General features: G+C 69.0%; 45 protein-coding genes and 5 tRNA genes (2 of these 50 cut by a window edge). 20 read left to right on the top strand and 30 right to left on the bottom strand.

Features of this window, described 5'->3' with window-relative positions:
• The 4 genes from BLQ61_RS00505 to BLQ61_RS00490 all read left to right on the top strand — a co-directional run.
• Positions 1-268: the 3' portion of a DUF4118 domain-containing protein gene (locus BLQ61_RS00505; RefSeq protein WP_091565350.1), read on the top strand. It extends 2,501 nt beyond the left edge of the window; only the last 268 of its 2,769 coding nucleotides appear in the window; the start codon falls outside the window, past its left edge; its stop codon occupies positions 266-268.
• Complete coding sequence (kdpE, locus tag BLQ61_RS00500; RefSeq protein WP_091565348.1) at positions 265-969, top strand: two-component system response regulator KdpE; 705 nt, start codon at positions 265-267, stop codon at positions 967-969. The genes BLQ61_RS00505 and kdpE overlap by 4 nt, the downstream gene beginning before the upstream one ends.
• A 44-nt stretch (positions 970-1,013) precedes the next feature.
• Complete coding sequence (gene bfr, locus BLQ61_RS00495; protein ID WP_091565345.1) at positions 1,014-1,502, top strand: bacterioferritin; 489 nt, start codon at positions 1,014-1,016, stop codon at positions 1,500-1,502.
• Between the two features lie 143 nt (positions 1,503-1,645).
• Positions 1,646-2,539, top strand: a complete 894-nt coding sequence (locus BLQ61_RS00490; RefSeq protein WP_091565343.1) for a pirin family protein — start codon at positions 1,646-1,648, stop codon at positions 2,537-2,539.
• 176 nt (positions 2,540-2,715) lie between these two features.
• Here the strand turns inward: BLQ61_RS00490 and ilvD are convergent, their stop codons facing one another.
• The gene (gene ilvD, locus BLQ61_RS00485; protein ID WP_091565340.1) at positions 2,716-4,575 is read right to left on the bottom strand and encodes a dihydroxy-acid dehydratase; all 1,860 of its coding nucleotides are present in this window, start codon (positions 4,573-4,575) and stop codon (positions 2,716-2,718) included.
• 232 nt (positions 4,576-4,807) lie between these two features.
• Between ilvD and murI the strand changes: the two genes are divergently transcribed.
• On the top strand, positions 4,808-5,677 hold the full coding sequence (murI, locus tag BLQ61_RS00480; RefSeq protein WP_091565337.1) for a glutamate racemase: 870 nt from the start codon (positions 4,808-4,810) through the stop codon (positions 5,675-5,677).
• A 70-nt stretch (positions 5,678-5,747) separates the two neighbouring features.
• Here murI and BLQ61_RS00475 read toward each other — a convergent pair whose 3' ends face one another.
• From BLQ61_RS00475 to BLQ61_RS00420, 12 genes are all read right to left on the bottom strand, one after another.
• On the bottom strand, positions 5,748-6,380 hold the full coding sequence (locus BLQ61_RS00475) for a DUF6806 family protein (RefSeq protein WP_091565333.1): 633 nt from the start codon (positions 6,378-6,380) through the stop codon (positions 5,748-5,750).
• An 11-nt stretch (positions 6,381-6,391) separates the two neighbouring features.
• A tRNA-Leu gene (locus tag BLQ61_RS00470) sits at positions 6,392-6,484 on the bottom strand.
• Between the two features lie 132 nt (positions 6,485-6,616).
• Positions 6,617-6,692, bottom strand: a tRNA-Gly gene (locus tag BLQ61_RS00465).
• Between the two features lie 142 nt (positions 6,693-6,834).
• A tRNA-Cys gene (locus BLQ61_RS00460) sits at positions 6,835-6,908 on the bottom strand.
• A gap of 57 nt (positions 6,909-6,965) precedes the next feature.
• Positions 6,966-7,041 (bottom strand) — tRNA-Gly (locus BLQ61_RS00455).
• Positions 7,042-7,141: 100 nt separating this feature from the next.
• Positions 7,142-9,574, bottom strand: a complete 2,433-nt coding sequence (lon, locus tag BLQ61_RS00450; RefSeq protein WP_091565330.1) for an endopeptidase La — start codon at positions 9,572-9,574, stop codon at positions 7,142-7,144.
• Positions 9,575-9,694: 120 nt separating this feature from the next.
• A complete protein-coding gene (gene clpX / locus BLQ61_RS00445; protein ID WP_091565327.1) occupies positions 9,695-10,963 on the bottom strand; it encodes an ATP-dependent Clp protease ATP-binding subunit ClpX in 1,269 nt (422 codons plus the stop codon).
• Positions 10,964-11,086: 123 nt separating this feature from the next.
• Positions 11,087-11,695: an ATP-dependent Clp endopeptidase proteolytic subunit ClpP gene (clpP, locus tag BLQ61_RS00440; protein ID WP_091566418.1), complete on the bottom strand. Its 609-nt coding sequence runs from the start codon at positions 11,693-11,695 to the stop codon at positions 11,087-11,089.
• 115 nt (positions 11,696-11,810) lie between these two features.
• Positions 11,811-13,124, bottom strand: a complete 1,314-nt coding sequence (gene tig, locus BLQ61_RS00435) for a trigger factor (protein WP_091565324.1) — start codon at positions 13,122-13,124, stop codon at positions 11,811-11,813.
• 73 nt (positions 13,125-13,197) lie between these two features.
• Positions 13,198-13,284: transfer RNA gene (locus BLQ61_RS00430), tRNA-Leu, on the bottom strand.
• A gap of 77 nt (positions 13,285-13,361) precedes the next feature.
• Entirely contained in the window at positions 13,362-16,547 is a 3,186-nt protein-coding gene (locus tag BLQ61_RS00425) for an efflux RND transporter permease subunit (protein WP_091565322.1), read from the bottom strand.
• 16 nt (positions 16,548-16,563) lie between these two features.
• On the bottom strand, positions 16,564-17,715 hold the full coding sequence (locus tag BLQ61_RS00420; RefSeq protein ID WP_245703748.1) for an efflux RND transporter periplasmic adaptor subunit: 1,152 nt from the start codon (positions 17,713-17,715) through the stop codon (positions 16,564-16,566).
• A gap of 164 nt (positions 17,716-17,879) precedes the next feature.
• Between BLQ61_RS00420 and hpnC the strand changes: the two genes are divergently transcribed.
• The 3 genes from hpnC (at position 17,880) to hpnE (ending at position 21,002) form a co-directional block, all read left to right on the top strand.
• The gene (gene hpnC / locus BLQ61_RS00415) at positions 17,880-18,746 is read left to right on the top strand and encodes a squalene synthase HpnC (protein ID WP_091565316.1); all 867 of its coding nucleotides are present in this window, start codon (positions 17,880-17,882) and stop codon (positions 18,744-18,746) included.
• Positions 18,747-18,870: 124 nt separating this feature from the next.
• Entirely contained in the window at positions 18,871-19,710 is an 840-nt protein-coding gene (gene hpnD, locus BLQ61_RS00410) for a presqualene diphosphate synthase HpnD (RefSeq protein WP_091565314.1), read from the top strand.
• Positions 19,707-21,002, top strand: a complete 1,296-nt coding sequence (hpnE, locus tag BLQ61_RS00405) for a hydroxysqualene dehydroxylase HpnE (RefSeq protein ID WP_091565312.1) — start codon at positions 19,707-19,709, stop codon at positions 21,000-21,002. Before hpnD ends, hpnE begins: the two co-directional genes overlap by 4 nt.
• 125 nt (positions 21,003-21,127) lie before the next feature.
• Here hpnE and BLQ61_RS00400 read toward each other — a convergent pair whose 3' ends face one another.
• Entirely contained in the window at positions 21,128-22,420 is a 1,293-nt protein-coding gene (locus BLQ61_RS00400; protein WP_091565310.1) for a YihY family inner membrane protein, read from the bottom strand.
• A 21-nt stretch (positions 22,421-22,441) separates the two neighbouring features.
• On the opposite strand from BLQ61_RS00400, the gene BLQ61_RS00395 reads away from it, so the two are divergent.
• The 4 genes from BLQ61_RS00395 (at position 22,442) to BLQ61_RS00380 (ending at position 25,726) form a co-directional block, all read left to right on the top strand.
• Positions 22,442-22,864, top strand: a complete 423-nt coding sequence (locus BLQ61_RS00395; RefSeq protein ID WP_091565307.1) for a DUF2069 domain-containing protein — start codon at positions 22,442-22,444, stop codon at positions 22,862-22,864.
• 72 nt (positions 22,865-22,936) lie between these two features.
• On the top strand, positions 22,937-24,364 hold the full coding sequence (locus BLQ61_RS00390; RefSeq protein WP_091565304.1) for an FAD-binding oxidoreductase: 1,428 nt from the start codon (positions 22,937-22,939) through the stop codon (positions 24,362-24,364).
• A gap of 52 nt (positions 24,365-24,416) precedes the next feature.
• A complete protein-coding gene (locus BLQ61_RS00385) occupies positions 24,417-25,229 on the top strand; it encodes a thymidylate synthase (protein WP_091565302.1) in 813 nt (270 codons plus the stop codon).
• 2 nt (positions 25,230-25,231) lie between these two features.
• Positions 25,232-25,726 carry a dihydrofolate reductase gene (locus tag BLQ61_RS00380; RefSeq protein WP_091565299.1) on the top strand — a complete coding sequence of 165 codons (495 nt, stop codon included), beginning with the start codon at positions 25,232-25,234 and terminating at the stop codon, positions 25,724-25,726.
• Positions 25,727-25,931: 205 nt separating this feature from the next.
• Here BLQ61_RS00380 and BLQ61_RS00375 read toward each other — a convergent pair whose 3' ends face one another.
• From BLQ61_RS00375 to BLQ61_RS00350, 6 genes are all read right to left on the bottom strand, one after another.
• Positions 25,932-26,696 (bottom strand): SDR family oxidoreductase, encoded by a 765-nt coding sequence (locus BLQ61_RS00375; protein WP_091565287.1) that lies wholly within the window; start codon positions 26,694-26,696, stop codon positions 25,932-25,934.
• Between the two features lie 89 nt (positions 26,697-26,785).
• Positions 26,786-28,429, bottom strand: coding sequence for a FadD3 family acyl-CoA ligase (locus tag BLQ61_RS00370; protein WP_217629363.1), 1,644 nt, complete (start codon positions 28,427-28,429; stop codon positions 26,786-26,788).
• A gap of 8 nt (positions 28,430-28,437) precedes the next feature.
• Positions 28,438-29,520 carry a ferredoxin--NADP reductase gene (locus BLQ61_RS00365; RefSeq protein ID WP_091565282.1) on the bottom strand — a complete coding sequence of 361 codons (1,083 nt, stop codon included), beginning with the start codon at positions 29,518-29,520 and terminating at the stop codon, positions 28,438-28,440.
• An 89-nt stretch (positions 29,521-29,609) separates the two neighbouring features.
• Positions 29,610-31,328, bottom strand: coding sequence for an FAD-binding protein (locus BLQ61_RS00360; RefSeq protein ID WP_091565279.1), 1,719 nt, complete (start codon positions 31,326-31,328; stop codon positions 29,610-29,612).
• Between the two features lie 17 nt (positions 31,329-31,345).
• Entirely contained in the window at positions 31,346-33,118 is a 1,773-nt protein-coding gene (locus BLQ61_RS00355) for an FAD-binding protein (RefSeq protein WP_091565277.1), read from the bottom strand.
• A gap of 115 nt (positions 33,119-33,233) precedes the next feature.
• Positions 33,234-34,454: an acyl-CoA dehydrogenase family protein gene (locus tag BLQ61_RS00350; RefSeq protein ID WP_091566416.1), complete on the bottom strand. Its 1,221-nt coding sequence runs from the start codon at positions 34,452-34,454 to the stop codon at positions 33,234-33,236.
• A gap of 269 nt (positions 34,455-34,723) precedes the next feature.
• On the opposite strand from BLQ61_RS00350, the gene BLQ61_RS00345 reads away from it, so the two are divergent.
• The 5 genes from BLQ61_RS00345 (at position 34,724) to dmpG (ending at position 39,464) form a co-directional block, all read left to right on the top strand.
• Positions 34,724-35,737 carry a flavin reductase gene (locus BLQ61_RS00345; RefSeq protein WP_091565275.1) on the top strand — a complete coding sequence of 338 codons (1,014 nt, stop codon included), beginning with the start codon at positions 34,724-34,726 and terminating at the stop codon, positions 35,735-35,737.
• A gap of 75 nt (positions 35,738-35,812) precedes the next feature.
• Positions 35,813-36,652, top strand: a complete 840-nt coding sequence (locus BLQ61_RS00340) for an alpha/beta fold hydrolase (protein WP_091565271.1) — start codon at positions 35,813-35,815, stop codon at positions 36,650-36,652.
• 12 nt (positions 36,653-36,664) lie between these two features.
• Complete coding sequence (locus tag BLQ61_RS00335; protein WP_091565269.1) at positions 36,665-37,459, top strand: fumarylacetoacetate hydrolase family protein; 795 nt, start codon at positions 36,665-36,667, stop codon at positions 37,457-37,459.
• Between the two features lie 23 nt (positions 37,460-37,482).
• Entirely contained in the window at positions 37,483-38,406 is a 924-nt protein-coding gene (tesF, locus tag BLQ61_RS00330; RefSeq protein ID WP_091565267.1) for an acetaldehyde dehydrogenase TesF, read from the top strand.
• 23 nt (positions 38,407-38,429) lie between these two features.
• The gene (gene dmpG / locus BLQ61_RS00325) at positions 38,430-39,464 is read left to right on the top strand and encodes a 4-hydroxy-2-oxovalerate aldolase (RefSeq protein WP_091565266.1); all 1,035 of its coding nucleotides are present in this window, start codon (positions 38,430-38,432) and stop codon (positions 39,462-39,464) included.
• A gap of 226 nt (positions 39,465-39,690) precedes the next feature.
• On the opposite strand, the gene BLQ61_RS00320 is transcribed toward dmpG, so the two are convergent.
• Together BLQ61_RS00320 and BLQ61_RS00315 are read right to left on the bottom strand one after the other, a co-directional pair.
• Positions 39,691-40,641, bottom strand: a complete 951-nt coding sequence (locus BLQ61_RS00320; protein ID WP_091566414.1) for an OB-fold domain-containing protein — start codon at positions 40,639-40,641, stop codon at positions 39,691-39,693.
• A 2-nt stretch (positions 40,642-40,643) separates the two neighbouring features.
• Positions 40,644-41,858, bottom strand: a complete 1,215-nt coding sequence (locus BLQ61_RS00315; RefSeq protein ID WP_091565263.1) for a thiolase family protein — start codon at positions 41,856-41,858, stop codon at positions 40,644-40,646.
• Positions 41,859-42,085: 227 nt separating this feature from the next.
• On the opposite strand from BLQ61_RS00315, the gene BLQ61_RS00310 reads away from it, so the two are divergent.
• Genes BLQ61_RS00310 through BLQ61_RS00300 form a run of 3 tightly spaced genes read left to right on the top strand, consistent with a single transcriptional unit; the run spans position 42,086 to position 46,013 of the window.
• Positions 42,086-43,087 (top strand): WD40/YVTN/BNR-like repeat-containing protein, encoded by a 1,002-nt coding sequence (locus BLQ61_RS00310; protein ID WP_091565260.1) that lies wholly within the window; start codon positions 42,086-42,088, stop codon positions 43,085-43,087.
• Positions 43,084-45,549 carry an efflux RND transporter permease subunit gene (locus BLQ61_RS00305; RefSeq protein WP_091565257.1) on the top strand — a complete coding sequence of 822 codons (2,466 nt, stop codon included), beginning with the start codon at positions 43,084-43,086 and terminating at the stop codon, positions 45,547-45,549. The genes BLQ61_RS00310 and BLQ61_RS00305 overlap by 4 nt, the downstream gene beginning before the upstream one ends.
• Positions 45,546-46,013 (top strand): nuclear transport factor 2 family protein, encoded by a 468-nt coding sequence (locus BLQ61_RS00300; RefSeq protein WP_091565255.1) that lies wholly within the window; start codon positions 45,546-45,548, stop codon positions 46,011-46,013. Before BLQ61_RS00305 ends, BLQ61_RS00300 begins: the two co-directional genes overlap by 4 nt.
• Positions 46,014-46,523: 510 nt before the next feature.
• On the opposite strand, the gene BLQ61_RS00295 is transcribed toward BLQ61_RS00300, so the two are convergent.
• The 8 genes from BLQ61_RS00295 to BLQ61_RS00260 all read right to left on the bottom strand — a co-directional run.
• A complete protein-coding gene (locus BLQ61_RS00295; protein WP_091565252.1) occupies positions 46,524-48,089 on the bottom strand; it encodes a DUF1302 domain-containing protein in 1,566 nt (521 codons plus the stop codon).
• A gap of 36 nt (positions 48,090-48,125) precedes the next feature.
• A complete protein-coding gene (locus BLQ61_RS00290; RefSeq protein WP_091565249.1) occupies positions 48,126-49,505 on the bottom strand; it encodes a DUF1329 domain-containing protein in 1,380 nt (459 codons plus the stop codon).
• A gap of 343 nt (positions 49,506-49,848) precedes the next feature.
• Positions 49,849-51,573, bottom strand: a complete 1,725-nt coding sequence (locus tag BLQ61_RS00285; RefSeq protein WP_245703747.1) for a class I adenylate-forming enzyme family protein — start codon at positions 51,571-51,573, stop codon at positions 49,849-49,851.
• Between the two features lies 1 nt (position 51,574).
• Complete coding sequence (locus BLQ61_RS00280; protein ID WP_091565243.1) at positions 51,575-52,699, bottom strand: acyl-CoA dehydrogenase family protein; 1,125 nt, start codon at positions 52,697-52,699, stop codon at positions 51,575-51,577.
• Positions 52,700-52,739: 40 nt separating this feature from the next.
• Positions 52,740-53,939, bottom strand: coding sequence for an acyl-CoA dehydrogenase family protein (locus BLQ61_RS00275; protein WP_091565241.1), 1,200 nt, complete (start codon positions 53,937-53,939; stop codon positions 52,740-52,742).
• 2 nt (positions 53,940-53,941) lie between these two features.
• Positions 53,942-55,045: an MBL fold metallo-hydrolase gene (locus tag BLQ61_RS00270; RefSeq protein ID WP_245703746.1), complete on the bottom strand. Its 1,104-nt coding sequence runs from the start codon at positions 55,043-55,045 to the stop codon at positions 53,942-53,944.
• Positions 55,038-56,855 (bottom strand): long-chain-acyl-CoA synthetase, encoded by a 1,818-nt coding sequence (locus BLQ61_RS00265; protein ID WP_091565238.1) that lies wholly within the window; start codon positions 56,853-56,855, stop codon positions 55,038-55,040. The genes BLQ61_RS00270 and BLQ61_RS00265 overlap by 8 nt, the downstream gene beginning before the upstream one ends.
• A 48-nt stretch (positions 56,856-56,903) precedes the next feature.
• Positions 56,904-57,288: the 3' end of an acyl-CoA dehydrogenase family protein gene (locus BLQ61_RS00260; RefSeq protein ID WP_091565236.1), read on the bottom strand. The gene runs 797 nt beyond the window's last position; the window shows 385 of its 1,182 coding nt (coding positions 798-1,182); the start codon falls outside the window, past its right edge; it ends in the stop codon at positions 56,904-56,906.

Genomic DNA, 57,288 nt, shown 5'->3' with positions numbered 1-57,288 from the left:
CCCGGGCCTGCCGCCCGGGCGCGAGGAAGCGGTGTTCGAGAAGTTCGAGCGCGGCGCGCGCGAGAGCGCCACGCCCGGCGTCGGCCTGGGGCTGGCGCTGTGCCGCGCCATCGTGCAGGCGCACGGCGGCAGCATCGCCGCGCACAACCGCCGGGAAGGCGCGCGCGTGCTGGGCGCGCGCTTCGTCATCCGTCTGCCGCTGGGCACGCCGCCGCCCTTGGACGGCAGCGAGGACACGGCGCCCGGCAAGCCGACAATCCGTCCATGAACCCCGACACCGACGCCGCGCCCGCCGCCCGCATCCTGGTGGTGGAGGACGAAGACAACATCCGCCGCTTCGTGCGCCTGGCGCTCGTCGGCGAAGGGCACGAAGTGTTCGAGGCGGCCAGCCTGCGGCGCGGCCTGATCGAGGCTGGCACGCGCCGCCCCGACCTGCTGGTGCTCGACCTGGGCCTGCCCGACGGCGACGGCGTGGCGCTGATCCGCGACCTGCGCGGCTGGTCGGGCGCGCCCGTGATCGTGCTGTCCGCGCGCGCCGGCGAGACCGACAAGATCGCCGCGCTGGACGCCGGCGCCGACGACTACCTGGTCAAGCCCTTCGGCGCGGGCGAGCTGCTGGCGCGCGTGCGCGCGCAGTTGCGCCGCCAGCGCGTCGCCGCCGGCGGGCCGGCGCTGCACGCCTTCGGCGACGTGCGCGTGGACGCCGCCAGGCGCAGCGTGCAGCGCGCCGGCCAGCCGCTGCACCTGACGCCCATCGAATACCGCCTGCTCATGCACCTGCTGGCGCAGCCCGAGCGCGTGCTGACGCACCGCCAGCTGCTGCAATCGGTCTGGGGCCCCGGGCACACCGAGGACACGCACTACGTGCGCGTGCACATGGCCAACCTGCGCAAGAAGATCGAAGACGACCCGGCGCGCCCGCGCCACTTGCTGACCGAGACAGGCATCGGCTACCGCTTCGCGCCCTGAGATACTTGCGGCCTCCATCCACCACGCAAGGCACCGCTCCTCCCATGCAAGGCCACCCTCAGGTCATCGACTATTTCAACACCCTGCTGCGCGGCGAGCTGGCCGCGCGCGACCAGTACTTCATCCACTCGCGCATCTACGAGGACCAGGGCCTGCCGCGCCTGTACGAGCGCCTGAACCACGAGATGCAGGAAGAGACCCAGCACGCCGACGCGCTGGTGCGACGCATCCTGTTCCTGGGCGGGCTGCCCGACATGCGCCCGCGCGAGTTCACCTACGACACCAGCGTGCCCGAGATGCTGCGCAAGGACCTGGCACTGGAGTACGAGGTGCGCGCCGCGCTGCAGCAGGGCATGCAGCTGTGCGAGAGCCTGGGCGACTACGTCAGCCGCGACGTGCTGCTGGCGCAGCTGCGCGACACCGAGGAAGACCACGCCTACTGGCTGGAAAAGCAGCTGGGCCTGATCGACAAGGTCGGGCTGGCGAACTACCTGCAAAGCCAGATGGAGCCCGGCAACCCCGCTGCCGAGTGATCGTCGGGGACGCCACTGTCCCAGGTATGGAACGCTGCGACGCGTTGGCCACCCCTGGCAGTCGGCCATGGACGACCCCACGTACAGGGCATCCGAACCGCGCGAGCTGAACGCCGCGCCCGTCCACCCCCAGGAGCCCTGCCATGCCGAGAACCGTCACCGCCATCCATTCAGCCCCCGCCCCGCACTGGGTCGGCGACGGCTTTCCCGTGCGCTCGCTGTTCAGCTACGGCGACCACGGCCGGGCGCTGTCGCCATTCCTGCTGCTGGACCATGCCGGTCCGCACGACTTCGTCCCGGCGGAGCGCCCGCGCGGCGTGGGCGTGCACCCGCACCGCGGCTTCGAGACGGTGACCATCGTCTATGACGGCGAGGTGGCGCACCGCGACTCCACCGGCGCCGGCGGCACCATCGGCCCGGGCGACGTGCAGTGGATGACGGCCGCGTCGGGCATCCTGCACGAGGAGTTCCACTCCGAGGCCTTCACCGCGCGCGGCGGCCCGCTGGAGATGGTGCAGCTGTGGGTCAACCTGCCCGCGCGCGACAAGTCCGCGCCGCCCGGCTACCAGACGCTGCACGCCGCCGACATCCCCGAGGTGCCGCTGCCGGATGGCGCCGGCCGGGCACGTCTGATCGCCGGCAGCCTGCAGGGCCGCACCGGCCCGGCGCGCACCTTCACGCCGATGCAGGTCTGGGACCTGCGCCTGGCGGCGGGCGCGGGCGCCACGCTGCCGGTGCCGCAGGGCCATACCTTGGCGCTGGTGGTGCTGCACGGCAGCGTGCGCGTGGACGGCCGGCAGGCGCAGGCCGGCCAGCTGCTGGTGCTGGGGCGCGACGGCGACGCGGCGCGCATCGATGCCGTGGACGGCCCGGCCACCGTGCTGTGGCTGGCGGGCGAGCCGATCGACGAGCCGGTGGCGGGCTACGGGCCGTTCGTCATGAACACGCGCGAGGAGATTGCACAGGCCGTGGACGACTTGCGCAGCGGACGCTTCGGGCGCATCGCGCCGCAGCAGGGGCGGCCGGGCGCGCATTGACCGCCGGCTTGCCGTATGGCACAGAAGTCGCAGCCCAACCGTAGGCGCTGGAACCTGGCGCTTGCTGCTATGCAAAACATAGCTGCAAGCCCATATGTCGTATAGGCTGGAGGTCTGAAAGGCTTGAAACCCTTGTGACAGGGCGAGCCAGCCGGCCCGCCCTGTCCGTGGCTTCCTCAGTCCAGCAGCGACAAGTCGCGCACCGCGCCCTTGTCGGCGCTGGTCACCAGTTTGGCATAGGCCTTGAGCGCGGCCGAGACCTTGCGCGGGCGCGGCGCAGCGGGCTTCCAGCCGGCGGCGTCCTGCTCGGCGCGGCGGCGCGCCAGCTCGGCGTCGTCCACCAGCACGTCGATGGTGCGGTTCGGGATGTCGATGCGGATGCGGTCGCCGTTCCTCACCAGGCCTATGGCGCCGCCGGCCGCTGCCTCGGGCGAGACGTGGCCGATGGACAGGCCCGAGGTGCCGCCGGAGAAGCGCCCGTCGGTCAGCAGCGCGCAGGCCTTGCCCAGGCCCTTGGATTTCAGGTAGCTGGTCGGGTACAGCATCTCCTGCATGCCCGGGCCGCCCTTGGGGCCCTCGTAGCGGATCACGACCACGTCGCCGGGCTGCACCTGGTCTTCCAGGATGTGGTGGACGGCGTCGTCCTGCGACTCGACCACGTGCGCCGGGCCTTCGAAGACCAGGATGGACTCGTCCACGCCAGCGGTTTTCACCACGCAGCCGTCCAGCGCGATGTTGCCGTGCAGCACGGCCAGGCCGCCCTCCTTGCTGTAGGCGTGGTCGTAGCTGCGGATACAGCCGTGCTCACGGTCCAGGTCCAGGCTGGGCCAGCGCGCGTCCTGGCTGAAGGCGACCTGCGTGGGGATGCCGCCGGGGCCGGCCAGGTACAGCCGGTGCACGGCCTCGTCCTGGGTACGGGTGATGTCCCACTGCTCCAGCGCATCTTCCAGCGTCTTGGCGTGCACCGTGGGCACGTCGGTCTTCAGCTTGCCGGCGCGGTCCAGCTCGCCCAGGATGGCCATGATGCCGCCGGCGCGGTGCACGTCCTCGATGTGGTACTTGTCGGTGTTGGGCGCCACCTTGCACAGCTGCGGCACCTCCAGCGAGATGCGATCGATGTCCTTCATCGTGAACGGGATCTCCGCCTCCTGCGCGATGGCCAGCAGGTGCAGGATGGTGTTGGTGGAGCCGCCCATGGCGACGTCCAGCGTGATGGCGTTCTCGAACGCGGGCAGGCCCACCGAGCGCGGCAGGATGCGTTCGTCGTCCTGTTCGTAGTGCTGGCGTGCCAGCTCGACGATGCGGCGGCCGGCGCGCTTGAACAGCTGCTCGCGGTCGGCGTGTGTGGCCAGCAGTGTGCCGTTGCCCGGCAGCGACAGGCCCAGGGCCTCGGTCAGGCAGTTCATCGAGTTGGCAGTGAACATGCCCGAGCACGAGCCGCAGGTCGGGCAGGCCGAGCGCTCGACCTCGGCCACGTCGGCGTCGCTGACGTGCTCGTCGGCGGCCATGACCATGGCGTCCACCAGGTCCAGCTTCTTGGTGAAGCTGACCGTGGCCTGGCCGGGCACGGCCAGCTGGGCCTTGCCGGCCTCCATGGGGCCGCCGGAGACGAAGATCACCGGGATGTTCAGCCGCATCGCCGCCATCAGCATGCCGGGGGTGATCTTGTCGCAATTGGAGATGCACACCATGGCGTCGGCGCAGTGGGCGTTGACCATGTACTCCACACTGTCGGCGATGATCTCGCGGCTGGGCAGCGAGTACAGCATGCCGTCGTGGCCCATGGCGATGCCGTCGTCTACGGCGATGGTGTTGAACTCCTTGGCCACGCCGCCGGCGGCCTCGATCTCGCGCGCCACCAGCTGGCCCAGGTCCTTCAGGTGCACGTGGCCGGGCACGAACTGTGTGAATGAGTTAACCACCGCGATGATCGGCTTGGAGAAATCGGCATCCTTCATGCCGGTGGCGCGCCACAGCGCGCGGGCGCCGGCCATGTTGCGGCCGGCGGTGGAGGTCTTGGAACGGTATTCGGGCATCGTGGGGCACCTGGCAGGATGAACGGGGCGTAGGGCGAATCAGGCAGCACGGCCCGGCGGGATCGAGAGGCGGCCGCAGCGCCCGGGCGCCGGCCTCTTGAGCCGCGCGCGGGCAGGCCGACGATTATTACGCAGCACTCCGGTGACGGTGCCAGCGCGGGCATACTGGCGGGCCGGCCCGCGTCCCTGCCGGCGGCGCCATTGTTTTACCCTCCCCTGTACCCTCCCCCTCATGACACCGTCCAGCGTTCAGCGGCCCATCGGCGTGTTCGACAGCGGCATCGGCGGCCTGAGCGTGCTGGCGGCGCTGCGCACGCAGCTGCCGCGCGAGGACTTCATCTACCTGGCCGACAGCGCACACACACCGTACGGCGAGAAGGGCGACGCCTTCGTGATCGACCGCACCCTGGCCGTGGGACGGTGGCTGCTGCAGCAACACGGCATCAAGGCGCTGGTGGTCGCGTGCAACACCGCCACAGCCGCCGCGGTCGAGGCGCTGCGCGCGGCGCTGCCCGGGTTGCCGGTGGTCGGTGTCGAGCCGGCACTCAAGCCCGCCGCGGCGCACACGCGCACCGGTCTGGTAGGCGTGCTGGCCACGCGTGGCACGGTAACCAGCGCGCGCTTCGCCCGGCTGCGCGCCGGGCACGAGGACCAGACCCGGTTCATCGTGCAGGCCTGCGATGGCCTGGCGCAGGCCATTGAGGACGGCACGCTGGCGCAGCGCGCGGCAGAGGCCGGCACGCGCATCCAGGAGCTGTGCGCACGCTACACCCGGGCGCTTGGGCGCTTCGGCATGGCGCCGGGCGAGATCGACACGCTGGTGCTGGGCTGCACCCACTATGTGTTTGCACAGGCGCCGTTGCGCGCGCTCGTCGGCCCGCAGGTGCATATCATCGACAACGGGGCCGCCGTCGCACGGCAGACGCAGCGGCTGTTGCTGGCACGCCAGGCACTGGTGCCTGCAGCAACGGACGAAAGCGCTGGCGCTGCCGGCGGACGGGTCGTGCTGTGCGCCACGGGCGCACCGGATGCCCTGCGCGCGGCAGCCCGGCACTGGCTGGGGTTCCCGGACAGCTGCCCACTGCACAACGCCCGGATATGAAGCAAAACACCCCGCAGCCCTTATAGGGCAATGGGGTGCAGCTATACAAGTAGTAGCAAACGGCTGGCGTTCAGTGCAGATGCCGCGGCCGGCGGCCACCGCCATGGCCGCTGCCACCGGAACCACCCGGGCCGCGCGGCGGCTTGCCGATCTCCAGCGAGTTCACCAGCGCGTCGAAACGCTCGGAAAACAGCTTGTCGATCTCGGACACCACGCCGCCCAGCTCGGCGCCGTCGAAGTGGCGCTCCATCAGGTTCACCACGTCCTGCACCAGGATGTCGCGCTGCACCTGCATGATGGCCGCCGGCGTCGGGCCGACGAACAGCATCAGGAAGTCATCGCGCGCCTCCGCGTCGTCGTCGGTTTCCTCTTCCTCGTCGAACTCGGTGTCGTAGAACGTCACCTCGATGGCGGCGCCCTGCTCCGCCAGCTCATTCAGCCCCATGCACATGTCGTCCAGCGACTGGCGGAAGTCCTCGTCGCCGCGCACCGTCCAGCAGATCTGCAGCACGCGGTCCTTCGGGTCGAACTGGATGCCGGGCTCGTCCTCGTAGGCACTCTCGGCGCCGTCGGCCAGCGAACGCGCGCCAGCGTACTTCCACAGGGGTTTCAGCGCATCCTGCAGCTGGTCGAAGTCGACGCCCGGGCGCAGCTGCACCTGTCCGTGCACGTGGATTTCGAAAGGAGCGTTGTAATCTGACATGGTGAATCTCCTGGTGCCCCGGGCCGGGGTCGAACCGGCACGCCCCTTTGCAGGAAAGCGGCGGATTTTAAGTCCGCAGTGTCTACCAATTTCACCACCGGGGCACTGGCCCGCAGGGCGGGCCGACACAGGCCAGCGTAACGGCGCGGGCGCCTGCGTGCAATGCCGACATGCCTGGCAAACACCGGGCCGCGGCCAATAAAAAAGGGAAGCCGAGGCTTCCCTTTTTGAGAATATGGAGCGGGAAATCGGTCTCGAACCGACGACCTCAACCTTGGCAAGGTTGCGCTCTACCAACTGAGCTATTCCCGCATTGCTTTCCAGGCAACCAGTCCAAGGACCGGCACTTCGGAAAGACTGAAATTCTAGCACTGCTTTTTTGCCTGTCCGGTGAAGACCGACAAAATTTTCTTCTTCTTTTTTTGCCTGCCCATCAAGGGTAGACAGCCGTGACTGGAGGCGCGGGCCGGAGTCGAACCGGCCTCAACGGATTTGCAATCCGACGCATAACCGCTTTGCTACCGCGCCAAACCTGGGGCCACTGTAAAAAAGGGGAGCCTGAAAGCACCCCTTTTTCACGAAAGCTGGAGCGGGAAATCGGTCTCGAACCGACGACCTCAACCTTGGCAAGGTTGCGCTCTACCAACTGAGCTATTCCCGCGTTTACCGAAGCCTCACATTCTACAACGCTCTGGCATCGATGGGGCGAAGTTTAACGCATTTTTGGGCCACTTCCAGACAATGCGTCAAATTCTTGCGCGTCAGTGCGGTGCGGCGCCTGCCCCGGCAGCGGGCACCGGCCGTGCGGCGAGCGCCTGTTGCTGCTGCTGGGCGGCCACTTCCTCGTCGGTCAGTGGCACGGGCTTGCGCTCCAGCGCCACCGACAGCACCTGGTCGACCCACTTCACCGGCACGATCTCCAGCCCGCTCTTGACGTTGTCCGGAATGTCCTGCAGGTCCTTCACGTTCTCCTGCGGAATCAGCACCGTCTTAATGCCGCCACGCAGCGCCGCCAGCAGTTTTTCCTTCAGGCCACCAATGGCGGTGATCTCGCCGCGCAGGGTGATCTCGCCGGTCATGGCCACGTCGGCGCGCACGGCGATGCCGGTCAGCGCCGAGACGATGGCCGTGGCCATGGCCGCGCCAGCGCTCGGGCCGTCCTTCGGCGTGGCGCCGTCCGGCACGTGGATGTGCAGGTCGCGCTTGTCGAAAGCCTCGTCCTTGATGCCCAGCATGCGCGCGCGGCTGCGCACCACCGTGCGCGCGGCCTCCACGGACTCCTTCATCACATCGCCCAGCGACCCCGTGCGCGTGATGGTGCCTTTGCCGGGCATGGTCGCCACCTCAATGGTCAGCAGGTCGCCGCCCACCTCGGTCCAGGCCAGGCCGACCACCTGACCGACTTGGTTGTCGTGCTCGGCGCGGCCAAAGGTGTACTTGCGCACGCCAAGATAGTCGTGCAGGTTCTCGGGCGTGACCTCGACGGGCGGTGTGGCCTGCTTGAGCTGCATCGCCTTGACCACCTTGCGGCAGATCTTGGACAGCTCGCGCTCGAGCGAGCGCACACCGGCCTCGCGGGTGTAGTAACGCACGATGTCGCGCACGGCGGCCTCGGTCACCTCCAGCTCGCCGGCGCGCACGCCGTTGTTCTCCTTCTGCTTGGGCAGCAGGTATTTCAGCGCGATGTTGGTCTTCTCGTCCTCGGTGTAGCCCGACAGGCGGATGACCTCCATGCGGTCGAGCAGCGCCGGTGGGATGTTCATCGAGTTGGATGTGGCCACGAACATCACGTCCGACAAGTCAAAGTCGACCTCGACGTAGTGGTCGCCGAACTTGTGGTTCTGCTCAGGATCCAGCACCTCCAGCAGCGCACTGGACGGATCGCCGCGGAAGTCCGTGCCCAGCTTGTCGATCTCGTCTAGCAGGAACAGCGGGTTGCGCGTGCCGACCTTGTTCAGATTCTGCAGCACCTTGCCCGGCATAGCGCCGATGTAGGTGCGGCGATGGCCGCGGATCTCGGCCTCGTCGCGCATCCCGCCCAGGGCCATGCGCACGTACTTACGCCCGGTGGCCTTGGCGATCGACTGCCCCAGCGAGGTCTTGCCCACGCCCGGCGGGCCGACCAGGCACAGGATGGGCGCCTTGAGCTTGTCCACGCGCTGCTGCACGGCAAGGTATTCCAGGATGCGGTCCTTGACCTTCTCCAGGCCGTAATGGTCCTCGTTGAGCACGTCCTCGGCCAGCGCCAGGTCGTGGCGCACCTTGGTCTTCTTGCTCCAGGGCAGGCCGACCAGCACGTCGATGTAGTTGCGCACCACCGTGGCCTCGGCCGACATGGGGGACATCAGCTTGAGCTTCTTCAGCTCGGCCTCGGCCTTCTTACGCGCCTCGGCAGGCATCTTGGCGGACTTGATCTTCTTTTCGATCTCTTCCAGATCGGCGCCGTCCTCGCCCTCGCCCAGCTCCTTCTGGATCGCCTTGACCTGCTCGTTCAGGTAGAAGTCGCGCTGGTTCTTTTCCATCTGGCGCTTGACGCGGCCACGGATGCGCTTGTCCACATTCAGGATGTCGACCTCGCGCTCGAGCTGTTCGAACAGGTTCTCCAGGCGCTCCTTGACGTCGGCCAGGCCCAGCACGACCTGCTTGTTCTCCAGCTTCAGGGGCAGGTGCGCGGCGATGGTGTCGGCCAGGCGGCCCGGATCGTCGATGCTGGCGATTGAGGTCAGGATCTCCGACGGGATCTTCTTGTTCAGCTTCACGTACTGGTCGAACTGCTGCATCACCGCGCGGCGCAGCGCCTCGACCTCGCTGGTCATCTCGGCCGCATCGACGGGCAGCGGGCGCACGCTGGCAGTGAAGAGCTCTTCGCCCTCCTCCACCTGCACCACGGCGGCGCGCTGCTGGCCCTCGACCAGCACCTTCACGGTGCCGTCCGGCAGCTTCAGCATCTGCAGGATGGTGGAGACGCAGCCGACCTCGAACAGGTCGTCCACCTGCGGCTCGTCCTTGGCAGCGGTCTTCTGCGCCACCAGCATGATGCGCCGGTCGGCTTCCATGGCCTGCTCCAGCGCCTTGATGCTCTTGGCGCGTCCGACGAACAGCGGAATCACCATGTGGGGGAAGACCACCACGTCGCGCAGGGGCAGCAGCGGCAGGTCGATGGGGGTATCGGGCAGGGGGGTGAGTCCGGACATTGCGATCCTTGAAAAACTTCCTGGCATATGGGCCGGAAGCGGATGGTTTCAACCCGGCACGCGTGGCGCGCCGGGGTTCGCCGGGCTGCAGCAGGCAGGCGGGCCGCCAGGGCCCTTCGGTCAGGCCTTCTTGGCGGCTTCGCGGTAGACCAGCAGCGGCGCCTTGTCTTCATCAATGGTTGCCTCGTCGACCACCACCTTTTCCACGTTGCTGGCGTTGGGCAGCTCGTACATGGTGCCGATCAGCGCATGCTCCAGGATGGAGCGCAGGCCGCGCGCGCCGGTCTTGCGGGCAATCGCCTTGCGCGCGATGGCCTTGAGGGCCGCCGGGCGCAGCTCGAGGTCCACGCCCTCCATGGCCAGCAGCTTGCTGTACTGCTTGGCCAGCGCGTTCTTGGGCTCCGTCAGGATCTGCACCAGCGCGTCCTCGTCCAGCTCGGCCAGCGCCGTGACCACCGGCATGCGCCCCACCAGCTCGGGGATCAGGCCGAACTTGATCAGATCCTCGGGCTCGATGTCCTGGAACAGCTCGGTCAGCGAGCGCTGCGACTTGGAGCGCACCGCGGCGCCGAAACCGATACCCGAGGCCTCGGTGCGTGCCTCGATGACCTTGTCCAGCCCGGCAAACGCGCCGCCGCAGATGAACAGGATGTTGGTCGTGTCGATCTGCAGGAAGTCCTGGTTCGGGTGCTTGCGCCCGCCCTGCGGCGGCACGCTGGCCATCGTGCCCTCGATCAGCTTGAGCAGCGCCTGCTGCACGCCCTCACCCGAGACGTCGCGGGTGATGCTGGGGTTGTCGCTCTTCCTGCTGATCTTGTCGATCTCGTCGATGTAGACGATGCCGCGCTGGGCACGCTCGACCTCGTAATTGCAGCTCTGCAGCAGCTTGCTGATGATGTTCTCGACGTCCTCGCCGACGTAGCCCGCCTCGGTCAGCGTGGTGGCATCGGCCATGACGAAGGGCACGTCCAGCTGGCGCGCCAGGGTCTGCGCCAGCAGCGTCTTGCCGGAGCCGGTGGGGCCGATCAGCAGGATGTTGCTTTTGGACAGCTCGACCTCGTCCTTGCCGGCCTTTTCCTTGTGCCGCAGACGCTTGTAATGGTTGTACACCGCCACTGCCAGCGTGCGCTTGGCCTTTTCCTGGCCGATGACGTAGCTGTCCAGGTTGGTCTTGATCTCGCCGGGCGTGGGCAGGTCATTGCGTGCATCGCGCGTGCCGTCGGCAGCGGCAGGCAGCTCGTCACGGATGATCTCGTTGCACAGGTCGATGCATTCGTCGCAGATGAACACGGACGGTCCGGCGATCAGCTTCTTCACCTCGTGCTGGCTCTTGCCGCAGAAGGAGCAGTACAGGGTCTTTTCGCTGGATGAGCCTTTTTTCTCGGCCATGGATAGAAGTGCCTCGCGACAATGAAAACTGGGGTCTGCAGGGATGATAGCGAAATAAAAACGGCGTTCCCCGTGCGGGAAACGCCGCCTGCCGGCGCAAAAACGCCCACGTCCAGGTGGAAATCAGGGACGTTTGGCGATGACCTGGTCAACGATGCCGTAGTTCTTGGCCTCGTCGGCGGTCATGAAGTAGTCGCGCTCGGTGTCGGTCTTGACCTTCTCCAGCGGCTGGCCGGTACGCTCGGCCAGGATGCGGTTCATCTGGTCCTTGGTGCGCAGGATGTCGCGCGCGTGGATCTCGATATCGGTCGCCTGGCCGCGGGCGCCGCCCAGCACCTGGTGAATCATGATCTTGGAATTAGGCAGCGAGAAGCGCTTGCCTTTGGCGCCGGCAGCCAGCAAAAACGCGCCCATGCTGGCGGCGAAGCCGCAGCACAGGGTGGACACGTCGGGCTTGATGAACTGCATGGTGTCGTAGATCGCCATGCCGGCCGTGACGCTGCCGCCGGGGGAGTTGATGTAGAACGAGATGTCCTTGTCCGGGTTCTCGCTTTCCAGAAACAGCAGCTGCGCCACCACCAGGTTGGCCGTCTGGTCGTTGACCTCGCCCACCAGGAAGATCACCCGCTCCTTGAGCAGGCGCGAGTAGATGTCGTAGGACCGCTCGCCGCGGCCCGATTGCTCGATGACCATCGGGACCATGCCCAGGCCTTGGGTTTCCAGAGCGCTCATATCGTTCTCCAAACTGTTCGGTTCTGTTGTCTGACGCACCAACGCAAATGGGGCCTGTGCCGCCCGGCACAAGCCCCATCGAGGCTTCCCGCCAGCGGCAGGAGGCACCAGGGCATCAGCCCTGCTGGCCCATCAGCTCGTCGAAGCTGACGTCCTTGTCAGTGACCTTGGCCTTGCCCAGGATGTAGTCGGTGACGTTGTTCTCGATGACCACCGCCTCGACCTCGCCCAGGCGGTTGCGGTCGCTGTAGTACCAGCGCACCACGTCCTCGGGCTGCTCGTAGCTGGCGGCCAGCTCGTCGATGTGCGCCTTGATCTGCTCGGGCTTGGCCTGCAGGTCATTGGCACGCACCAGCTCGGCGACCACCAGTCCCAGGCGCACGCGGCGCTCGGCCTGGGGACGGAACACATCGTCCGGGATCTCGGCCTTGTCGGCATCCTTCAGGCCGCGCTGCTTCAGGTCGGCGCGGGCAGCATCGCGCAGGCGCTCGATCTCCGCCTGCACGGCGGCGTTGGGCAGGTCCAGCTCGGCCTTGGACAGCAGTGCGTCCATGGCGGCCTGCTTGTTGCGCGACTGCAGGCGGAATTTGACCTCGCGCTCCAGGTTCTTCTTGATGTCGGCGCGCAGGCCATCGACGGTGCCGTCCTCGATGCCCAGCGACTTGGCCATCTCGTCGTTCACCTCGGGCAGGTGCGCGGCCTCGATGTTCTTCACGGTGACCATGAAGTCGGCCGTCTTGCCGGCCACATCCTTGCCGTGGTAGTCGTCCGGGAAGGCCAACGGGAAGGTCTTGCTCTCGCCGACCTTCATGCCGCGCACGGCGTCCTCGAACTCCTTGAGCATCTGGCCTTCGCCGACCAGAAACTGGAAGTCGTCGGCCTTGCCGCCGGCGAACGGCTCGCCGTCGATCTTGCCTTCGAAGTCCACGGTCACGCGGTCACCGTCCTCGGCCGGGGTGCCGGCGGCGCGCTGCGCGAACGAGCGGCGCTGCTTGCGCAGGATGTCGATGGTCTTGTCGATGGCCTGCTCGTTCACCTCGGCGGAGAGCTTCTCCACCTCGGCCTCGCCCAGCTCGCCAAGCTTGACTTCTGGGAAGACTTCGAAAACCGCGTCGAAAGCCACTTCGCCCTCGGGTGCGCCGTCCTTTTCGGTGATGCGCGGCTGACCGGCCACGCGCAGCTGCGCCTCGTTGGCGGCTTCCGAGAACGCCTGGCCGACCTTGTCGTTGAGCACCTCGTACTGCACCGAGTAGCCGTAGCGCTGCTGCACCACGCTCATCGGCACCTTGCCGGGACGGAAGCCGTCCATCTTCACGGTGCGGGCCAGGCGCTTCAGGCGCGCGTCCACTTCGCTTTGGATCGAGGCAAGAGGCAGGCTCAGCGTGATCTTGCGCTCGAGCTTGTCCAGGGTTTCAACGTTAACGGCCATGGTGCTTCCTAGTGTGATGGGGGTCCGTGACGGCGGCAGCGCCGGCGCCGCCTTGCGAAAAATGCCGGTCACGTGGTGCGCGGGGGGGGACTCGAACCCCCACACCCTTGCGGGCGTCAGGACCTAAACCTGGTGCGTCTACCAATTTCGCCACCCGCGCGGTTTTGTCGCCACCCGGATGCACCGGCCTTTGCAAGGCCCCGGCGCACCCCGGTGAAATAGGTCAAACGGCAGATTTTACCCTGATGCGGCGGACCCTCCGGCAACCGGCGCGCCGCCCTGTGCATCCGGGCGGCGCACGCGGAACCAGGCCGCGTACATCGCCGGCAGCGCCAGCAGCGTCAGCACCGTGGCCACCACCAGCCCGCCCATGATGGCCACCGCCATCGGGCCCCAGAACACGCTGCGCGACAGCGGGATCATGGCCAGCACCGCGGCGGCAGCCGTGAGGGCGATGGGCCGCATGCGCCGAACCGCCGCGCCGGTGATGGCGTCCCAGGTCGGAATGCCGGCCACGCGGTCCAGCTCGATCTGGTCCACCAGGATGACCGAGTTGCGCTGGATCATGCCCATCAGCGCCACCACGCCCAGCAGCGCCACGAAGCCGAACGGCCGGCCCAGCAGCAGCAGCGCCGCCGCCACGCCGGCGATGCCCAGCGGCCCGGTCAGGAACACCAGCACCGAGCGGCTGAAGCTGTGCAGCTGCAGCATCAGCAGCGTGAAGACGATGAACAGCATCAGCGGCACGCCGGCGACGATGGACGACGAGCCCTTGCTGCTCTCCTCCACGGCCCCCGCGACGTCGATGCGCACTGGCGGCCCGCCGGCCTCGCGCCAGCGCGCCTCCAGTTCGCGCAGCGCCGGCAGCAGCTCGGCCGTGACGGTGGCGCCCTGCAGCCCCTCGGCCACATCGCCCTGCACGGTGATGGCGTAGTCCCGCCCGTAGCGCCACAGCACGCCCGGCTCCCAGACGAAGTGCGGCCGGGCGATCTGCGACAGCGGGATGGACCTGCCTGACGCCGTGGCCACGTAGGCGCTGTCCAGCGCCGAGACGCTCTCGCGCTCGTCCTGCGCCGGGCGCAGCACGATCTCGATCAGCTTGTCGCCCTCGCGGTACTGGCCCACGGTGGTGCCGGAAAACAGCGTGCGCGTGGCCTGCGCGATGGCCTGGCTGGACACGCCCAGGGCGCGCGCCTTGGTCTGGTCCACCTCCAGGCGCAGCGCCTTGACGGATTCGTTCCAGTTGTCGTTCACCCCGCGCATGTGGGCGTTGGCGCGCAGCACCTCCTTGACCTCGTCGGCGCGCTGGCGCAGCGCCTGCGGATCGCTGCCCATGACGCGGAACTGCACTGGGTACGGCACCGGCGGGCCGTTGGGCAGCAGCTTGAGGCGCGCACGCGCCTCGGGCACCTCCTGCGCCAGCAGCGCCGGCAGGCTGCGGCGCAGCGCCTCGCGCTCGGGCAGGCCGGCGGCCAGCACGATCATCTGCGAGACGTTGCTCTGCGGGAACACCTGGTCCAGCGGCAGATAGAAGCGCGGCGTGCCCGAGCCGACCCAGGTGGCCACGCTGGCCACGCCCGGCTGCTGCATCAGCCGCGCCTCGACGCGGCGCGTCACGGCCTCGTTGGCGGCCAGCGACGTGCCCTCGGGGAACCACAGGTCGACCATGATCTCGGGCCGGCTCGAATCGGGAAAGAACTGCTGCTGCACCCGCCCCATGCCCACCAGCCCCAGCGCGAAGATCAGCAGCGTGACGGCGATGGTCAGCCAGCGGTGTTGCACGCACCAGTCCACCAGGCGCCGAAAGCGCTGGTAGAACGGAGTGTCGAACAGCTCGTGCGGGTGGCCACCCTCGGGCAGCGGCTTCACCTTGAGCAGCAGCGTGCCCAGGTAGGGCACGAAGATGACCGAGGCGAACCACGACAGCACCAGCGCGATGACGGTGACGGCGAAGATGGCGAAGGTGTATTCGCCGGTGACCGACTTGGCGATGCCGATGGGCAGAAAGCCCGCCGCCGTGATCAGCGTGCCGGTCAGCATCGGCTTGGCGGTGATGTCGTAGGCGAAGGTGGCGGCGCGCACCTTGTCGTAGCCCTCCTCCATCTTGCGCACCATCATCTCCACGGCAATGATGGCGTCGTCCACCAGCAGGCCCAGGGCGATGATGAGCGAGCCCAGCGACACCTTGTGCAGCCCGATGCCAAGATAGTGCATGGACAGGAAGGTGAGCGCCAGCACCAGCGGGATGGTGATGGCCACCACCAGCCCCGGGCGCCAGTCTACGTGCCAGCCGAAGCGCCCGCCCTTGTGCAGGCCGAGCGAGACGAAGCTCACCGCCATCACGATGGCCACCGCCTCGATCAGCACCTTGACGAACTCCTGCACCGACGCCGCGACCGAAGCCGGCTGGTCCTGCACCTGCGCCAGCTCGACGCCCGCCGGCAGGCGCGGCTGGATGTCCGCCACCGCCGCGCGCAGCGCCTTGCCCATGGCGATGATGTCGCCGCCCTTGGCCATGGAGATGCCCAGGGCCACGACCTCGTGGCCCTGAAAACGCACCTTGACTCCGGGCGGGTCGACGTAGCCGCGGCGCACCGTGGCGATGTCCTCCAGGCGCAGCTGGCTGGGCGACTGCGCGCCGCGGATCGGCATGGCGCGCAGCGCGTCCAGGTTGTCGAACTGTCCGGCTACGCGCAGCTGCACCACGTCCTGCGCGCCCTGCACGGCGCCTGCGCTCTCGACCGCGTTCTGGCTGGCCAGTTGCTGCACCACCGCATTCAGGTCCAGCCCCAGCTGCGCCAGGCGCTGCTGCGAGACCTCGACCCAGACGCGCTCGTCCTGCACGCCGAACAGCTCGACCTTGGCCACGTCCTTGACGCGCAGCAGGCGCTGGCGCACGTCGTCGGCGAAGTCCTTCAGCTCGGCCGGAGAGAAGCCGTCGCCCGACAGCGCGTAGATCACGCCGTACACGTCCCCGAACTCGTCGTTGAAGAACGGCCCCTGCACGCCGGCGGGCAGCTGCCAGCGCATGTCACCGATCTTCTTGCGCACCTGGTACCACAGCTGCGCCACCTCGGCCGGCTTGCTGGAGTCCTTGATCTCGAAGATGACCTGCGACTCGCCCGGCTTGCTGTAGCTGCGGATGCGGTCGGCGTAGGGCACCTCCTGCAGCGTGCGCTCGATGCGGTCGGTGACCTGCTCGGCCACCTGGCGCGCGTCGGCGCCCGGCCAGTAGGTGCGCACCACCATGGCGCGGAAGGTGAAGGGCGGGTCCTCGTCCTGGCCCAGCTGGAAGTACGCGGCCAGGCCCAGCAGCATCAGCACCACCATCAGGTAGCGCGTCAGCGCGGCGTGTTCCAGCGCCCAGCGCGAGAGGTTGAAGCCGGCGCGCGGCTGCGGTTGCGGGGGTTTCGTCGGCGTCATGCGGCGCTCCCGGCGGTCAGCGCGCGGCGCCGGGGGCCGGCGTCGGTGCTTCTGGATTCATAGCTGCAGGCCCTTTGTTCGTCAGGGCCTGAGGCGTTTTTGGCTGATACACGGTGACTTTCTGCCCCGGCGCCAGCACATGCACGCCGGCGGCGACCACCTGCGCCCCGTCCGCCAGACCGCCGGCCAGCAGCACCTCGTCGCCCTCCAGCCGGGCCAGCTGTACCGGCTGCGCGCGCACCGTCGAGCTGGCAGGGTCGAACACCCACACCGCGCTGCGCCCGGCGTCCTGCCAGACAGCGGCGGCCGGCACGCGCAGCGGCGCGGCGGCGGCCGGTGCCGCCTGGTCTGCCAGCCGCACCTGCACCGTCGCGCCCAGCGGCGGCGGCTCAGCGCCCTGCAGCGCCACCTTGACGGCGAAGGTGCGCGTCACCGGGTCGGCGCTGGCCGCCACCTCGCGCACCTTGCCCGCCAATGGCGGCCCGCCGGCCCAAGGCGCGACCTGCACCGGCTGGCCCACGCGCAGCCCGGCCACGCGGTCCTCGGGCACGGCGAACACCGCGTCGCGCTCGCCGTCGCGGGCGATGCGCACCACCGGCGTGCCGGCGGCCACCACCTGGCCGACCTCGGCGTCCACGCCGGTGACCACGCCCGGCGCATCGGCCAACAGCCGGGTGTAGCCGGCTTGGTTGCCCTGCGCGGCCAGTTGCGCCTGCGCCTGCGCCAGCTGCGCCTGGGCGGATTTCAGTGCCGCCTGGCGCCGGTCCAGCTCGGCGCCGCTGATGAAGTTCTGCGCGTGCAGGCGCGAAAAACGCTCGAACTCGGCCGCCGCCAGGTCGCGCTGGGTGCTGGCCGCCGCCACCTGGGCGCGCGCGGCCTGCGCCGCCAGCTCGTAGTCGCGCGCGTCCAGCTCGGCCAGCAGCTGGCCGGCGCGCACGTGCTGGCCGGCCTCCACCGGGCGCTGCACGATCTTGCCGGCCACGCGGAAGGACAGGCGCGACTCGACGCGCGCGCGCACCTCGCCGGCGTATTCGCGCGGCGCCGGCGCGGCGTGCGCGCCCACGGTCACCAGCTTGACGGCGCGCACCGGCTCGGGCGCCGCCTCCTGGCGCGAGCAGCCGGCCAGCGCCAGCGCGACGGCCAGCCCGGCGGCGGCCCGCGGCCACAAAAAAACCCCGGAACGGGCGCGGTTCCGGGGCTGCGCGGCTGCGCCCGACGGGCGCAAGACAAAGGCGGGAAAGTGCATGGCGGACGGCTGAGAATTTACTGACTGACTGGTTAGTAAATTCTCGAAGACGCCCCGCCCCGCTGTCAAGCACGACAATCGCCGCCGTGAAACCCTCCCCGCCCCGTGCCGCCGAGCAGCCCGCGCCGGTCACGCACTACGAGAACTTCCCTGTCGCTTCGATCCTGTGCCCGCCGGCGCTGCGCGCGCCGATCGCCGCGCTGTACGCCTTCGCGCGCACGGCCGACGACCTGGCCGACGAGGGCGACGCCGCGCCCGCGCAGCGCCTGGCCGACCTGCGCGCGCTGCGCGCCGGCCTGCACGCCGTGGCCGCCGGCCAGCCGCCCGAGGCGCGCTGGCAGCCGGTGCTGGCGCCGCTGGGCGCGGTGCTGCGTAGCCACCGCCTGCCGCTGCCGCTGCTGGACGACCTGCTGGACGCCTTCGCGCAGGACGTGCACATGACCGTCTCGGGCGCCACCTACCCGGACCGCGCGGCGCTGCTGGACTATTGCCGCCGCTCCGCCAACCCGGTCGGACGGCTGCTGCTGCACCTGTACGGCGTGCACGGCGCGGCGGCGCTGGCGCGCAGCGATGCCATCTGCACCGCGCTGCAGCTGGCCAACTTCTGGCAGGACCTGAGCGTGGACCTGCCGCGCGGGCGCCACTACCTGACCGACGCCGACTGCGCCGCGCACGGTGTGGCGCGCGCCGACTTGGCCGCCCTGCGGCGCACGCCGGCCAGCGACGCGCTGGTGCTGGACTGCGCCGCCTGGGCGCGCGGCCTGATGCTGCAGGGCGCGCCGCTGGTGCACGCCGTGCCGGGTCGCGCCGGCTGGGAGCTTCGCCTGGTCGTACAGGGCGGGCTGCGCATCCTGGAGCAGGTGCAGGCGCTGGGCGGCGCCAGCCTGGTGCGCCGGCCCACCGTGCGCGCGCGCGACTGGCCGCTGCTGCTGTGGCGCGCGCTGCGCATGTAGCGGCACTGTCGCGCTCCTGTATCCATAGCTGGAGGCCATGGCAGATCAATGGCTGGAGGCGCTTTTGGCATGGAAACCACGCCCGCGGGCTGCGCTGCGCCGCCATGGGACAATTCCGGCCCTCATGAACCCCCAGCAGTACGTCCAGCAGAAAGCCGCCGCCTCCGGCAGCAGTTTCTATTACGCCTTCCTGTTCCTGCCGCGCGAGCGGCGCGCGGCGATCACGGCGTTCTACGCCTTCTGCCGTGAGGTGGACGACGTGGTGGACGAGGTCACCGACCCCGGCGTGGCCGCGGCCAAGCTGGACTGGTGGAGCGGCGAGGTTGCCAAGATGTTCGCCGGCCAGCCCAGCCACCCGGTCACGCAGGCGCTGGCGCCGCACCTGGCGCCCTACGGGCTGCAGCCGCAGCACCTGCAGGCGGTGGTGGACGGCTGCCGCATGGACCTGACCCAGACGCGCTACCTGGACTTTCCCGGTCTGCAGCGCTACTGCCACTTGGTGGCGGGCGTGGTGGGCGAGGTGGCGGCGCGCATCTTCGGCCAGACCGAGGACGCGACCACCCAATACGCGCACCGGCTGGGCCTGGCGTTCCAGCTCACCAACATCATCCGCGACGTGGGCGAGGACGCGCTGCGCGGGCGCATCTACCTGCCGATCAGCGAACTGCAGCAGTTCGACGTGAAGGCCAGCGAGATCACCCAGCGCCAGTATTCCGAGCGCTTCGCCGCGCTGATGCGCTTCCAGTGCGAGCGCGCACGGCGCACCTACGACGAGGCGCTGGCGCTGCTGCCCGCCGCCGACCGGCGCGCGCAAAAGCCCGGCCTGATGATGGCCAGCATCTACCGCACGCTGCTGGACGAGATCGAAGCCGACGGCTTTCAGGTGCTGCACCAGCGCACCAGCCTCACGCCCCTGCGCAAGTTCTGGCTGGCCTGGAAGATGCAGGCCCTGGGCCGGATGTGAAGGTCGCCGTCGTCGGTGCCGGCTGGGGCGGGCTGGCGGCCGCCGTGCGCGCGGCGCAGGCCGGGCATGCGGTGACGCTGCTGGAGGCGGCGCGCACGCCCGGCGGGCGTGCGCGCACGGTGGCCGCTGCGCTGGACGACGGCACGCCGCTCGAGCTGGACAACGGCCAGCACATCCTGATCGGTGCCTATACCGAATCGCTCGGCCTGATGCGCACCGTCGGCGTGGACCCGGAGCAGGCGCTGCTGCGCCTGCCGCTGACCCTGCGTTTCCCCGACGGCGGCGGGCTGGCACTGCCCGACGCCGCGCCGCCCTGGGACGCGCTGGCCGGCATCGCCCGCGCGCGCGGCTGGAGCGTGCGCGAGCGCGCGGCGCTGCTGGCACGCGCGGCGCGCTGGCGGCGGGCAGGCTTTGGCTGCGCGCCGCAGGCCAGCGTGGCCGACCTGTGCGCCGGGCTGCCGGCGCGGCTGGTGCGCGAGTTCATCGAGCCGCTGTGCGTCTCGGCGCTGAACACGCCGGCGCACGCGGCCTGCGGCGCCACCTTCCTGCGCATCCTGCACGACAGCCTGTTCGCCGGGCACGGCGGTTCGCACCTGCTGCTGCCGCGCGTGGACCTGGGCGCGCTGCTGCCGGCACCAGCGGCCGCCTGGCTGGCCGCGCGCGGCCACAGCGTGCAGCTGGGCCGGCGCGTGCACACCCTGGCGCACGCGCTGCATGGCGGCTGGCAGGTCGATGGCGATCCGTTCGACGCCGTGCTGCTGGCCACCGGCAGCCACGAGGCCGCGCGGCTGGTGGCCGGCGCGCAGGTGCCGGCGGCCGAGCAGCCCGCGCTGCAGGCCTGGGCCGCGCAGGCCCGGGCGCTGCGCCACGGCGCCATCGCCACCGTGTACGCGCGCGTGCCCGGCGCGGCGCGCGCGCCGCTGTGGCCCGTGCCGCTGCTGGCGCTGCGCGGCGCGCCGGCGCAGTTCGTCTTCGACCGGGGGCAGCTGGGCGGGCCGGCGGGCCTGCTGGCGTTCGTGGTCAGCGCCTTCGAGGGCGAGCGCGACGCGCTGCAGGCGCAGGTGCTGGCCCAGGCGCAGGCAGAACTCGGGCTGCCGCCCCTGCAGGCGCCGTGGACGGTGGTCGAGCGGCGCGCCACCTTCCTGTGCACGCCGCAGTTGGTGCGCCCGCCGCAGGCCATCGCGCCCGGCCTGCTGGCCTGCGGCGACTACGTGGCCGGGCCGTACCCGGCGACGCTGGAGGGCGCCGCGCTGCACGGCGCGGCCGCGGCGGCGGCGCTGGGCCCGGGCTGAAAGCACCCCGCCGGGCTGGAAGCACGCGCATTCCTGCGGTTGTCCGGCAGGCCCGTTCGCCAGCTGCAACGGGGTGATTTTGCAGTGAAAGCCGGCCCAGGCCCGCGTGAACAAACGGCGTTCGGCTATGGGTTCAGGAGCGAAGCCGGCGGCCGCAAGGCCCCCTGCGGCTGGCCCAGCACGTCGGCCAGGGTCAGCACCTCCAGGCCGGTGTGGTGCCAGAAGGCCTCCAGCGCCGGCCCGCGCGCCAGCAGCAGGCGCTGCACCAGCGGCTGCATCCCGGTCTCGGCCGGGCGCGCCAACAATAGGTAGCGCGCGTCGGTCGATTCGGCGGCGCCGGCGGCGGTCTCGTTGATCTGCGCCACCCAGTCCAGCCCGGTCAGCGTCTCCAGCACCGGCTCCAGCTGCAGCGCGTCCACCTGCAGCGCCTGCGCCAGCTGCGCGGCGGTCAGCCCGTGCGCCGCCGCGTGGCGCGCGGCGTGCAACTCCTGCAGCACCTCCAGCGCCAGGGTGAACTGCCAGCCGCGCCCGCCTGGCGGGCGCGACACGCCGGCCAGCAGGCTGGGCAGGTAGGCGGCGACCACCGCGCCCAGCAGTACCACCACCCAGGCCACGTAGATCCACAGCAGCAGGATCGGCAGCGTGACGAAGGTGCCGTAGAGCACCGAGTAGGTCGGCACCAGCGACAGGTACAGCGCCAGCGCGTTCTTGGCCAGCGAGATGCCCGACGCCACGAACACCCCGCCGGCCCAGGCGTGGCGCCAGTGCACCTGGGTGTTGGGCACGTAGTGGTACAGGGCCGCCATGCCGCTGGCCAGCACGAAGAACTCGATGGCATCGAACAGCATGCGCGCCGCGCCCGGCAGCGTGGCGCCCAGCTCGCGCGAGGCGGCGGTGGCCACCGAGCCGGTCAGCGCCAGGCTGCCGGCCAGCACCAGCGGCCCTAGCGTCAGCGCCGCCCAGTAGATCAACACGCGCTGGCCCAGCGGGCGCAGCCGGCGCACGCGCCAGATGTTGTTCAGCGTGCGGTCGATGGTCTGCACCAGCGCCAGCGCCGTGATCGCCAGGAAGGAAAAGCCGGCCACCCCCAAGCTGCTGGCCTGCGAGGTGAACTGGTTGATGTAGTCCAGCACCTGGCGCGCGATGGTCATCGGGATCAGGCTGTCGATCAGCCAGCGCTCGAGCACCTGCTGCATGCGACCGAACACCGGGAACGCGGTGAACACCGCCAGCGCCACGGTGGCGAACGGCACCAGCGCGAGCAGCGTGGTGAAGGTGAGGCTGGCCGCCGTCAGGCCCAGGCGGTCCTCGCGGTAGCGCTCGCGCAGCACGTGCGCGGTGACGCGCCAGGGGAACTGCGACAGCTGCAGCAGCCAGGCTTCCAGGCGCTGCGTGGCCGGCTGTAGGGACAAGGACATGGCCCGTATGATGCCAGCCCCATGTCCGCGTCCGCTCCTGTTTCCGCCTCCCTTCCTGGCCCCATCGGCATTGACATCGCCGCCACCCGCTGGCTGGCCGTGGGCAGCCTGTTGGCGCTGGCGCTGCTGTGCGTGGCCTGGGAGCTGTGGTGGGCGCCGCTGCGCCCGGGCGGCACCTGGCTGGCGGCCAAGGGGCTGCCGCTGCTGCTGCCGCTGGCCGGGCTGCTCAAGCGCCGCATGTACACCTACCGCTGGGTCAGCCTGCTGGTCTGGCTGTATTTCACCGAAGGCGTGGTGCGCGCCTGGAGCGACGCCGCCCCCGGGCGCTGGCTGGCACTGGCCGAGGTGGCGCTGTGCGTGCTGCTGTTCGTGGCCTGCGCGCTGCACGTGCGCCTGCGCCAGCGCGCGGCGCGGGCGGCCGCCGCCCCGCACGTACCTGCCTGAAGGCGCTGCCGGCCCCCTGCACCGCGCCGCGTTCCGTACCGCCCTGCTTTCGTCTCGAGGATTTCCGCCGCCATGACCGCTGCCCCCGCCCTGCTCGACGCCCTGCGCCAGACCGTCGGCGCCGCCCACGTGCTGACCGAAGGCGACCTCACGGCCTGGGAGCAGGACTGGCGCCGGCGCGAGCACGGCCGGGCCCTGGCCGTGGTGCGCCCGGCCAGTACCGCCGAGGTGGCCGCCGTGGTGCGCGCCTGCGCCGCCAGCGGCACGCCCATCGTGCCCCAGGGCGGCAACACCGGCCTGTCGGTGGGCAGCACCCCGGACGCCAGCGGCACGGCCATCGTGCTCAGCCTGGCGCGCCTGAACCGCGTGCGCGGCATCGACGTCGGCAACCTGACCATGACGGTAGAGGCCGGCTGCATCCTGCAGACCCTGCAGCAGACCGCCGCCGAGGCGGGTTTCCTGTTCCCGCTGTCGCTGGCGGCCGAGGGCAGCTGCACCATCGGCGGCAACCTGGCGACCAACGCCGGCGGCACGCAGGTCGTGCGCTACGGCAACACGCGCGAGCTGTGCCTGGGGCTGGAGGTGGTCACCGCGCAGGGCGAGGTCTGGGACGGGCTGTCCGGCCTGAGAAAAGACAACACCGGCTACGACTTGCGCAACCTGCTGATCGGCAGCGAAGGCACGCTGGGCATCATCACCGCCGCCACGCTGAAGCTGTTTCCGCAGCCGGTCGCCAAGCTCACCGCCTGGGCCGCCGTGCCGTCGATGGAAGCCGCCGTGCAGCTGCTCGGTCTCGCGCACCGCCACCTGGGCGCGGGGCTGACGGGCTTCGAGGTCATGGGCCGGTTCGCGCTGTCGCTGGTCGTGCGCCACATGCCACAGCTGCGCGTGCCCTTTGCCGACCTGGAGGGCGCGCCCTGGTGCGTACTGCTGGAAAACAGCGACAGCGAGTCCGAGCAGCATGCGCGCGAGCGCTTCGAGCACCTGATGGAGCTGGCTTTCGAGGACGGCTGCGTGCTGGACGCGGTGGTGGCCGAGAGCATCGCCCAGGCGCGCGAGCTGTGGCACGTGCGCGAGAGCATTCCGCTGGCGCAGGCCGAGGAAGGGCTGAACATCAAGCACGACATCTCGGTGGCCGCGTCGCGCTTTCCGGCGTTCGTGGCACACACCGATGCGCTGCTGGCACGCGAGGTGCCGGGCGCGCGCCTGGTCACCTTCGGCCACCTGGGCGACGGCAACCTGCACTACAACGTGCAGGCGCCCGAGGGCGGCGATGCGGCGGCGTTCCTGCGCGAGCAGGAGCCGCGCGTGAACGAATTGGTATACGACGCCGTGGCGCAGTTCGGCGGCTCGTTCTCGGCCGAGCACGGCGTGGGCCGGTTGAAGGCGCACACCCTGGCGCACTACAAGTCGCCGGTGGCGCTGTCCATGATGCGCGCCGTGAAGCAGGCGCTGGACCCGCAGGGCATCCTGAACCCAGGCTGCGTGCTACTGAAATAAGAGCTGTCAGCCCTTTATCCATATGGGCCACGGCCGTTTCTGACTCATATCCATGACTTCCAGCCTCGTCTCCACCCAGTACGAAGACTTCCTGCGCCACGTGCTCACGCACGGGGTTGCCAAAGGCGACCGCACCGGCACCGGCACAGCCAGCGTCTTCGGGCACCAGATGCGCTTCGACCTGCGCGCCGGCTTTCCGCTCATCACCACCAAGCGCGTGCATTTCAAAAGCGTGGCGCTGGAGCTGCTGTGGTTCCTGCGCGGGAGCAGCAACGTGCGCTGGCTGCAGGAGCGCGGCGTGAGCATCTGGAACGAATGGGCGCGCGAGGACGGCGACCTGGGCCCGGTCTACGGCGTGCAGTGGCGCAGCTGGCCCACGCCCGGCGGCGGGCACATCGACCAGATCCAGCAGGTCATCGACACGCTGCGCAGCAACCCCGATTCGCGCCGCATCCTGGTCAGCGCCTGGAACGTCGCCGAACTCGACCAGATGGCCCTGATGCCCTGCCACGCGCTGTTCCAGTTCTACGTGGCCGAAGGGCGACTGTCGTGCCAGCTGTACCAGCGCAGCGCCGACCTGTTCCTGGGCGTGCCTTTCAACATCGCCAGCTACGCCCTGCTGACGCACATGGTGGCGCAGCAGTGTGACCTGGAGGTTGGGGACTTCGTCTGGACCGGCGGCGACTGCCACATCTATTCCAACCACCTGGAACAGGTGCGCACGCAGCTGGCGCGCACGCCCTACCCGTTCCCTGAGCTGCGCATCCGCCGCCGCCCGGCGTCGATCTTCGACTACGACTTCGAGGATTTCGAGATCGTCGGCTACGAGCACCATCCGGCCATCAGCGCGCCGGTGGCGGTGTGAGCATGGAAGTCGCTCTGATCTACGCCCGCGCGGCCAACGGCATCATCGGCCGGGACGGCACCATGCCCTGGCACCTGCCCGAGGACCTGGCGCACTTCAAGGCGCTGACCCTGGGCCAGCCGGTCATCATGGGGCGCAAGACCTGGGACTCGCTGCCCGCGCGCTTTCGCCCGCTGCCGGGGCGGGCCAACATCGTCGTCACGCGCCAGCCGGATTGGCAGGCTGCAGGAGCGCAGCGCGCTGGCAGCCTGGACGAGGCATTTGCGCTGGCCGCGCGCACCGGCGCGGCCACCGTGTGGGTGATGGGCGGCGCGCAGATCTATGCCCAGGCCCTGCCCCGCGCCACGCGGGTAGAAGTGACCGAGATCGCGCGCGACTTTGACGGCGACGCGCACGCGCCGCAGCTGGGCCCGGAATGGCACGAGGTGGCGCGCAGCGCGCAGGTGGGCGCGCAGGGCCTGCCGTTCGACTTCGTGCGCTACGCGCGGCGCGGCTGACGGGGCGCCGGCCCGGCGGCGCGCGTACGCGCCGGGCGCATGTTTGCTATGCTTTCAATAGCTGAAGGCCGTTATAAATAAAGGGCCAGGGGCCAAACGGGCTTAACATGGCCGACGTTGGTTGGTATGCGCACCCTCACCCCGGCCCTCTCCTGGAGGGAGAGGGTGACAAGACGGGACAGACGACCCAGGGACAGAAGCGGGCTTACAGCCCGGTGCCCAGGATGGCGTTATCGGCGCGCAGCTCGCTGCCGCTCATGACGCTAGAGGCGTCCGACGCCAGGAACAGCACCAGCTGCGCGATCTGTTCGGGCAGGTAGGCGCGGCCTTTGGGGTTGCGCTGTGGGTGGTGCAGCACCATCTCGCGCGTCACGCCGGCGGGCAGCGTGGCCTGCATCATCGGCGTGTAGATGCCGTCCGGGTGCACCGAGTTGACACGCACCGGGTAGCCCTTGTTGCGGCACAGCAGCGCCGCCGAGCGCGTCAGCGCCGCCACCGCCGCCTTGCTGGCGCTGTAGCCGGCGTACTGCTCGATGGGCAGCCATGAGGCCACCGAGGCGATGTTGACGATCGAGCCGCCGCCCGCCTTCATCGCCCGGATGCCGTGCTGGCAGCCCAGGAAGACCGATTCGGTGTTGACCTGCAGCAGGCGCTGGAAGTCCTGCAGCGTGCCAGTTTCCAGGTCGCCCAGCAGCAGGATGCCGGCGTTGTTCACCAGCACCTGCGGCGCGCCCCAGTGGCCCTGCACCGTGTCCATGACCTGCGTCCATCCGGCGTCGCTCGTCACGTCGTGGCGCACGAACAGCGCGCGCTCGCCCAACTCGGCCACGGCTTGGCGGCCAGCGTCCTCGTTCACATCGGTCAGCGCCACGCGCGCGCCCGCAGCCAGCAGTGCCTGCGCCACCGCCAGGCCCACGCCGCTGGCCGCGCCGGTGACGATGGCCACCTTGTCCTGCACACATTCCCCCATGTCGTGTCTCCCCGTGTTGTCTTTGCTTGTGAATCGGATAAGAAAAAAGCCGGGCCGGCGCCCCGGTCCCGGCCCGTGCGGCGCGGCGGCTAGGCCGGCTGCTGCGCGGCGCGCAGCCGCGCTTCGGCCAGGCCCTGCAGCTCGCGCTTCTGGATCTTGTTGGAGGCGTTCACCGGCAGCGTGTCGAATTGCAGCACGTGGCGCGGCACCTTGTAGTTGGCCATCTTGCCGCGGCACCAGGCGATGAAGGCCGGCGCGTCCAGCTGCGCGCCGTGGCGCAGCACCACGCAGGCGCAGCCGATCTCGCCCATGCGATCGTCGGGCACGCCCAGCACCGCCACCTGGGCCACGTCGGGGTGGTCGGCCAGCATGCGCTCGATCTCGGCCGGGTAGCAGTTGAAGCCGCCAACGATGAACATATCCTTCAGCCGGTCGGTGATACGCAGGTAGCCGCGCTCGTCGAGTACGCCCACGTCGCCGGTATGCAACCAGCCCTCGGCGTCGATGGCCTCGCGCGTGGCCTGCTCGTCCTCGAAGTAGCCCTGCATGATGTGGTAGCCGCGCAGCAGCACCTCGCCGGCCTCGCCGGGTGCCACCGGGTGGCCTTCGGCGTCCACGCAGCGCACCTCGGTGCCGGGCAGCGCCTTGCCGCAGGTGCGCGCCACGGTCTCGGCGTCGTCGGTGGCGTCGCACAGCGTGGCGCAGCCGCCGCACTCCGTCAGGCCGTAGGCAGTGGTGACCTTGGCGATGCCGAGTTCCTCGCGCATGCGCCGGATCAGGATCGGCGGCACCGAGGCCGCACCGGTGACTGCGGCCTGCAGCGACGACAAGTCGAAATCGGCCAGGTTCGGGTGTGCCAGCATGGTCAGGAACAGCGTTGGTGGCCCCGGCAGGAAGCTGATGCGCTCGTCCTGGATGCGCCGCAGGATGGCCTCGGCGTCGAACACCTGCTCGGGGTGGATGGTCGCGCCGCGCAGCAGCGCCGCCACCCAGCCGGCCTTGTAGCCGAAGGTGTGGAAGAACGGGTTGACGATCAGGTAGCGACTGCCTTCTTCCAGCCCCACCACTTCGGACCAGGCCTTGAATGCCAGCAGCGTCGGCTGGTGCGCGGCCATCACGCCTTTGGGCCGGCCGGTGGTGCCGGAGGTGAACATCAGGTCCGCCGTGTCCTGCGGGCGCACCGCCGCCTCGCGCTGCAGCTGCGCTGCCTCGGGCGTGGCCTCGGCGCGCGCCAGGAAGCCCTGCCAGTCCAGGTCGGCGCTGGCGCGCAGTTCGTCGCCCAGCACCACCACCTGCTCCAGCGTGTCCGGGCGCAGGCCCTGCAGCAGGTCCGGGTAGTACTGCTTCAGGAAGCCGCCCACGCTGACCAGCACCCGCGCGCGGCTGCGCAGCAGGATGTCGGCCGCCTCCTCGCCCTTCATGCGGGTGTTCAGCGGCACCAGCACGGCGCCTGCGGCATGCACTCCGCAGGCGGCGATGATCCATTCGCTGCAGTTGGGCGCCCACAGCGCCACCCGGTCGCCGGGCTGCACGCCCAGCGCCATGAAGGCGCGCGCGGCGCGGCGCGCCAGCGCGTGCAGCCGGGTGTAGCTGATGGTGTGGCCGTCCTCGACGATGGCAGGACGCTCGCCCCAGCGCCGGGCGGCGTCGGCCAGCATGGCGGGCAGCGTGGCGGGCAGGTCTGCGCCGGGGGCAGCAGTCTGGGAAACGGGCTCAAGAAGGACTTCGGACATGGCGGGGCTCACTCGGGGAATTTCACGCGCACGGTGTCGGTGGTCGGCACGGACTGGCAGGCGAGCGTCCAGCGCTTGGCCAGGTCCTTGGCGTCCAGCACCTCGTTGTGGCGCATGTGCACGCTGCCTTCCTGCACCTGACACATGCACGAGGCGCACATGCCGGCCTGACAGGAAAACGGCACGTTGATGCCGGCGCGCAGGCCGGCCTCCAGCAGCGTCTCGTTGCCGCCGCAGGTGAATTCGTATTCCTCGCCGTCCAGGCGCAGCTGCACGCGCGCCTCGTCCACGGCGGCCGGCGTGCTGGCGGCCTCGGCCGCGACTTGCTGCTGGATCTGCTGCAGGGCCTCCTCATCGGGCAGTGAGACGAAGCGTTCGACGTGGATGGCGTCCGGCGCCATACCCGCTTGCTCCAGCGCGGCCTGCGCGGTGTCCATGAAGATGCCGGGGCCGCAGATGAAGGCCTGGGCGCTGTCCGTCGCCCAGAGACGCGCCCAGGCAGCCAGCTGCTCCTGCGAAGGCACGCCCTGGACCGAATCCAGCCAGTGCACCACCTGCAGGCGCTCGGGGTGGCGGCGCGCCAGCTCCTTCAGGGCGCCAGCGAAGATCACCGAACGCTCGTCGCGGTTGGCATAGAACAGCACGATGCGCCCGCCGGACTGCGCCAGCGCCGTGCGCAGGATGGAGAACACCGGCGTGATGCCGCTGCCACCGGCCATGAGCAGCAGGTTCTGCGTCAGATCGCGCGGTGAAAACAGGCCCGAGGGTGGCAGCAGCTCGATGGTGTCGCCCGCACGCACGCGGTCGCAGACGTAGTTAGAGCCGCGCCCCTGTGCCACGCGCTTGACAGTGACGCGCAGGCGCCCGTCCAGCCCGGGCGCGCTGGACATCGAATAGCAGCGCGGCACGTGCCGGCCATCGATGGGCAGGCGCAGCGTCAGGAACTGGCCTGGCCGGTAGGCGAACTGGCCGACCAGTTGCGCCGGCACATCGAAGACGATGGATTTGGAGTCGTGCGTCTCCTCGATCACTTCATGGACCCGCAGCGGGTGGTAGCGTGCCGCGGCAGCGTCGGCGTGGGTGGCGGTCATGGTGGGTTTTTCCTTCAATCTGGGCGGCAAGCCCGGCCCGGGCCGCCAGGGCGGGCAGAGCCAGGCACGGCCCGTGGCAGACGTGCGGATCAGCCGTCGGCAGGCTCCAGGGTGCGCGCCGCGCCAGCCATGGCCGTGCCGCCCGGGTATGCCGCCGCGCGCCCAGCACGCCGGCCAGAGAACACGCAGTCGGCCAGCGACAGGCCGCTGACGTAGCGCGAAGAGGCCACGCCAATGGCGGTGCGCCCGGCAGCGAACAGGCCGGGGATGTCGCGCCCGGCGGCGTCCACGACCGCGCCATCGGCCTCGTTCACTTTCAGGCCGCCGAGGCTGAGCACGGCCAGCGGGAACATTTTCTGGTCGATGGAGATATCGATGGCCAGCAGCGGGCCGCCGCGGAACTCGTGCCGCATGTCGGCCGACTTGCCCATCGGGTCGTCGCGCTCGCCGCGCGCGGCGGCATTGGCGGCGTCGAATTGCCGCGCCAGCAATGCCGGGTCGGCGCCGATCTTGGCCGCCAGGTCGGCCACGTCGCGGCCCTTGATGGCGACCTTGAACATCAGCGCCAGCGCCGGCAGCGACTGGAACGCCCACAGCCCGCCGAACAGGCACTGGCGCAGCGCCTGGCGGCGCAGCCGGGTGTCCAGGATCAGCCAGGCCTTGCCGCCCTGCTCCTCCATCAGCGCGTGGCCCAGCGTGGCGCCATAGACCTGCTCGTTGCAGAAGCGCTCGCCACGCGTGTTCACCACCAGACCCTTGGGCCAGACCGACGGCGGGGTGATGAAACGCCAGGCGGAGATGTTGTTCAGGTCCTGCGCCACGCCGCCCACCGATTGGCCCAGGCGCAGACCCGAACCATCGCAGCCGGCGGCGCCCGTGAGCCAACCGGCGCGGTAGGCGGGCGCGTGCTGGCGCAGCAGCTCGGGGTTGAAGATGTAGCCGCCCGCGGCCAGCACCACACCCTGGCGCGCGCGGATGAAGCGCCGCTCGCCGATCTCGGCTTCGATCTTGGCGGCCTCGCGACGTCCCGCCTGGGCGCGCGGCGCCTGGTACAGGCGCCACTTGGCGACCAGCGCGTCCAGCTGACGGTGGCGCTCGGTGTGCGCGTCACCCGCGGGCAGCACCGCCACTTCCACGCCCAGCACCCGGCCGCTGCCCTGCTCGCGCACCAGGCGCAGCACGCGCGCCTGCGTCAGCGTGCGAGCGCCCTGGGCCAGCGTGGACTGCCGCAGCGCGGCGTACAGCGTCGCGCCCGACTGTCCCTTGGCCACGGCGCGGTGCCCGCGCGGCGCCGGCCTGGGCGCCAGGCGAGGGTTGCCGTAGGCCGGCACGACCTCGTTACCCGAGTAGTACAGGTACACGCCGTCGGGCGGATAGGATGTTTTGTAGGGCGGCATGGTGCTGTCAAAACGCACGCCCTGTTCTTCCAGCCACTGCAGGTTGGCCACGCTGTCCTGGCAAAAGCGCTGCAGCGTCGCGTCGCTGACCACACCGTTGACCTCGTGGCGCAGGTAGTCCTGCATCGCTGCGGGGCTGTCGGCGAAGCCCGCGGCCTGCTGCTGGCGCGTGCCGCCGCCGGCATAGACCACGCCGCCCGAGAGCACGCTGGCGCCGCCGCCGCCGAAGCGGTCGATGACCAGCGTGTCGGCGCCGTGTGCACGCGCCTCGATGGCGGCGCTGGCACCGGCCGCGCCCCAGCCGACCACCACCACGTCGGCGCTGTCGGACCAGGCGAGGGCCTCGGGCGAGGCCACTTCCAGGGCGGCTTCGATGGGGGTGACGGTACTGACGGAGCGGTCGCTGGCCATGCTGCCTCCTGTGCCGCTCACGCCGCCTGGGCCATGCGTTCGGCCGGGCGCTGCGCCGCGCGCTCGGGCTGCTCCAGCCAGTCGGCGTGCTGCAGCGGCAACGGGCGGCCGAGCATGTCGGATACGGCGCGGAAGGCGAACGTCATGGCCGGACCCAGGGTGGAGCCGGCGCCGGCGTAGGCCGGGCCCATGACGGAGGCCGAGTTGTTGCCCACGCAATACAGCCCGGGAATGACCTGGCCGTGCGTGTCCAGCACGCGCGCGTCGCGGTCGGTGAGCAGGCCGCCCTTGGTGCCGATCTCGCCGGGCCACAACTGCATCGCGTAGAAGGGGCCCTTCTCGATGGGCCCCAGGTTCGGGTTCTTCAGGCGCGGGTCGCCGTAGTAGCGGTCGAAGACGTTGCCGCCGCGGTCGAAATCCAGATCCTTGCCGGTGCGCGCGTACTCGGTCATGCGGCGCGCGCTGTCCTTCAGACCGGCGGCGTCCACGCCGATCTGCGCGGCCAGCTCGTCCAGCGTCTCGCCCTTCCAGTAGACCTTGCCCAGCCAGCTCTTGCGCAGCTTCGAGTCCGGCACGGCAGAGCCCGGCATGAGCGGGCCCATGGGGTTCTGCGCGCGAAAGCCGGCGTCGAACACGATCCAGGCCGGCACCGAGCCGTTGCCTCTGGCGTGGTCGGCCAGCATGGCCTGCTGGAATTCGGGATACGGGCCGGACTCGTTCAGGAAACGCTCGCCCCGGCTGTTGACCACCATGCAGCCGGGCAGCGAGCGCTCGACGAAGATGGCGCGGAAGGCCGGCTCCTTGGGCACGTCCATGGTCGGCGCACCCCAGGACCAGTCCATCAGGTGCAATTGCGCGCCCACGGCCTGGCCGGCGCGGTGCGCGTCGCCGGTGTTGCCGCCCACGGGGGTGGCGGTCCACTCGGCGCGGCTGGGCTGGGTCAGGTACTGCTCGCGCATCGCCTGGTTGCGCTCGAAGCCGCCGGCGCCCAGCAGCACGCCCTTGCGCGCGCGGATCTGCAGCTGGCGCCCGTCTTTCTCCACCACCACGCCGGTGACGCGGCCCGATGCGTCCTGCACCAGTTCGCGCAGCGGCGCGTTGCGCCACATCTGAACGCCGGCTTTGCGCGCCGCTGTCAGCAGGCCAGCGATTAGCGCCTGGCCGCCCGTCAGGCGCCGGTCGCGCTGGGTCTTGCGCCGCCATGGATAGTCCAGGAAATAGCCGAGCATCATGCCGATGAGCTGGAAACGCGACTTGAACTCGCGCGAGAGCATGGAATGCGCCTGAAAGGCGTTGATGCTGATGCGCCCGAACAGCTTGCTGCCGGGCGGGCAGGCGCGCATGGTCTCCAGCGCGTCCACGCCCAGCCTGGCGGCGTTGAAGTCCACCGGGTCCATGGTGCGCCCGCCGGGCATCGAGCCCTCGATGTGCGGGTAGTAGTCGGCATACTTGGGCATGCAGCGATACGGCACGCCGATGCTGCGCAGGTACTCGGCCATGGTGTTGGCGGTCTCGACGTAGGCCAGCACCCGGTCCTCGCTTGCCATGCCGCGCACGCAGCGCAGCATGTAGCCGAAGGCGGTGCGCAGGTCGTCCCGGACGCCGGCGCGCGCCTGGTCGTAGTTGGCCGGAATCCAGATACCGCCGCCCGACAGCGCCGAAGTGCCACCGAACAGGTCGGCCTTTTCCACCAGCAGAGTCTTCAGACCCTGCTCCTGCGCGCGGATGGCGCCCAGCAGCGCTCCGGCCCCCGAGCCCACCACCACCACGTCAAAGTCCTGATCTGCCACGCTTCGTCTCCTCGAGCTGCCGCCGGGTGATCGATGGCCCGGCGGTCTTTCGTGTTGTGTCGTCACCGGACCGGCGCCGCGGCGCCAGCCGGTCCTGTGCAGCGCGTCTGCAGGCTCAGACGAAGGGTTCCTGATTCGGAATGCCCAGCACATGGGCGCCGTAGGCACGCACGTAGGCGTCGGTGTTGTTGGCGATGTGGGTGCGGCCCTGATGAATGTCGCGGAACACCCGCTCCAGCGGGTTGTTCTTGAAGGTGCCGCTGGCAGCGCAAGCGCGCAGCAGCTCGTTGGCGTGGTAGCCGGTCAGCTTGGGCACGTAGGAGGCTTGGGCGCGCTGCAGCAGGCGCTCCTCCAGCGGCAGCTGGATGCCCGTCTTGGCGGCCTCGACGATGCGCGCATAGTTGCGGAACAGCACCAGCTTGAGCTGGTCCAGGGCGATGGTCGCCTCGGTCACCGCGGTCTGGGCATTCGGGTCCTCGGCCATCTTGTTGCCGTGCTTGCCGACGTGACCAGCGGCGCGGCCTTTGAAATTCTCAATAGCACCTTCCAGGGCGCCCAGGCAGGCCGTGGAGACGGCGCGCTGGAACACGTGCGTGAACGGAATGCGAAACAGCCATCCGGTGTTCTCGGCGCGGCCCGGGCAGCCGGCGTCGCTGTGGTCGTTGGTGCGCTGGGTGCGGTGCTCGGGCACGAAGACGTTGTCCACAACGATGTCGTGGCTGCCGGTGCCGCGCAGGCCCAGCACGTCCCAGTTGTCCTCGATGCGGTAGTCCGACTTCGGCAGCAGGAAGGTGACATGCTCCAGCGCGCCCGAGCCGTCCTTCTTGGGCAGCAGGCCGCCCAGGAAGACCCAGTCGCAGTGCTTGGAGCCGGTGGAAAAACTCCAGCGGCCGCTGAAGCGGTAGCCGCCCTCGACGGACTCGGCCTTGCCGGTGGGCATGTAGGTCGAGGCGATGCGCGTGCCGCTGTCCCGGCCCCACACATCCTGCTGCGCCTGGTCGGGAAACAGGCCCAGCTGCCAGGGGTGCACGCCGACCACGCCGTAGATCCAGGCCGTGGACATACAGCCCTTGGCGAGTTCCATCTGCACCGCGTAGAACACGCGCGGATCCATCTCGTAGCCGCCCCAGCGCTTGGGCTGCAGCACGCGGAACAGCCCGGCCTCGGCCATCTCCTGGATGGTCTCGTCGGGGATGCAGCCGTCGCGGTCCGCCTGCTGGGCGCGTGCGGCCAGGCGCGGAATCATCGCCTTGGCACGCTCGATCACGTCCACCGCCTCGGGCGTGAGGTAGCTGTGCGTCTGCGCCTGCGCCTTGGCACGCTCGATGACATCCATCGCGTCGGTCATCACTTGGCTTTCTGTCGTTGCACTCATGTGGGTCTCCAGGGCCGTCGTGGCAGGCGGCAGGCATTGAGGTAGGAAAGGACAAGGCTTTGCGGCCTTCGGTGGGATACTCTCACTGCCCCGCCGGTGCATTCATCGTCCGATCAGACTAACGGGGCGCCGGGAAAAACGCGGAGGCGGCGCGGCGGCGGGTAGTCCGTGTGAAGGATTCACGGCATCCCCTTAGGGCGCACTCTCGCCCCAAGGAGATTTGCCCGCTTATGCACAACACCGACGCCCCCTTCGACCCCCGGGAGTTCCGCCGCGCCCTGGGCATGTTCGGCACCGGCGTGACCATCGTGACCACGCGCACTGCGTCCGGCGAGGCGGTGGGCATCACGGCCAACAGCTTCAACTCGGTGTCGCTGGAGCCGCCAATGGTGTTGTGGAGCCTGGCCAAGAGCGCCCGCAGCCTGCCAGTGTTCCAGGAGGCGCAGACCTGGAACGTGCACATCCTGTCCAACGAGCAGGAAGCGCTGTCCAATCGCTTCGCTCGCGCCGGCGAGGACAAGTTCGCCGGCCTGCAGCTCGATTCGGGCGACGGCGAGGCGCCGCTGCTGCCCGAATGCAGCGCGCGCTTTCGCTGCAAGACGGCCTTCCAGTACGACGGCGGCGACCACATCATCTTTGTCGGCGAGGTCACGCAATACGATGCCAATGGCCACGCGCCGTTGCTTTATGTCACGGGCGGTTACGCACTGGCTTCGCGCAAATCCCAGGCCATCGCCTCCGAGCCACAGGCCGATGCCAACGCCGCGTATTCGGAGAACCTGATCGGCTACCTGCTGGGCCGGGCGCACTTCCAGTTCCTCAACGGCATCCGCAAGCCCATGTCCGAGCAGGGCCTGACCGACGCCGACTTCTACGTGCTGTCGCTGCTGTCGATCCAGCAACCCCTGACGCCGGCGCAGATCGCCCAGCACGTGGCCTACATCGGCATCGACATCGGCCAAGTTGCCTTGCAGTCGCTGGCGCGCAAGGGCCTGGTGGAGGAAAGCGCCCAGCTGCCCCAGGCGCTGCAGCTCACGGCCGCGGGCAACGAGTCCATCCTGCATCTGCTGGCCGCGGCCAAGGCGGTGGAGGCCGAGATCGTCGATTCGCTGGGCGAGATGGACGCGGTGACGCTGCGCAACCTGCTCAAGAAGACCATCGCCGCCACCGACCCCGGCCTGCCCAAGTTGTGGCAGGCGCCGGCCGCCAGCGCGGCCGAAGGCGCGGCACAGACCGTCGCCTGAAGCCCGTGGGCGGTGGCGCGACGGCCGCGCCGCCGCCCTCCTCCGTCCCCTTTCCGTTTCCACAGAAAAACAGCCATGAACCAGTTTTCCATTCCCGAGGGCCAGTATGTCGACATCGGCGAGGTCGCCGGCTTCGCGCAGCGCGTGCACTACCACGAGCAGGGCTCGGGCGAGCCGGTGATCTTCCTGCACGGCGCCGGCGGCGGTGCCAGCGGCTACAGCAACTTCAAGGGCAACTATCCGCAGTTCGCCCAGGCAGGCTTTCGCAGCATCGTGCCCGACCTGCTGGGCTACGGCCTGTCGTCCAAGACCGAGCAGCCCAAGCAGTACGACCTGGACTTCTTCATCGCCGGCGTCAAGGGTCTGGTGGACCGGCTGGGCCTGAAGGGCGTCACGCTGCTGGGCAACTCGCTGGGGGGCGCGGTGGCGCTGGGCTATGCGCTCAAGCATCCGCAAGACGTCAAGCGCCTGATCCTGATGGCGCCCGGTGGCGTCGAGGACCTGGACACCTACCTGGCCATGCCCGGCATCGCCAACATGTTCGCCGTGTATCAGTCCGGCAAGACCGGCAAGGAGGCCATGCGCGCGGTCATGGAGATGCAACTGTTCGACAAGGCGCTGCTGACCGACGAGATCCTGAACGAGCGTGCACCCATCGCCGACACGCAGACGCAGGCCGCGCGCTCGGTGCTGAAGGTGCCGAACATGACCGAGCAGCTGCCGCAGATCACCTGCCCGGTGCTGGGCTTCTGGGGCATGCAGGATGCGTTCAACCCGGTGGGCGGCGCGACCAAGCTGGCCGAGGGCCTGCCGCACTGCCGCGTGGTGCTGGTCAACCAGTGCGGCCATTGGGTGCAGGTCGAGCACCAGGCGCTGTTCAATCGCACCTGCATCGACTTCCTGCAAAACGGCTGAGGCCTGACCGCCATGCAAGCACAGGAATTCATCCAGACCCAGGGCCAGCGCCTGTACAAGGCGCTGCGCGCAGGCACCACCCTGGCGCCGCTCACCGACAGCCACCCCAGCATGAGCGTGGACGACGCCTACCACATCTCGCTGCACATGCTGCGCCTGCGCGAAGCCGCCGGCGAGCGCGTGATTGGCAAGAAGATCGGCGTGACCTCCAAGCCGGTGCAGGACATGCTGGGCGTGCACCAGCCCGACTTCGGCTTTCTGACCGACGCCATGCAGTACCCGGACGGCGCCAGCGTGTCGCTCAAGCAGGCCGGGCTGATCCAGCCGCGTGCCGAGGGCGAGATCGCCTTCATGCTGAAGAAAGACCTGCAGGGCCCAGGCGTGACGCTGCAGGACGTGCTGGACGCGACCGACTGGGTCGCGCCGTGCTTCGAGATCGTCGACTCGCGCATCCACGACTGGAAGATCAAGATCCAGGACACGGTCGCCGACAACGCCTCGTGCGGCGTGTTCGTCATCGGCCAGCGGCGCACCGACCCGCGCGCGTTCGACCTGGCCGCCGCCAGCATGCAGATGTTCAAGAACGGCGAGCCCGCCGGCACCGGCCTGGGCAGCGCAGTGCAGGGCCACCCAGCCCAGGCCGTGGCCTGGCTGGCCAACACCCTTGGCGCCTTCGGCATTCCGTTCAAGGCCGGCGAGGTCATCCTGTCCGGCTCGCTGGCGCCGCTGGTGCCGGCGAAGGCCGGAGACCGCTTCACCATGACCATCGCGGGCATGGGCGACTGCTCCATTCAGTTCACCGAGTGATTTCACCGAACGAGGCACACACCATGCAAAAGAAAATCAAATGCGCGCTGATCGGGCCGGGCAACATCGGCACCGACCTGCTGATGAAGCTGCAGCGCTCGCCCCTGCTGGAGCCCGTGTGGATGGTGGGCATCGATCCCGAGTCCGACGGCCTCAAGCGCGCCCGCGAGATGGGCATCAAGACCACTTCGGACGGCGTGGACGGCCTGCTGCCCTTCGTGCGCGAGGACGGCATCCAGATCGCCTTCGACGCCACCAGCGCCTATGTGCACGCCGAGAACAGCCGCAAGCTCAACGAGCTGGGCGTCTTGATGATCGACCTGACACCAGCGGCCATCGGCCCCTACTGCGTGCCCAGCGTGAACCTGGCCGAGAAGGTCGCCCAGCAGGCCATGAACGTGAACATGGTCACCTGCGGCGGCCAGGCCACCATCCCGATGGTCGCGGCCGTAAGCCGCGTACAGCCGGTGGAATACGGCGAGATCGTCGCCACCGTCTCCAGCCGCTCGGTCGGCCCCGGCACGCGCAAGAACATCGACGAGTTCACCCGCACCACCGCTGGGGCCGTGGAGAAGATCGGCGGCGCGCAAAAGGGCAAGGCCATCATCGTCATCAACCCGGCCGAGCCCCCGCTGATCATGCGCGACACCATCCACTGCCTGACGGTGGACACACCGAAGGCCGACGAGATCGAGGCCTCGGTGCACGCCATGATTCGGGAAGTGCAGAAGTACGTGCCCGGCTACAAACTGGTCAACGGCCCGGTCATCGACGGCAACCGCGTGTCGATCTTCATGGAGGTCGAGGGCCTGGGCGACTACCTGCCGAAGTACGCCGGCAACCTGGACATCATGACCGCCGCCGCCGCGCGCACCGCCGAGATGTTCGCCGAGGAAATCCTCGCCGGCCGCCTGGTGCTGGCCGAGGCCGAATCCGCCGCCGCCTGAAACCCGCAAGAGAGACACACGCCATGAACACGCAAGGCAAGAAGATCACGCTGCACGACATGACGCTGCGCGACGGCATGCACCCCAAGCGTCACCTGATGACGCTGGACGAGATGAAGAGCGTCGCGCAGGGCCTGGATGCCGCCGGCATCCCGCTGATCGAGGTCACCCACGGCGACGGCCTGGGCGGCGCCTCGGTCAACTACGGCTTTCCGGCGCACAGCGACGAGGAATACCTGTCCGGCGTCATTCCGCTGATGAAGCAGGCCAAGGTCTCGGCGCTGCTGCTGCCCGGCATCGGCACCGTGGATCACCTGAAGATGGCGCACGAGCTGGGTGTGGCCACCATCCGCGTGGCCACGCACTGCACCGAGGCCGACGTGTCCGAGCAGCACATCTTCATGGCGCGCAAGCTGGGCATGGACACGGTGGGCTTCCTGATGATGGCGCACATGAACGACGCCGCTGGCCTGGTCAAGCAGGCCCAGCTGATGGAGAGCTACGGCGCCAACTGCATCTACGTGACCGACTCGGCCGGCTACCTGCTGCCCGACCAGGTCACTGAGCGCATCACCGCCGTGCGCCAGGCGTTGAAGCCCGAGACCGAGCTGGGTTTCCACGGCCACCACAACCTGGCCATGGGCGTGGCCAACTCGATCGCCGCCATCCACGCCGGCGCCAACCGCATCGACGCCGCCGCCGCCGGCCTGGGCGCGGGCGCCGGCAACACGCCGATGGAGGTGTTGGTGGCCGTGCTGGACCGCATGGGCGTCGAGACCGGCGTGGACGTCTGGAAGATCCAGGACGTGGCCGAGGACCTGGTGGTGCCGCTGATGGACTTCCCCATCCGCATCGACCGCGACGCGCTCACGCTGGGCTATGCCGGCGTGTACGGCAGCTTCCTGCTGTTCGCCAAGCGCGCGGAGAAGAAATACGGCATCCCCGCGCGCGACCTGCTGGTCGAGCTGGGCCGGCGCGGCATGGTCGGCGGCCAGGAAGACATGATCGAGGACACGGCGCTGACCATGGTGCGCCAGCGCGCCGCCGTTGCGGCCTGACGCGCACGCTTCCAAGAACCACACGGCTTTTTTCCAACGGCCACTTTGTTGGGGGTTCCGGGGCTGCCTGCGGGCAGCTGCCGAACCCCCTTTTTTTGTCCGCCGGCCAGGGCGCCGATGGCGCGGCGCATGCGCAGACAAAAAAAGGCACCGATCGCTCGGCGCCCAATCCTTGGAGTCAATGGTTGCGGCGGGCGCCGTCCGGCAGCGCCCGTCCGGTAGGGTGTCACATGTAGAGGATCACCAGCTCGTTGATGACCGATGGCCGATCCTGGCCGACCACGTGGATGTTCAACTCCATGACCATCTGCACGCCGCTTTTCACCTGCTCGACCGACTTGATGCGGCTGCGCGCGCGGATCTTGCAGCCCGAGGGCACGGGCGTCGGAAAGCGCAGTTTGTCGGAGCCGTAGTTCACCATGTTGTTGAAGCCGACGACCTCGAAGTCCAGCGGGATCTTCAGCTGGCTGGACAGCACCTGCACCAGCGACCCTTGCGCGATGGTGGTGCCGAACGGACTTTTCGCCTTGGCCATCTCGGCGTCGGTATGGATCCAGTAGTCGTCGCCCGACAGGCGCGCGAACTCGTCGATGACCTGCTGGGTGACGGCGAACTCGTTCGACCAGGGACTGAACTCGTCGCTGACCAGAGACTTCATGGCGTCCAGGTTCTTGACGGAGATCTGCCGCTTCGGGGCGGCGGGCGGCTCGGTCGCTGCCGGCGCGGCATCCTGACCGGCCTCGCCTTCGGCGCGGATGACCGGCGCATGGTCGCTGTCCGCCGGCGCAAAGCGCAGCAGCGTCACTGTGCCCGGACGCTCGTCGAACACCGGACGCACCGGCATGCCGACCTGCAGCGCTTCGGGCGTGGTGCCGACCAGCGTGGTGTTCAGGTGCACGCCCTCGTCCAGTTCGACCACGGCCAGCAGCTGCGGCATCTCGTCGGTGAACTCGGGCAGGGTCGGGATGCGCGCCACGGTGTAGGTGTAGAGTCGGCCGTTGCCGGAGACGGCCTTCCACGCCAGCTGGCGCGAGCCGCACTTCGGGCAGTGGGTGCGCGGAAAGAAGATCCAGTGCCCATGATCGCACTGCTGGATGCGCACCTCGTGCGCCTGCAGGCCTTCCCAGAACGGGCGGCTGATCTCGGTGGGATGCGGCAGGGGTTTGTTCCAGGCCATGGTCATGCTCCCCGCAGGATCAGTGCGCCCTGCTCGCTCATCACGCCGCCGGTGCCCGAGACGTAGGCCAGGTCATGGCGCGCCAGCTGGCGCTCGCCTGCGCGGCCCTGAATCTGCTGGATGGCCTCGATGACCTGGGACATGCCGCCGGCGCTGGCAGACTGGCCGAAGCTGAGCTGGCCGCCGTGGGTGTTCATGGGAAAGTCGCCCTTGAAGGTGAAGTCGTGGCTGCGCAGGAATTCCATGCCGCGGCCCTTTTCGCAAAAGCCCGCGTCCTCCAGGGTGAGCAGCACGGTGATCGTGTAGCAGTCGTAGATCTGCGCCATGTGCATGTCAGCGGGCTTGCAGCCGGCCATCTCGAAGGCCTTGCGCGAAGCCGGACCGATGGGCGTGCTGAGCATGTCGGCGGCGTAGGTCGGCGACTTGCTGTGCACGTGCTCGCCGCAGCCGACGATGCTGACCGGGCGGTGCTTGCAGCGCTTGGCACGGTCGGCGCGGGTCACGATCATGGCGCCGCCACCGGCGGCGGGCAGCACAATCTCCAGCATGCGCAGGGGCTCGGCCACCATGCGCGAGGCCAACACGTCCTCCACGGTGATCGGCTTGCCGTAAAACATGGCATCGGGGTTGTGGCAGGCGTTGAAACGCTGGTCCACGCAGATGCGCGCCAGGGCCGCCGGGTCATAGCCGAACTGCGCCGCATAGCGCTGGGCGATCATGGCGTAGCCGGTGTTCTGCGCCATGTGGCCGTAGGGCAGGTCCATCTCCGCCTCGGGCGCGCCCCAGCGGGTGCTGTGGCCGCCGAAGCGGCTGGACTTCATGACCTCGGCGACGTGGTCGTCGTGCTCGGAGTACGGCGCCATGCGCGCCGGAATGACGCAGACCACGGTATTGCACAGCCCGAGTTCAATGGCGGCGGCAGCTCGCCAGACCATGGCCACGGAGCTGGCACCGCCCAGGTCCACGACTTCGGCGAAATTGAGCTGCACGCCCAGATACTCGCCGACCATGGCCGGCACGAACGAGCTGGCCTCGTGGAAGTAGGCGCCGGTGGTGACCAGACCATCGACCTCGGACAGTTCCATGCCCGCGTCGTCCAGTGCCTTGAGCGTCAGGTCCGCGATCTGCTCCAGATGGAACAACTGCGGCGCCGTGGCGTATTTCTCAGGCTTGTACTGCGCGGCGCCGACCAGCGCCGCCTTTCCCTGCAACCCCATAAGCGTGGCCCTTTTGGTGAAATTGGTGTGTCTGCATTGTGGAAAAGCGGACGCCGCCGACCATCGTCTGAGCAGACTAAAACCACCCCCTGGGACATACCCTTAGGAGCCGACGCAAACGTCCATTCGGACGATGTTGCCAGGGGCCCGAAACCAAGAATCGCCTCCTTGAAGCCTTCAGGCTGCGCGCAGCGCGGGCCCAGGCACATCCGCTTCAAGGAGACCCCGTGAACACTGCCGTCGGCATCGGAGCCGCAGCCCTGGTGGCTGCCGCCTCGGTTTTCGCCTTTTCCCCTCGCCACCCCCCCGCGCTGGCAGCCACCAGCCTGGGCGTGCAGACCACCCACTTCAACGACCTGGCCCAGGTCGGCGACCGCCTGCTGGCCGCCGGCACACTGGGCGACATCGTGTACTCCGAGGACCAGGGCCAACATTGGCAAGCCGCCACGGTGGACCACCCGCGCCAGGCGCTGCTGGTGTCGATGGCCTTCGCGCCCGACAAGAAGACCGGCTTCGCCGTCGGCCACGAGGACTGGATCCTGCGCACCCAGGACGGCGGCAAGACCTGGCAGGAGGTGCTGTTCCAGGAAAAGAACGGCGAGCCGCTGATGTCGGTGGCGCGCCTGCCCTCGGGTGACTGGATCACCGTAGGCGCTTTCGGCAAGGCGCTGGTGTCGCATGACGGTGGCAAGGCCTGGGAACCGCTGACGCTGCCCGAACAGGTCGAGGACAAGCACCTGAACCGCATCGTCAGCAGTGCCGATGGCCGCCGCTGGCTGATCGTGGGCGAGCGCGGGCTGGTGCTGCATTCAGCCGACGGCGGCGCCAGCTGGCAGGCCGAGACGCCGTTCTACAACGGCTCGTTCTACGGCGCCATGGCGCTGGACGGCGGTGGCTGGCTGATCTACGGCATGCGCGGCAACATCTTCACCCAGGCCACGCCGGATGCACCCTGGGTGCGCTCGCAGGTGCCGGCGCCTGTGTCTTTCTTCGGCCACGCACGCCAGGCCGACGGCGCCATCGTGCTGGTCGGCCAGGGCAGCATGCTGGGCATCAGCCGCGACGGTGGCAAGAGCTTCACGCTGCAGCGCGCCAAGGGTCGCGCCACGCTCACCGACGTGCTGCTGACCGGCCAGGACCAGGGTTGGATCGCCAGCGACGCCGGCCTGCAACCCTACAACGTGGCCGCGCAGACCGGCCAGGACACCGCCCAAGGAGCCAAGCCATGACGCTGCCCGTTCCCACCTCGCGTCTGGACCGCTTCATCGCGGCCACGGCGCACTGGATGATTTCCTGGAGCAAGACCATCGTCGTGCTCACCCTGATCGCTACCGGCCTGCTGGCCGCCTCGGCGCTGCAAACGCGCCTGGACCCCGGCTTCAACAAGCTCATCCCGCTGCGCCACGAATACATGGCGGCCTTCCTGCAGCACTCGGGCACTTTCTCGGGCGCCAACCGGGTGCTGGTCAGCGTCGAGTGGAAGGGCGAAGGCGACATCTACAACAAGGAATTCCTGGAGGCGCTGCATGGCGTCACCGACGAGGTGTTCTTCACCCCCGGCGTGAACCGCGGCCAGGTGTACTCGCTGTTCACGCCCAACGTGCGCTACATCGAGATCACCGAGGACGGCTACGTGGGCGAGGTGCTGATCCCCTCGCGCTTCGAGCCCAACGCCGAGGGCCTGGCGCACGTGCGCTCCAACGTCGCCAAGTCCGGGCAGATCGGCAGCCTGGTCAGCAACGACCTGAAGTCGGCCATGGTGCGCGCCGACCTGCAGGAGATCGACCCCAAGACAGGCGAGAAGCTGGACTACCACCAGGTCGCGCAGCGCCTGGAGAAGATCCGCACGCAGTTCGAAAGCGACAAGGTCAAGGTCCACATCATCGGTTTCTCCAAGGTGCTGGGCGACGTGATGGACGGGCTGTTCACCGTCATCACCTTCTTCGTGATCGCCTTTGCCATCACCGCCGTGCTGCTGCGCCTGTACACGCGCTCAACCAACCTGACGGTGGTCGGCCTGCTGGTGGCGCTGCTGCCGGTGATCTGGCTGCTGGGCCTGCTGCCGCTAATCGGCTACGGCATCGACCCGATGTCCATCCTGGTGCCGTTCCTGATCTTCTCCATCGGCGTGTCGCACGCGGTGCAGATGACCGGCGCCTGGAAGCATGACGTGCGCGTGGGCCGCAGCCCGCAACTGGCGGCCGAGAATTCGATCCGCAAGCTGGCCATTCCCGGCACGCTCGCGCTGCTCACCAACGCCCTGGGCTTCATGGTCATCATGCTGATCGACATCCCCATCGTGCACGAGCTGGGCCTGACGGCCTGCCTGGGCGTGCTCCTGATGATCATCACCAACAAGGTCTTCCTGCCGGCGCTGCTGGCGCACATCCGCCTGGAAAAGAGCGCCATGGTCGCGCCCGTGACCGACGCCGAAGGCCGCAACGCCCGCTGGTGGCGCGTGTCGGTGCTGGCCGAGCCGCGCCCGGCGCTGTGGACGCTGCTGATCTCGATGGCGCTGCTGGCGGTGGGCACCTGGGGCTCGCGCCACCTGCGCACCGGTGACGTGGGCACGGGCGCGCCCGAGTTGCGCGCCGAGTCGCGCTACAACGTCGACAACGACCACATCATCAAGCACTACTCCATCGGCATGGACGTGCTGTCGGTGTATGTCGAGGCGCCCGAGGCCGGCGAGGCCTGCTCCAACTGGCAGGTGATGAACGCAGTGGACCGCTTCGAGACACACATGAGCCGGGTGGACGGCGTGCGCTCGGTGTCCTCGTCGGCGCGCTTGGCCAAGATCGCCGCCTTCGGCACCAACGAGGGCAACCCGCGCTGGCAGACGCTGCAGCGCACCGAGGCGGCGCTGCGCTCGGGCTCCAAGAGCCTGTCGCCCGATCTGGGCCTGAACACCGAGAGCTGCAAGATCATGAACGTGCAGGTGTTCCTGAAGGACCACGAGGGCTCGACCCTGACGCACGTGGTGGACGAGGCCAAGCGCTTCATCGCTGCCGACCGCACCGAGGGCGTGCGCTTCCGCCTGGCCGGGGGCAACGCCGGCGTGGCCGCCGCCACCAACGAGGCGGTCGAGCGCGCCGAGGTGCAGATGCTGGGCTCGATCTTCGGCGCCATCACCATCCTGTGTTGGCTCACCTTCCGCAGCTGGCGCGCGGTGCTGTGCATCATCGTGCCGCTGGCGCTGGTCTCCATCCTGTGCAACGCGCTGATGGCGCTGCTGGGCATCGGCCTGAAGGTGCCGACCCTGCCGGTCATCGCGCTGGGCGTCGGCGTGGGCGTGGACTACGGCATCTACCTGTACGAGAGCCTGCAGCACGCCCTGCGCGAGCGCGACGGGGTGACGCTGCGCGAGGCCTTCTACGACGCCATGCGCCAGCGCGGCAACGCCGCCGTGTTCACGGCGCTGACCATGTCCATCGGCGTGGGCACCTGGGCGTTCTCGGCGCTGAAATTCCAGGCCGACATGGGCATCCTGCTGGCATTCATGTTCCTGGTGAATATGCTGGGCGCAATCTTCCTGCTGCCGGCCATGGCCTGCTGGCTGAACGTGGAGCGTGCCGAGGCGCGCGCCCGGGCCCGCAGTCCGCAGCAGCCGGCGCCGGCACCGGCAGCGCCCGTGGGCGGCGGCATGCTGCGCGCCGCCGAAGTGCAGTCGCCCGTGAACGGCAAGCTGTGAGTACGGCTGTTGCGCCCTCCACTGTCGAGCAGCTGCTGCTGGAGCACGCACTGGCGCAGGTGCTGGTGCGCTACGCCCGCGCCTGCGACGGCCGTGACTGGGCGCTGCTGGACGATGTCTTCACGCCCGACTGCACCACCGACTACTGCGGCCGCATCTGCCACGGCGTGGACGCGGTGCGGCACATGATCAGCAGCCACCTGGACGGCTGCGGGCCGACGCAGCACCTGCTGGGCAATCTGCAGGTCGACGCTGGCGCTGCCGGCAGCGCGCCGCCGCGCAGCACCATCCACGTGCGCGCCGTGCACCAGGGCCTGCTCAGACGTGCTGCCCTGCGCTACGACGCAGTCGGTTTCTACGAGGACCAGTGGACGCACACGCCCGCGGGCTGGCGCATCCACCACCGGCGCATGTCCATGTTGCTGGAGCTGGGCGACCGCTCGGTGCTGCAACCCGGCGGCTGACCGCCGGGGCCCGGCGCACGCACGCCGCCCCCTCCCGCCCGCACAGCTTTCCGGCTGCGCGGGTTTTTTGTTGCCCGGCGGCCCTGCCCCGCGAGCCACGCCCAGACCACGTCGAGAGCCGCCAAGACACGACAGATGCGCCCTGCGCTATGGAAAAAATAGCTACAGACCCTTGCAACACAATGGCTGAAAGGCGTTTTGACTCAAAATTCCGCCGCCGCAGGCATGCTGGAACGCGGGCCACAGGGTGCAAGGCTTTTGATAGCAACCGGTCCTTGATTGGTAAGGGCCTGGGCCGCTTTTAATGCTGGTTCTGGCCATCTGGGCGCATCGAGCAGTAGTTCGCCCACCGCATGGGTTTGCGTCCCCGCGGCCGCGCCGGCAACCGCATGGCGCAGCCGGCGCGCACCGCGCGAAGCACTGCACCCTTTCCTGGCGCGTCGGCGGACGCAAAAAAGCCCGGCGCGCGGGCCGGGCTGCAGGGTGCGGGGGCGCGCTGCGCGCCAGGCGTCAGAACGAGTACTTGAGCGCCACCGAGAACTGCTCGCGGTCGGTCAGCACGCGGTACTTCTTGGCGTCCAGCGAGGGCGAACCCAGGTAGCCGAGGTAGGTCAGGTTGATCGACAGGTTGCTCTTGCGCACGAAGGTGGCACCGATGCTGTAGCGGTGGTCGCCCTCGCCGCCGCCGAAGCCGCCGATGAGGGTGCGGCCACGCAGCTGGCGCTGGTAGCTGATGGGCACCGTCAGGTCCCAGCCCTCGAAGATGCCGGGATAGCCCAGCACCCAGGTGCCCGAGAACGCCAGGCCGTTGCGGGTCTTGAAGCTCAGATCGTCGGTGCTGTAGCCCTCGGACACGCTGTTGACGCGCACGGCGGAGATTTCGCCCAGCAGCTGCATGTCGTCGGCGACGGGGGTGCGGCCGATGTTGTAGAAGCCGCCCAGGTTCAGCTGCGTGACGTTGGAGCGCACCGCCTTGGAAGCAGCGCCTACCAACGATGGCGTGCCCTTGCGGTAGGTCAGCTCGCCATAGGCCGACAGCTTGCCGAACGAGGTGCTCACCGTGCCGCCCAACAGCTTGGCGTCATCGAAGTAGCGGATCTGGTAGCGGCTGAAGTCGGGCGCGATGACCAGCGCCGGCGAGCGCTCGTTGTAGTTCAGGTAGTAGAGGCCGACCTCGGTTTCCTGCGTCACGCGGTAGCGCGTACCGATGCCCCACTGGCCGGTCTTGGACGGACGGATGTCGTCGCTGCGGCGCACGCCGGCACACACGCCGGTGGCGGTGTAGGGACCCAGGCAGCTGGCGCCGGGCCCGACCACGTCGGATGTGCTCAGGAACGAGCCCACCGCCGGGGCGATGGTCTCGTGGAAGCCGAACTGGGCGTGGCCCAGCAGCGTCCAGTTCTCGTTCATCTCGATCGAGGCCGAGATCTGGTCTTCAGGGAGCACAGCTTCCTTGACCTCGGTGCCCGGCACGCCGGCCTTGGTGCCATCGAACGGCCCCTGCGCCGCCGAGATGTTGGCGAAGAACGTGGCTTCGCCCCAGTTCACCACCTGGCGGCCCAGGCGGATGGTGGCGCGGCGGTTGTCGCCGAAGTCGAAGCCGGTGTAGGCGTAGGTGTCCAGCAGCCGGGTGTAGCCGCCGTGGTAACGCTCGGTGTCGCTGGTGAAGCGGTCGAACGGCGGCGCCTTGTTCACCTTGTTGGGGTTGCTCGGGTCGGCGTTGTTGTCGTTGGCGCGGTGGTACACGTCGTCGTAGAACGTGGACGCTGTGAACACCAGGCCAGTGCGGCCCTTGGACAGCTTGCTCTCGAACAGCGCCGCCAGACGATTGGCAGTGAGCGAGCCCTTGTTGAAGTTGTTGTCGCCGTCGTTGCCGTTGGCGTTGCTCACCGGGCTGGCCAGCAAGCTCGCCGGATCCTGGGCACGCACGCCCAGGGTGTAGTTCAGGTTCAGGCGCCAGTCGAACTTCAGGCCGTCGCCTAGGTCGATGGTCTCCCCCGCCTGTGCCAGGCCTGCGCCCAGCGCCAGCACTGCCGCCAGTGCGACGGGCTTGAGCGTTTTCTTGGATGTCTTCATGTGGTTTCCCTCAGTCGTTTTGAATGTTTTGGCTGTTCAGGTGCCCATGTTGCGCGCCGCCTGGGGCGTGAACATCGACGGATCCAGATCACCCTTGTTCAGCACCGGACCGGTGGGGCGTTCCTGGAACAAGTTGTAGCCGATGTAGCTGCCGCTGTTCAGGTCGTAATAGAACGACGTGCCGGCGTGCCAGGCATTGATGTCCGGCGTGTAGTAGTAGTTGATGAGGGCGTGCTGCCACAGCTGGCCACGCGAGTCGTACATGTCGGACGCCACGGCCTGGCCGGTGTCCTCGTCCAGGAACAGCACGCGCTTGCCGTACAGGTGGCGGTAGTTGTCCTTCAAGTTGCCCTCCACCGCCCAGACGCGGCGCAGCTCGTAGCGCATGAAGTCCGGGTTGGCGTGGTTGGGCGTCAGCAGGTCCTTGTACTTGACCGTCTTCTCGTGGATCTTGTAGGCGTTGGCCGGGATGAACATCTCCTTGCGCCCCAGCAGCTTCCAGTTGTAGCGCTCGGGCGAGCCGTTGAACAGGCGGTCGGAGTCGATGGTCATCTTGCCGCCCGAGCCGGCCAGCGGCTGGTCGAAGCCGTACTCGGGCACCTGGCGCACGCGGCGCGTGCCGGCGTCATAGCTCCAGGCCAGACGCTTGTCCTTCTTGAAGTTCAGCGGCTCGGTGGAGTTGGTCACGCCGCCCTTCTCGCGCTCGGGCAGCAGCGCGCGCGTCATCGAGTACGCCATGCGGCCCTCGACCGGTTTGCCGCGGTTGGCCGGGGTGCTGGTCTCGTCCAGGTTGCGGTTTTCCTGACGGCCCCAAGCGATGCTGCCGTCCGACAGTACGTTGGCCACGTCGCGCGTGATGCTCTCGGTGAAGGCGCGCGCCGGGATCAGGTTGTTCCACAGCGCCTCGTTGCCGTTTTGCGGGATGGGGAACGGGATACCGCCCATGCCGGCCTTGACGGCCAGGCCGTCGTCGATCAGCTCGGCCTCCAGCGCGTTCTTCTTGACCACGGCGCACACGTCCTCGGGGTAAGCGAAGTCGCGGTGGCCGGGATAGACCGGCATCTTGTAAGTAGTCGGGTACTTCTTCAGCATGGCCTTCTGACCATCGCTGAGCTTGTCCGCGTACTTGTCCATGTTCTCGGCGGTGATCACGAACAGCGGCTTTTCGTTGGCGTAGATGTCCACCGGATGCGCGCCGCTGTGCTTGGGCTGGTCCACGCCCGGCAACTTGCCGACGTATTTGCCGGTGAATTCGGGAATGGTGCCGTCCTTGTTGCCGGCCTTGATGCCGCCGTTGCAGTTGAGCTCCTTGCCCAGCTTGTCGGCCTCGGCCGCCGGGACCTTGGCCCAGGCAGTGCCCGCCAGCACCAGCAGTGCCGCCAGCGCCATCGGGGTCTTGCGCATCATGGATTTCATTGAAAGTTCTCCTTGGAGTTGAAACCGGTTCGCCAAATGGATTCAAGATTTGCGGGTCCGTCCCGGCTGCCTCGGCCCGGCCGCCACGGGTGTGCCACGGCATCGGATTGCAGGGTCATGCTAGGGGCCGGGCCACGCCGGCCCATCGTCCGATGGGACTAATGACAGACCCGCACGCCACGCCCGGCCAGAGGGCGCGGCGTGCGGCGAGCGCCTGCCGCGCCGGTCGTCCAACAGGACTACTGACAGACCCGCAGTTGCGGGCGTACCACGTGCCGCGCCATGAAAAAGCCCGCCGATGCGTAGCGCATGGGCGGGCCGGGACGGTGGATCTGCGTGCGTGTCAGGGCTGCAGCAACTGCGCCAACTCCTTGCGCATGTTCCCTTTGAGCATCTTGCCGGCCGGGTTGCGCGGCAGCGGCTCGTCGCGCACCACGATGCGGCTGGGCACCTTGTAGCCAGCCAGGCGCTGGGCGACGAACTCGCGCAGCCCGTCCTCGTTGACCTCGGCGCCGGGCTTGCCGACCACCACCGCCACCACCTGCTCGCCGGTGACCTCGTGCGGCAGGGCGAACACCGCCGCCTCCTGCAGGTCCTGGTGCTGCATCAGGCAGCCCTCGACCTCGACGGCGGCGATTTTCTCGCCGCTGCGGTTGATCACGTCCTTGATGCGGTCCACGATGGTCAGGAAACCATACCGGTCCACCTGCCCGATGTCGCCGGTGCGGAACCACCCGTCCTGCACCGCTGAACGCGTGGCCTGCGGCTCGTTCCAGTAGCCCTGCATCAGCGTCACGCCGCGCAGCCAGACCTCGCCCGGCTGGTTCGGCGGCAAGGCGCTGCCGTCCAGATCGGCGATGCGCGCCTCGATGATCGGTGAGAGTACGCCCGAGCTGCGCGGCTGCGCCTCGAACATGCGCCCAGAGCCGGCCGCGCACACGCCGTTGGACTCGGTCAGGCCGAAGCCGATGCCCGACATGCGCCCCGGAAACTTGCCCAGGAACTCGTCGATCAGCCGCGGGTGCAGGCCACCGCCGCCGAAGCCCAGACCCGACAGCTGGCCGGAGTTGGCCGGGTCGGCGAACTGCGGCAGCTCGATCAGCTGCTGCACCATGCTCGGCGCGCCGTTGAACTGGGTGATGTTCTCGCGCCGGATCAGCTCCAGCGCCTGCGCCGCGTCCCAGCGGTGCATGAAGATCAGCCGCCGGCCATGGCGCAGCGAGCTCAGCAGCTGCGCGTGCAGCCCGCTGACGTGGAACAGCGGCACCGCCGACAGCGTCGTCGGCTGCAACTGGCGCGCCATGATGCGCGCCACCGCATCGGGCGAGCTCATGGCCGAGATCGCGCCGATGTAGTCGATGTTGAAGATCGCCTGGCACACGGCGCGCTGGCTGGACTGCACGCCCTTGGCGCGGCTGGTGGCACCGGAGGTGAACAGGATCAGCGCCGTGTCGTCAGGCGCCAGCGCCGGCGGCTCGAACGCCGGCGCGCCAGGCGCCGTCAGCGCCTGCCAGTCCAGCTCGCCGGCCGTGCCATCGACCACCACCGTGCGGATGCCGCGCCCGGCCAGCGCCGCCTGCACGCGCTCGTGCCGGTCCTGGTCGCAGATCAGCCACGCTGGAGTGGTGTCGTCGATGGCCGGCATTAGCTCGCCCACCAGGCCGAAGCTGTTGAGCGGCACCGGCACCGCGCCCAGCAGCGCGGTGGCGGCGAAGGCCACCACCCATTCCGGCCGGTTGCGCATGGCAATGGCGATGCGGTCGCCGGCGCGCACGCCATGCTCGCGCTGCAGGCGCCCGGCCAGCGCATCGACAGCGCCGAAGAAACGTGCGAACGTCCAGCGGTCGTCGCCATAGACCAGGAACTCGGCTGCCGCATGGGCGCGGCCGGCGTTGATCAGTTCGGGCAGCGTCCTGAAGGCATAGCGGTAAGCCGGTACTTCGCTGCCGTCGGCCAGGCGCACGGTTTCCAGTTCGAAAGGCGCGCCTGGCGCCGTGAGCTGGGCGCGCAGCGCCTGCAGCTGCTCGCCGATGGCCATTGCTGCCGGTGTGTCGGAGGTGGTGCTCATGTCAGAAACCCTTGAGCCGCGCATAGCGGTTGCGGTGGTAGGCGCCGTCGCCCAGCATGCGCTGCAGCACACGGGCACGCTTGAAGAACAGCCCCAGGTCCAGTTCGTCGGTCACGCCGATGCCGCCGTGCAGCTGCACGGCCTCGTTGGCCAGCTTCTCGCACAGGTCGGCGGCGCGGGCCTTGGCCAGGCTGGCGTGCAGGGCGATGGCCGTCTCATCACCGGCGTCGATGGCCTCCAGCGCGCCGCGCACGCAACTCTCCAGCAACTCCAGCTCGACGTACAGGCGCGCGGCACGGTGCTGCAGCGCCTGGAACGAGCCGATGGGCACGTCGAACTGAATGCGTTCCTTCAGGTAGGCCACGGTGGTCACGAACATGGCGCGCAGCAGCCCGAGCGCCTCGGCGGCGACGCAGGCACGGGCACGGTCCAGCACCTGCTCTAGCGCCTGTGCGGCCGGCAGGGCATCCAGCCGCATGGAAGCATCCAACGCCACGCCGTCAAAGCGCACGCAAGCGGTGTTGCGGCTGTCGATCATGGCCACGCGCTCAACCTGCACGCCGGCGGCGTTGGCCGGCACCAGCCACAGCGAGGGCGCATCGGCGCTGCCAGCCAGCACCAGGAATCCATCAGCACCGACACCGTCGAAGACGAAATGCTTAGCACCGTGCAGCGTGCCACTGCCCTCGCCCGGCTCGATACGGGTGGCCATGGGCGCCGGCCAGTGCCGACCGGACTCCTCGTCCAGGGCCAGTGCCAGGCGGGCCTTGCCCTGTGCCAGCTTCGGCAGCCAATGCGCCTGTTGCGCCGGGCTGCCGGCGCGGATCAGCAGCTCGGGCGCCAGTACCGCCTGGCTCAGCAGCGGCTGCGCTGCCAGTTGCCGGCCGATGGCCTCGAACACCTGGCCCAGGCCCAGGTAGCCAACCTGCAGGCCGTCGTGCGCCTCGGGCAGCACGGCCACGGGCCAGCCCATGTCCACCATCTGGCGCCACAGCGCGTCGTCGAACCCGGTGGCGCTGCGCTCGTCGCGCAGGCGGCGCTGCTGCGATACCGGTGCCTGGTCGGCCAGCAGCGCTTGCGCGCTGTCGCCCAGCAGCGCCTGCTCCTCGGACAAAAGCATGGTCATGTGTTGTGTCTCTTTCTCGTTGGGTCGGACCGCCGGCGCTTCAGCCCGGCAGGCCCAGCACGCGCTTGGCGACGATGTTCAGCTGCACCTCGGAAGTGCCGCCGCCGATGGTGTAACTCTTGGAGCGCAGCCAGCTGCGGCACACGTCCAGCTCGTCGGCGCTGAAGGCGTCGCCCTCCCAGCCCAGGCCGCGCAGGCCCATGGCCTGCTCCAGCAACTCGTACTTGGCCACCTCCTGCTCGGTCTGCACCAGCTTCATGATGCTTGCCGGTCCGCTCACGTCGCGGCGCGCCAGCGCCATCTCGCTCACACGGCGGTGCGTCAGCGCGAACGCCTGGGCGTCCATCAGCACGCCCGCCAGGCGGTCGCGCAGCGCGCCATCACGCACCTGGCCGTTGCCGTCCACCAGGTAGCCCAGCGCGGTCTGCAGGGCATCGTGCGAGGGCGCGCCGCCCTCGGTGAACTTGGACATGGCCGCGCGCTCGTGCTGCAGCAGCTTCTTGGCCACCGCCCAGCCCTCGCCCTCCTGGCCCACCAGCTGGCGCACCGGCACACGCACGTCGTCGAAGAACACTTGGCAAAAGCTCGACTTGCCGCTGATCAGCTCGATCGGCTTGACCGTGACACCCGGGCTCTTCATGTCGATCAGCACGAAACTGATGCCGTTTTGCTTCTTCGCGCCGGCGTCGGTGCGCACCAGGGCATACATCCAGTCGGCCTTGTCGCCGTCGGACGTCCAGATCTTGCTGCCGTTGACGATGTAGGCGTCGCCCTGCGCGTCGCTGACGCGCCGGCCCGAGGTCTTCAGGCTGGCCAGGTCGGAGCCGGCGTTGGGCTCGGAGAAGCCTTGGCACCAGCGGCGCTCGCCACGCATCATCGGCACCAAGTGCTCGAGCTTTTGCTCGTGCGTCCCGACCTCCAGCAGCACCGGCCCGAGCATCCACACGCCCAGGTTGTATTGCGGCTGGCGGCAGCCCAGGCGGTGCATCTCGGTCTCGACGATGCGTGTGCGCTTCGCATCCAGCCCGCCGCCACCGTACTCCGTGGGCCAGGATGGCGCGAACCAGCCGCGCTCGCGCATGCGCTCGAACCAGACCTTCTGATCGTCAGTCTGGAATGTCAGTGCCGAGCCACCCCAGACCATCTCCTCGGTCACGATGGGGCGGCGCATGCTGGCCGGGCAGTTGGCTTGCAGCCACTGCCGGACTTCCTGGCGGAAAGCGTCCAATTCTGTCGTCATGCTCATTCCTTGTGGGTCAGGGGGGCGGCGGCCAGCATCAGGATCTCCGTGCCGGCCGCGTCGATGTGGCCTTCAACCTCGCCGGTCGCACGCAGCAGGTTGACATGCGCCAGCGTCTCGCCCAGCGCCATCAAATGATCCACCGGGCCGCGCAGCTTCGGAAACAGCACCTGCATCAGCTGCATGCCCGAGGCGCCACCGCCTTGGCGCAGATGCGCGCGGATCAGCTCCAGCTGCTCCTCGTGGTGCGCCACGATCTCGTCGGCGCGCTCGCGCACGCCGACATACACCTGCTGGTGCGAGGGCAGTACCAGCGTGTCCGGGTGCAGCTCGCGCAGGCGCCGCATGGACGCCAGCCAGTGGCGCAGCGGGTTGCCGTTCGGCTCCTGCGGCATGACCATGACGTTGGAGGTGATGCGCGGCAGCAGCTGGTCGCCGGCCAGCAGCAGGTGCTCGTCGGCGTCGTACAGGCAGGCATGCTCGGGCGAGTGGCCCTCGCCGACGATGACCTGCCACCGGCGCTCGCCGATACGCAGCACGTCGCCGTGGCGCATGCGCTGGAAGGACAGCGGCGGCTGCGGCATGAACGGGTCCTTGCGCATGGCCGCGAACATGCGCTCGACCAGCGCCGCGTCGGTGCCGGCGCGGCGATAAAACTCCTGGTGGCGCGGCGGCAGCGGATCGGGGGGCGGACCCATCTCGGCGCGTAGCATCAGGAATTCCTGCGCCGTCATCCACAGCTCGACGCCGAAATGCTCCTGCAGCCAGCGCGCCGCGCCGGCGTGGTCGTAGTGGAAGTGGGTGCAGATCACGCGCGTCAGCGGCTGGCCGGCCAGCTGCTGGCCGAAGATCTGCTCCCACAACGCGTGCGTGGACGGGATGCCGAGCCCGGTATCCACCACCGCCCAGCCCTCGCCGTCACGCAGCAGGTAGACGTTGATGTGGTCCAGCGCCATGGGCATGGGCATGCGCGCCCACAGCACGCCCTCGGCCACCCGCACCAGCTGGCCGTCCGGTGTCGGCGCCTCGAACGGGTAGCGCAGGCGGTCGGGTGGGCGCGGCCGGGCGCGCGTCGCCACCTCGTCAGCTTCCTCGGCCTTATGCACCCAGGGCCTCCTGCAGCGCCTGGGACGTCAGCGGCACATAGGTTTGCAGGCGGTCGTCGCGCACATACAAAGGATCCTGCACCTGGTTCTGGTCGAAGCCCTGGCGCTGCAGATCGACCTTGCGCAGCTTGTAGTTGCCAGTCATGTCGGGCGCCTCCATCAGGCGCAGGAACAGCGGCGCGGCGTAGCGCGGCACGCGGCTGGTGGCCAGTTCCCAGAATGCCTTGGGATCGAACGCCGCTCCCTCGTGCATCACCAGCGCGGCCATGCCGGCGCGGCCCTCGTGGCCGGGCACCTGCACGCCGTAGATGGTCAGCGCGTCCAGGCCGGGGAAGTCGCCCAGGGCGTCAGTGACTTCCATGGTCGAGACGTTCTCGCTCTTCCAGCGGAAGGTGTCGCCGATGCGATCCACGAACCAGCAGTAGCCTTCCTCGTCGCAGCGCAGCAGGTCGCCAGAGGACCACCAAGCATCGCCTTTCTGAAACACGTCGCGCAGGATCTTCTTCTGCGTGGACTCCTGGCAGGTGTAGCCCTCGAAGCGGCCGGCCACGATGTCGGGGTAGTCGACCACCATGGCGATGGCCTCGCCCGGCTCGTTCACGCCGGCCAGCTGCAGGAAGCCGTTTTCGTCGCGGATGTAGTCGCCCTTGTCCTGGTCATAGCGCACCAAGCGCAGGTTGGTCTTCTCCCAGAACGGTACGCGGCCGCACGAGCCGATGCGGTTGTCCACGTTCACCGTGCTGGCGTTGGACTCGGTGCTGCCCCAGCTCTCGAAGACCTGGAAATGGTCACCGAAGCGGTTGGCCCACTGCTGCCAGATCTCCGGTGACAGGCCGGTGCCAGCCATCTTGCGCAGCGTGTGCTGGCGGTCGTCGGGCTGCGGCGGCAGCGTCAGCAGGAAACGGCAGATCTCGCCCACGTACTGGCACATGGTGATCCGATAACGGCGCACGTCGGCCCAGAATTCGCTGCGGCTGAACTTGCGCCGCACCACCAGGCTGGAGCCGGCGCTCAGCGCGGTGGAGGTCAGCGACATCGACGCCGCGCCGTGGTAGAGCGGCAGGAAACAATAGAAACGGTCCTCGGGCCCGGTCTCCCACAGCGCCTTCATGGCATCGCCGGCCATCAGCCAGCGCGCATGGCTGACCAGCGCCGCCTTCGGCAGGCCAGTGGTGCCGGAGGTGAAGATGTACTGCGCGTTGTCGCCGGCGCGGATGCCCTCGCGCCACTGCGCCGGCACGTCGGCGCCGTCCTGTCGCTCAGCCAGCGCCTGCAGGTTGGCACCGTATTTCGCCAGCACCTGCGGCGGCGCCGGGCGCTCGGGGTCGGGCCAGTGCCAAAAGGTGCAGGCCGCGTTGCCGGCCAGCTCGGGCGTGTCCTCGAAACGCTGCACGCATTCCTCGCCGACGATGACATGACGTGTTCCCGTCACCTCCAGCGCATGAGCCAGCGGCTTGCCCGCCACATAGGTGTTGAGGAAGGCCACGACCGCACCGGCCTTGGCGATGCCCATCCAGGCGAAGAAGAAGTCGGCGCGGTTTTCCATGCACAGCGCCACCACGTCGCCCTGGCGCACGCCGGCGGCGTGCAGTGCACACGCCACTTGGTTGGCGCGCGCATTGAACTCGCGGTAGCTGTAGCGCGCGTCGCCCTCCAGCAGGAAGGTGCGCTCGCCGTACTGCCGGGCGCATTCCTGCACCCGGTCGGCAATGGTGTAGGGCATGGATGCCCGATAGCGCATGGCCAGGTCGCCGCGGCGGTCCAGGCGCTGCTGGGTTTTCTCGCGCGAAACGGCGGCGATTGCGTTCATCGTGATGTCTCCACTGTTCTGGGTACTGCGGCGCCCGGGGCAGCCGCGTCAGCGCACCGGCCGCGGCATGCCCAGGCCGAACTGGGCGATCAGCTCGCGCTGTATCTCGTTGGTGCCGCCGCCAAAGGTGTTGATGGTGTTGGCGCGCAGCTCGTACTCCAGCTCGCCCATCAGATACGCCGCGGCCGAGCCGCCGCGCACCAAGGAACTGCTGCCGACGATGTCCATCAGCCGGTGCAGGACGTCCACTACGTTCTCTGACCCATAGACCTTGGTCGCCGAGGCCAGCGCCACGTCCATGGCTCCGGCCTCCAGGTCGGCGGCGATGCGGAAGTTGATCAGCCGCATGGCCTCCAGCCGCGTGTAGCACTCGGCCAGGGCCCGGCGCACCCACGGCTGGTCCACGGCGCGGCGGCCGTCCTCGTCGCGCGCC

It is taken from the genome of Oryzisolibacter propanilivorax, assembly GCF_900103645.1.
In the GTDB taxonomy this organism is placed as follows: domain Bacteria; phylum Pseudomonadota; class Gammaproteobacteria; order Burkholderiales; family Burkholderiaceae_C; genus Melaminivora; species Melaminivora propanilivorax.
The sequence above is the reverse complement of the archived record's forward strand: the minus strand, read 5'-3'. Positions and strand labels throughout refer to the sequence as shown.

Bases quoted from the DNA above. Each gene is read 5' to 3' on its own strand.
- kdpE (WP_091565348.1), top strand. From the start codon at position 265: ATGAACCCCGACACCGACGCCGCGCCCGCCGCCCGCATCCTGGTGGTG.
- bfr (WP_091565345.1), top strand. From the start codon at position 1,014: ATGCAAGGCCACCCTCAGGTCATCGACTATTTCAACACCCTGCTGCGC.
- BLQ61_RS00490 (WP_091565343.1), top strand. From the start codon at position 1,646: ATGCCGAGAACCGTCACCGCCATCCATTCAGCCCCCGCCCCGCACTGG.
- ilvD (WP_091565340.1), bottom strand. From the start codon at position 4,575: ATGCCCGAATACCGTTCCAAGACCTCCACCGCCGGCCGCAACATGGCC.
- murI (WP_091565337.1), top strand. From the start codon at position 4,808: ATGACACCGTCCAGCGTTCAGCGGCCCATCGGCGTGTTCGACAGCGGC.
- BLQ61_RS00475 (WP_091565333.1), bottom strand. From the start codon at position 6,380: ATGTCAGATTACAACGCTCCTTTCGAAATCCACGTGCACGGACAGGTG.
- lon (WP_091565330.1), bottom strand. From the start codon at position 9,574: ATGTCCGGACTCACCCCCCTGCCCGATACCCCCATCGACCTGCCGCTG.
- clpX (WP_091565327.1), bottom strand. From the start codon at position 10,963: ATGGCCGAGAAAAAAGGCTCATCCAGCGAAAAGACCCTGTACTGCTCC.
- clpP (WP_091566418.1), bottom strand. From the start codon at position 11,695: ATGAGCGCTCTGGAAACCCAAGGCCTGGGCATGGTCCCGATGGTCATC.
- tig (WP_091565324.1), bottom strand. From the start codon at position 13,124: ATGGCCGTTAACGTTGAAACCCTGGACAAGCTCGAGCGCAAGATCACG.
- BLQ61_RS00425 (WP_091565322.1), bottom strand. From the start codon at position 16,547: ATGACGCCGACGAAACCCCCGCAACCGCAGCCGCGCGCCGGCTTCAAC.
- hpnD (WP_091565314.1), top strand. From the start codon at position 18,871: ATGAACCCCCAGCAGTACGTCCAGCAGAAAGCCGCCGCCTCCGGCAGC.
- BLQ61_RS00400 (WP_091565310.1), bottom strand. From the start codon at position 22,420: ATGTCCTTGTCCCTACAGCCGGCCACGCAGCGCCTGGAAGCCTGGCTG.
- BLQ61_RS00395 (WP_091565307.1), top strand. From the start codon at position 22,442: ATGTCCGCGTCCGCTCCTGTTTCCGCCTCCCTTCCTGGCCCCATCGGC.
- BLQ61_RS00390 (WP_091565304.1), top strand. From the start codon at position 22,937: ATGACCGCTGCCCCCGCCCTGCTCGACGCCCTGCGCCAGACCGTCGGC.
- BLQ61_RS00385 (WP_091565302.1), top strand. From the start codon at position 24,417: ATGACTTCCAGCCTCGTCTCCACCCAGTACGAAGACTTCCTGCGCCAC.
- BLQ61_RS00380 (WP_091565299.1), top strand. From the start codon at position 25,232: ATGGAAGTCGCTCTGATCTACGCCCGCGCGGCCAACGGCATCATCGGC.
- BLQ61_RS00375 (WP_091565287.1), bottom strand. From the start codon at position 26,696: ATGGGGGAATGTGTGCAGGACAAGGTGGCCATCGTCACCGGCGCGGCC.
- BLQ61_RS00370 (WP_217629363.1), bottom strand. From the start codon at position 28,429: ATGTCCGAAGTCCTTCTTGAGCCCGTTTCCCAGACTGCTGCCCCCGGC.
- BLQ61_RS00365 (WP_091565282.1), bottom strand. From the start codon at position 29,520: ATGACCGCCACCCACGCCGACGCTGCCGCGGCACGCTACCACCCGCTG.
- BLQ61_RS00360 (WP_091565279.1), bottom strand. From the start codon at position 31,328: ATGGCCAGCGACCGCTCCGTCAGTACCGTCACCCCCATCGAAGCCGCC.
- BLQ61_RS00350 (WP_091566416.1), bottom strand. From the start codon at position 34,454: ATGGATGTCATCGAGCGTGCCAAGGCGCAGGCGCAGACGCACAGCTAC.
- BLQ61_RS00345 (WP_091565275.1), top strand. From the start codon at position 34,724: ATGCACAACACCGACGCCCCCTTCGACCCCCGGGAGTTCCGCCGCGCC.
- BLQ61_RS00340 (WP_091565271.1), top strand. From the start codon at position 35,813: ATGAACCAGTTTTCCATTCCCGAGGGCCAGTATGTCGACATCGGCGAG.
- BLQ61_RS00335 (WP_091565269.1), top strand. From the start codon at position 36,665: ATGCAAGCACAGGAATTCATCCAGACCCAGGGCCAGCGCCTGTACAAG.
- tesF (WP_091565267.1), top strand. From the start codon at position 37,483: ATGCAAAAGAAAATCAAATGCGCGCTGATCGGGCCGGGCAACATCGGC.
- dmpG (WP_091565266.1), top strand. From the start codon at position 38,430: ATGAACACGCAAGGCAAGAAGATCACGCTGCACGACATGACGCTGCGC.
- BLQ61_RS00320 (WP_091566414.1), bottom strand. From the start codon at position 40,641: ATGGCCTGGAACAAACCCCTGCCGCATCCCACCGAGATCAGCCGCCCG.
- BLQ61_RS00315 (WP_091565263.1), bottom strand. From the start codon at position 41,858: ATGGGGTTGCAGGGAAAGGCGGCGCTGGTCGGCGCCGCGCAGTACAAG.
- BLQ61_RS00305 (WP_091565257.1), top strand. From the start codon at position 43,084: ATGACGCTGCCCGTTCCCACCTCGCGTCTGGACCGCTTCATCGCGGCC.
- BLQ61_RS00295 (WP_091565252.1), bottom strand. From the start codon at position 48,089: ATGAAGACATCCAAGAAAACGCTCAAGCCCGTCGCACTGGCGGCAGTG.
- BLQ61_RS00290 (WP_091565249.1), bottom strand. From the start codon at position 49,505: ATGAAATCCATGATGCGCAAGACCCCGATGGCGCTGGCGGCACTGCTG.
- BLQ61_RS00285 (WP_245703747.1), bottom strand. From the start codon at position 51,573: ATGAGCACCACCTCCGACACACCGGCAGCAATGGCCATCGGCGAGCAG.
- BLQ61_RS00280 (WP_091565243.1), bottom strand. From the start codon at position 52,699: ATGACCATGCTTTTGTCCGAGGAGCAGGCGCTGCTGGGCGACAGCGCG.
- BLQ61_RS00275 (WP_091565241.1), bottom strand. From the start codon at position 53,939: ATGACGACAGAATTGGACGCTTTCCGCCAGGAAGTCCGGCAGTGGCTG.
- BLQ61_RS00265 (WP_091565238.1), bottom strand. From the start codon at position 56,855: ATGAACGCAATCGCCGCCGTTTCGCGCGAGAAAACCCAGCAGCGCCTG.